Source organism: uncultured Thiodictyon sp., from assembly GCF_903946935.1.
Classification (GTDB): Bacteria; Pseudomonadota; Gammaproteobacteria; order Chromatiales; family Chromatiaceae; genus Thiodictyon.
This window is the reverse complement of the sequence record NZ_CAJAXH010000137.1, coordinates 1-43,907: the sequence shown is the minus strand read 5'-3', so window position 1 is coordinate 43,907 and position 43,907 is coordinate 1. Positions and strand designations below refer to the sequence as shown.

General features: G+C 64.6%; 56 protein-coding genes and 1 pseudogene. 42 read left to right on the top strand and 15 right to left on the bottom strand.

The genetic code is table 11. The features are described from left to right. From tuf to QZX93_RS12050, 33 genes and pseudogenes are all read left to right on the top strand, one after another. Positions 1 to 163: pseudogene (tuf, locus tag QZX93_RS12210) on the top strand (elongation factor Tu); the annotation flags it as partial. Positions 164 to 167: 4 nt separating this feature from the next. Then, a complete protein-coding gene (rpsJ, locus tag QZX93_RS12205; protein WP_100921353.1) occupies positions 168 to 479 on the top strand; it encodes a 30S ribosomal protein S10 in 312 nt (103 codons plus the stop codon). 10 nt (positions 480 to 489) lie between these two features. Further along, on the top strand, positions 490 to 1,143 hold the full coding sequence (gene rplC / locus QZX93_RS12200; protein WP_295386836.1) for a 50S ribosomal protein L3: 654 nt from the start codon (positions 490 to 492) through the stop codon (positions 1,141 to 1,143). Between the two features lie 2 nt (positions 1,144 to 1,145). Then, positions 1,146 to 1,760 carry a 50S ribosomal protein L4 gene (rplD, locus tag QZX93_RS12195; protein ID WP_295386830.1) on the top strand — a complete coding sequence of 205 codons (615 nt, stop codon included), beginning with the start codon at positions 1,146 to 1,148 and terminating at the stop codon, positions 1,758 to 1,760. Then, positions 1,757 to 2,068 carry a 50S ribosomal protein L23 gene (gene rplW, locus QZX93_RS12190; RefSeq protein WP_295386827.1) on the top strand — a complete coding sequence of 104 codons (312 nt, stop codon included), beginning with the start codon at positions 1,757 to 1,759 and terminating at the stop codon, positions 2,066 to 2,068. The genes rplD and rplW overlap by 4 nt, the downstream gene beginning before the upstream one ends. Before the next feature lie 62 nt (positions 2,069 to 2,130). Then, positions 2,131 to 2,958: a 50S ribosomal protein L2 gene (gene rplB, locus QZX93_RS12185; protein WP_295386824.1), complete on the top strand. Its 828-nt coding sequence runs from the start codon at positions 2,131 to 2,133 to the stop codon at positions 2,956 to 2,958. A gap of 31 nt (positions 2,959 to 2,989) precedes the next feature. Continuing rightward, complete coding sequence (gene rpsS, locus QZX93_RS12180; protein ID WP_295386821.1) at positions 2,990 to 3,268, top strand: 30S ribosomal protein S19; 279 nt, start codon at positions 2,990 to 2,992, stop codon at positions 3,266 to 3,268. Between the two features lie 14 nt (positions 3,269 to 3,282). Continuing rightward, a complete protein-coding gene (gene rplV, locus QZX93_RS12175) occupies positions 3,283 to 3,615 on the top strand; it encodes a 50S ribosomal protein L22 (RefSeq protein WP_295386818.1) in 333 nt (110 codons plus the stop codon). A 17-nt stretch (positions 3,616 to 3,632) separates the two neighbouring features. Next, a complete protein-coding gene (gene rpsC, locus QZX93_RS12170) occupies positions 3,633 to 4,316 on the top strand; it encodes a 30S ribosomal protein S3 (RefSeq protein WP_295386815.1) in 684 nt (227 codons plus the stop codon). 3 nt (positions 4,317 to 4,319) lie between these two features. Further along, positions 4,320 to 4,733, top strand: a complete 414-nt coding sequence (gene rplP, locus QZX93_RS12165; RefSeq protein ID WP_295386812.1) for a 50S ribosomal protein L16 — start codon at positions 4,320 to 4,322, stop codon at positions 4,731 to 4,733. Beyond that, positions 4,733 to 4,933: a 50S ribosomal protein L29 gene (rpmC, locus tag QZX93_RS12160; protein ID WP_295386809.1), complete on the top strand. Its 201-nt coding sequence runs from the start codon at positions 4,733 to 4,735 to the stop codon at positions 4,931 to 4,933. The genes rplP and rpmC overlap by 1 nt, the downstream gene beginning before the upstream one ends. After that, on the top strand, positions 4,930 to 5,190 hold the full coding sequence (rpsQ, locus tag QZX93_RS12155) for a 30S ribosomal protein S17 (RefSeq protein ID WP_295386806.1): 261 nt from the start codon (positions 4,930 to 4,932) through the stop codon (positions 5,188 to 5,190). The genes rpmC and rpsQ overlap by 4 nt, the downstream gene beginning before the upstream one ends. A 78-nt stretch (positions 5,191 to 5,268) precedes the next feature. Beyond that, positions 5,269 to 5,637: a 50S ribosomal protein L14 gene (gene rplN / locus QZX93_RS12150; RefSeq protein ID WP_295386804.1), complete on the top strand. Its 369-nt coding sequence runs from the start codon at positions 5,269 to 5,271 to the stop codon at positions 5,635 to 5,637. 13 nt (positions 5,638 to 5,650) lie between these two features. After that, positions 5,651 to 5,968 (top strand): 50S ribosomal protein L24, encoded by a 318-nt coding sequence (gene rplX, locus QZX93_RS12145; RefSeq protein WP_295386802.1) that lies wholly within the window; start codon positions 5,651 to 5,653, stop codon positions 5,966 to 5,968. A 42-nt stretch (positions 5,969 to 6,010) separates the two neighbouring features. Next, positions 6,011 to 6,550: a 50S ribosomal protein L5 gene (rplE, locus tag QZX93_RS12140; protein WP_295386799.1), complete on the top strand. Its 540-nt coding sequence runs from the start codon at positions 6,011 to 6,013 to the stop codon at positions 6,548 to 6,550. 27 nt (positions 6,551 to 6,577) lie between these two features. Then, on the top strand, positions 6,578 to 6,883 hold the full coding sequence (gene rpsN / locus QZX93_RS12135) for a 30S ribosomal protein S14 (RefSeq protein WP_295386797.1): 306 nt from the start codon (positions 6,578 to 6,580) through the stop codon (positions 6,881 to 6,883). 105 nt (positions 6,884 to 6,988) lie between these two features. Further along, positions 6,989 to 7,384: a 30S ribosomal protein S8 gene (rpsH, locus tag QZX93_RS12130; protein WP_295386795.1), complete on the top strand. Its 396-nt coding sequence runs from the start codon at positions 6,989 to 6,991 to the stop codon at positions 7,382 to 7,384. A gap of 14 nt (positions 7,385 to 7,398) precedes the next feature. After that, entirely contained in the window at positions 7,399 to 7,932 is a 534-nt protein-coding gene (gene rplF, locus QZX93_RS12125) for a 50S ribosomal protein L6 (protein ID WP_295386793.1), read from the top strand. Between the two features lie 12 nt (positions 7,933 to 7,944). Then, positions 7,945 to 8,301: a 50S ribosomal protein L18 gene (rplR, locus tag QZX93_RS12120; protein WP_295386791.1), complete on the top strand. Its 357-nt coding sequence runs from the start codon at positions 7,945 to 7,947 to the stop codon at positions 8,299 to 8,301. A gap of 10 nt (positions 8,302 to 8,311) precedes the next feature. Then, positions 8,312 to 8,818, top strand: coding sequence for a 30S ribosomal protein S5 (gene rpsE, locus QZX93_RS12115; RefSeq protein ID WP_295386787.1), 507 nt, complete (start codon positions 8,312 to 8,314; stop codon positions 8,816 to 8,818). 3 nt (positions 8,819 to 8,821) lie between these two features. After that, entirely contained in the window at positions 8,822 to 9,025 is a 204-nt protein-coding gene (gene rpmD, locus QZX93_RS12110) for a 50S ribosomal protein L30 (protein ID WP_295386784.1), read from the top strand. A 1-nt stretch (position 9,026) separates the two neighbouring features. After that, complete coding sequence (gene rplO, locus QZX93_RS12105; protein ID WP_295386781.1) at positions 9,027 to 9,485, top strand: 50S ribosomal protein L15; 459 nt, start codon at positions 9,027 to 9,029, stop codon at positions 9,483 to 9,485. 17 nt (positions 9,486 to 9,502) lie between these two features. Further along, positions 9,503 to 10,855: a preprotein translocase subunit SecY gene (gene secY / locus QZX93_RS12100; RefSeq protein WP_295386778.1), complete on the top strand. Its 1,353-nt coding sequence runs from the start codon at positions 9,503 to 9,505 to the stop codon at positions 10,853 to 10,855. Positions 10,856 to 10,887: 32 nt separating this feature from the next. Continuing rightward, positions 10,888 to 11,001, top strand: a complete 114-nt coding sequence (rpmJ, locus tag QZX93_RS12095) for a 50S ribosomal protein L36 (RefSeq protein WP_295386775.1) — start codon at positions 10,888 to 10,890, stop codon at positions 10,999 to 11,001. An 83-nt stretch (positions 11,002 to 11,084) separates the two neighbouring features. Continuing rightward, positions 11,085 to 11,441: a 30S ribosomal protein S13 gene (gene rpsM, locus QZX93_RS12090; protein ID WP_295386772.1), complete on the top strand. Its 357-nt coding sequence runs from the start codon at positions 11,085 to 11,087 to the stop codon at positions 11,439 to 11,441. A gap of 37 nt (positions 11,442 to 11,478) precedes the next feature. Further along, on the top strand, positions 11,479 to 11,868 hold the full coding sequence (gene rpsK, locus QZX93_RS12085) for a 30S ribosomal protein S11 (RefSeq protein ID WP_295386769.1): 390 nt from the start codon (positions 11,479 to 11,481) through the stop codon (positions 11,866 to 11,868). A 14-nt stretch (positions 11,869 to 11,882) separates the two neighbouring features. Beyond that, positions 11,883 to 12,503, top strand: a complete 621-nt coding sequence (rpsD, locus tag QZX93_RS12080) for a 30S ribosomal protein S4 (protein WP_295386766.1) — start codon at positions 11,883 to 11,885, stop codon at positions 12,501 to 12,503. A gap of 25 nt (positions 12,504 to 12,528) precedes the next feature. Beyond that, positions 12,529 to 13,542, top strand: coding sequence for a DNA-directed RNA polymerase subunit alpha (rpoA, locus tag QZX93_RS12075; protein WP_295386763.1), 1,014 nt, complete (start codon positions 12,529 to 12,531; stop codon positions 13,540 to 13,542). A 21-nt stretch (positions 13,543 to 13,563) separates the two neighbouring features. Next, positions 13,564 to 13,953, top strand: a complete 390-nt coding sequence (gene rplQ, locus QZX93_RS12070; RefSeq protein ID WP_295386760.1) for a 50S ribosomal protein L17 — start codon at positions 13,564 to 13,566, stop codon at positions 13,951 to 13,953. Positions 13,954 to 14,098: 145 nt separating this feature from the next. Next, complete coding sequence (locus QZX93_RS12065; protein WP_366760258.1) at positions 14,099 to 14,824, top strand: SAM-dependent chlorinase/fluorinase; 726 nt, start codon at positions 14,099 to 14,101, stop codon at positions 14,822 to 14,824. A gap of 13 nt (positions 14,825 to 14,837) precedes the next feature. Further along, entirely contained in the window at positions 14,838 to 15,266 is a 429-nt protein-coding gene (locus QZX93_RS27355; protein ID WP_366760256.1) for a FeoA family protein, read from the top strand. A 20-nt stretch (positions 15,267 to 15,286) separates the two neighbouring features. Beyond that, positions 15,287 to 17,641, top strand: coding sequence for a Fe(2+) transporter permease subunit FeoB (gene feoB, locus QZX93_RS12055; RefSeq protein WP_295386754.1), 2,355 nt, complete (start codon positions 15,287 to 15,289; stop codon positions 17,639 to 17,641). Between the two features lie 2 nt (positions 17,642 to 17,643). Beyond that, the gene (locus QZX93_RS12050) at positions 17,644 to 17,886 is read left to right on the top strand and encodes a FeoC-like transcriptional regulator (protein ID WP_295386751.1); all 243 of its coding nucleotides are present in this window, start codon (positions 17,644 to 17,646) and stop codon (positions 17,884 to 17,886) included. A gap of 61 nt (positions 17,887 to 17,947) precedes the next feature. Here the strand turns inward: QZX93_RS12050 and QZX93_RS12045 are convergent, their stop codons facing one another. From QZX93_RS12045 to QZX93_RS12030, 4 genes are all read right to left on the bottom strand, one after another. Beyond that, the gene (locus QZX93_RS12045; RefSeq protein WP_295386748.1) at positions 17,948 to 18,787 is read right to left on the bottom strand and encodes a DnaJ domain-containing protein; all 840 of its coding nucleotides are present in this window, start codon (positions 18,785 to 18,787) and stop codon (positions 17,948 to 17,950) included. 51 nt (positions 18,788 to 18,838) lie between these two features. Further along, entirely contained in the window at positions 18,839 to 19,699 is an 861-nt protein-coding gene (locus tag QZX93_RS12040; RefSeq protein WP_295386746.1) for a hypothetical protein, read from the bottom strand. 54 nt (positions 19,700 to 19,753) lie between these two features. Beyond that, entirely contained in the window at positions 19,754 to 21,355 is a 1,602-nt protein-coding gene (gene hisF / locus QZX93_RS12035; protein ID WP_295386742.1) for an imidazole glycerol phosphate synthase subunit HisF, read from the bottom strand. Between the two features lie 214 nt (positions 21,356 to 21,569). Next, positions 21,570 to 21,914, bottom strand: coding sequence for a hypothetical protein (locus tag QZX93_RS12030; RefSeq protein ID WP_295386739.1), 345 nt, complete (start codon positions 21,912 to 21,914; stop codon positions 21,570 to 21,572). A gap of 402 nt (positions 21,915 to 22,316) precedes the next feature. Between QZX93_RS12030 and QZX93_RS12025 the strand changes: the two genes are divergently transcribed. From QZX93_RS12025 to QZX93_RS12010, 4 genes are all read left to right on the top strand, one after another. Beyond that, positions 22,317 to 22,676 (top strand): Hpt domain-containing protein, encoded by a 360-nt coding sequence (locus QZX93_RS12025; RefSeq protein WP_295386736.1) that lies wholly within the window; start codon positions 22,317 to 22,319, stop codon positions 22,674 to 22,676. Positions 22,677 to 22,746: 70 nt separating this feature from the next. Next, the gene (locus QZX93_RS12020) at positions 22,747 to 23,331 is read left to right on the top strand and encodes a CoA pyrophosphatase (protein ID WP_295386733.1); all 585 of its coding nucleotides are present in this window, start codon (positions 22,747 to 22,749) and stop codon (positions 23,329 to 23,331) included. An 83-nt stretch (positions 23,332 to 23,414) separates the two neighbouring features. Beyond that, entirely contained in the window at positions 23,415 to 23,732 is a 318-nt protein-coding gene (locus tag QZX93_RS12015; protein WP_295386730.1) for an ATPase, read from the top strand. Positions 23,733 to 23,740: 8 nt separating this feature from the next. After that, positions 23,741 to 24,823 carry a V-type ATPase subunit gene (locus QZX93_RS12010; RefSeq protein WP_295386728.1) on the top strand — a complete coding sequence of 361 codons (1,083 nt, stop codon included), beginning with the start codon at positions 23,741 to 23,743 and terminating at the stop codon, positions 24,821 to 24,823. Positions 24,824 to 25,153: 330 nt separating this feature from the next. Here the strand turns inward: QZX93_RS12010 and QZX93_RS12005 are convergent, their stop codons facing one another. Both QZX93_RS12005 and QZX93_RS12000 read right to left on the bottom strand, forming a co-directional pair. Continuing rightward, the gene (locus QZX93_RS12005) at positions 25,154 to 27,649 is read right to left on the bottom strand and encodes an FtsX-like permease family protein (RefSeq protein WP_295386725.1); all 2,496 of its coding nucleotides are present in this window, start codon (positions 27,647 to 27,649) and stop codon (positions 25,154 to 25,156) included. Between the two features lie 181 nt (positions 27,650 to 27,830). Further along, complete coding sequence (locus QZX93_RS12000) at positions 27,831 to 28,520, bottom strand: ABC transporter ATP-binding protein (RefSeq protein WP_295386722.1); 690 nt, start codon at positions 28,518 to 28,520, stop codon at positions 27,831 to 27,833. On the opposite strand from QZX93_RS12000, the gene QZX93_RS11995 reads away from it, so the two are divergent. Both QZX93_RS11995 and QZX93_RS11990 read left to right on the top strand, forming a co-directional pair. Further along, complete coding sequence (locus tag QZX93_RS11995) at positions 28,519 to 29,157, top strand: arylesterase (RefSeq protein WP_295386719.1); 639 nt, start codon at positions 28,519 to 28,521, stop codon at positions 29,155 to 29,157. The two genes, QZX93_RS12000 and QZX93_RS11995, sit on opposite strands and share 2 nt — an antisense overlap. Before the next feature lie 104 nt (positions 29,158 to 29,261). Beyond that, the gene (locus QZX93_RS11990) at positions 29,262 to 30,389 is read left to right on the top strand and encodes an FAD/NAD(P)-binding oxidoreductase (protein ID WP_295386716.1); all 1,128 of its coding nucleotides are present in this window, start codon (positions 29,262 to 29,264) and stop codon (positions 30,387 to 30,389) included. A gap of 257 nt (positions 30,390 to 30,646) precedes the next feature. Here the strand turns inward: QZX93_RS11990 and QZX93_RS11985 are convergent, their stop codons facing one another. After that, positions 30,647 to 30,853: a hypothetical protein gene (locus tag QZX93_RS11985; protein WP_295386713.1), complete on the bottom strand. Its 207-nt coding sequence runs from the start codon at positions 30,851 to 30,853 to the stop codon at positions 30,647 to 30,649. 255 nt (positions 30,854 to 31,108) lie between these two features. Here QZX93_RS11985 and QZX93_RS11980 point away from each other — a divergent pair, with 255 nt between their 5' ends. Continuing rightward, entirely contained in the window at positions 31,109 to 31,297 is a 189-nt protein-coding gene (locus QZX93_RS11980; protein WP_295386710.1) for a CPXCG motif-containing cysteine-rich protein, read from the top strand. Positions 31,298 to 31,403: 106 nt separating this feature from the next. Here QZX93_RS11980 and QZX93_RS11975 read toward each other — a convergent pair whose 3' ends face one another. The 3 genes from QZX93_RS11975 to QZX93_RS11965 all read right to left on the bottom strand — a co-directional run bounded on the left by QZX93_RS11975 (position 31,404) and on the right by QZX93_RS11965 (position 34,414). Further along, complete coding sequence (locus tag QZX93_RS11975) at positions 31,404 to 32,129, bottom strand: class I SAM-dependent methyltransferase (protein WP_295386707.1); 726 nt, start codon at positions 32,127 to 32,129, stop codon at positions 31,404 to 31,406. A 2-nt stretch (positions 32,130 to 32,131) separates the two neighbouring features. After that, positions 32,132 to 33,331 carry a BtaA family protein gene (locus QZX93_RS11970; RefSeq protein ID WP_295386704.1) on the bottom strand — a complete coding sequence of 400 codons (1,200 nt, stop codon included), beginning with the start codon at positions 33,329 to 33,331 and terminating at the stop codon, positions 32,132 to 32,134. A 270-nt stretch (positions 33,332 to 33,601) separates the two neighbouring features. Then, complete coding sequence (locus tag QZX93_RS11965; protein ID WP_295386702.1) at positions 33,602 to 34,414, bottom strand: UDP-2,3-diacylglucosamine diphosphatase; 813 nt, start codon at positions 34,412 to 34,414, stop codon at positions 33,602 to 33,604. Between the two features lie 265 nt (positions 34,415 to 34,679). Between QZX93_RS11965 and QZX93_RS11960 the strand changes: the two genes are divergently transcribed. Continuing rightward, a complete protein-coding gene (locus tag QZX93_RS11960; RefSeq protein WP_295386698.1) occupies positions 34,680 to 35,981 on the top strand; it encodes a magnesium and cobalt transport protein CorA in 1,302 nt (433 codons plus the stop codon). Positions 35,982 to 36,225: 244 nt separating this feature from the next. Here QZX93_RS11960 and QZX93_RS11955 read toward each other — a convergent pair whose 3' ends face one another. Continuing rightward, on the bottom strand, positions 36,226 to 37,899 hold the full coding sequence (locus QZX93_RS11955; protein WP_295386695.1) for an alkaline phosphatase family protein: 1,674 nt from the start codon (positions 37,897 to 37,899) through the stop codon (positions 36,226 to 36,228). Positions 37,900 to 38,352: 453 nt separating this feature from the next. Here QZX93_RS11955 and phoU point away from each other — a divergent pair, with 453 nt between their 5' ends. After that, positions 38,353 to 39,021, top strand: coding sequence for a phosphate signaling complex protein PhoU (phoU, locus tag QZX93_RS11950; RefSeq protein WP_295386691.1), 669 nt, complete (start codon positions 38,353 to 38,355; stop codon positions 39,019 to 39,021). A gap of 112 nt (positions 39,022 to 39,133) precedes the next feature. On the opposite strand, the gene QZX93_RS11945 is transcribed toward phoU, so the two are convergent. The 4 genes from QZX93_RS11945 to QZX93_RS11930 all read right to left on the bottom strand — a co-directional run bounded on the left by QZX93_RS11945 (position 39,134) and on the right by QZX93_RS11930 (position 43,653). Beyond that, a complete protein-coding gene (locus QZX93_RS11945) occupies positions 39,134 to 40,000 on the bottom strand; it encodes a thrombospondin type 3 repeat-containing protein (RefSeq protein WP_295386686.1) in 867 nt (288 codons plus the stop codon). Positions 40,001 to 40,056: 56 nt separating this feature from the next. Beyond that, positions 40,057 to 40,785, bottom strand: a complete 729-nt coding sequence (locus QZX93_RS11940) for a hypothetical protein (protein ID WP_295394626.1) — start codon at positions 40,783 to 40,785, stop codon at positions 40,057 to 40,059. A gap of 105 nt (positions 40,786 to 40,890) precedes the next feature. Next, the gene (locus QZX93_RS11935) at positions 40,891 to 41,430 is read right to left on the bottom strand and encodes a transposase (protein WP_295386676.1); all 540 of its coding nucleotides are present in this window, start codon (positions 41,428 to 41,430) and stop codon (positions 40,891 to 40,893) included. Between the two features lie 273 nt (positions 41,431 to 41,703). Further along, positions 41,704 to 43,653: an RHS repeat-associated core domain-containing protein gene (locus QZX93_RS11930; RefSeq protein ID WP_295386671.1), complete on the bottom strand. Its 1,950-nt coding sequence runs from the start codon at positions 43,651 to 43,653 to the stop codon at positions 41,704 to 41,706. Between the last annotated feature and the right edge of the window lie 254 nt (positions 43,654 to 43,907).

The following is a 43,907-nucleotide window of genomic DNA, read 5'->3' as shown; positions in this document are numbered from 1 at the left end:
CTGCACCCTGCCGGAAGGCATTGAGATGGTGATGCCGGGGGATAACGTGAAGATGGTGATCAAGCTGATCAACCCGATTGCCATGGAAGAGGGCCTGCGTTTCGCCATCCGCGAGGGTGGCCGTACCGTCGGCGCCGGCGTGGTCGCCAAGATCATCGAGTAGATCAATGAATAACCAAAGAATCCGCATACGCCTGAAGGCCTTCGATCACCGTTTGATCGATCAGTCGGCGCGCGAAATCGTCGATACCGCCAAGCGCACGGGCGCCCAGGTACGCGGCCCGGTCCCACTGCCCTCCAAGAAGGAGCGCTGGACCGTGTTGGTCTCCCCCCATGTCAATAAAGACGCGCGGGACCAATACGAACTGCGCACCCATAAGCGTCTGATGGATATTGTCGATCCTACCGACAAGACCGTCGATGCGCTGATGAAACTGGATCTGGCGGCGGGCGTCGACGTCCAGATCAAGCTGAGCTGAGGGCGGAATCATGACGATTGGAGTGATCGGGCGTAAAGCCGGCATGACCCGCATCTTCACCGAGGCCGGGGAAAATATCCCGGTGACGGTGGTTGAGGTCCCGCCGAACCGGGTAAGCCAGTTAAAGACAACAGACACCGACGGCTATCGTGCCGTGCAGGTCGCCTTCGGCACCCGCCGGGCGTCGCGGGTGACCAAGCCGATGGCGGGTCATTATGCGAAGGCCGGCGTTGAGGCCGGTGAGTGCCTGAGTGAGTTCCGCCTGGAAGGCGACGAGGGCGCCGACCTCGAGGTCGGGCACGAGATCTCGGTTGGGATCTTCGCCCCGGGCCAGATGGTGGATGTGCGCGGTGTGACCAAGGGCCGCGGCTTCTCCGGCGGCGTGCGGCGCCACCACTTCCGCACCCAGGATGCGACCCACGGCAACTCGGTCTCGCACCGGGCGCCGGGTTCCATCGGTCAGAACCAGTCTCCGGGCCGGGTCTGGAAAGGCAAGAAGATGGCCGGCCATTTGGGCGCCGTGACTCGCTGCCAGCAGAGCCTGGAGGTCGTGCGGGTCGACGCCGAGCGTAACCTGCTGCTGATCCGGGGCGGTGTGCCCGGCCCCACCGGCGGTCGCCTGGTTGTGGTGCCGTCCGTGAAGTACAAGAATAAGGGCAAATAGTCATGGATCTCGCGATTCGCACTGACGCTGGCGGCGCCAGCAGTGTCCAGGTTTCGGACGCCGTATTCGGCGCCGAACTGAAGACCGGGCTGATTCATCAGGTGGTCACGGCCTATATGGCCGGTGGGCGCTCCGGCACCAAGAAGCAGAAGACCCGTGCCGAGGTCTCTGGCGGCGGGCAAAAGCCTTGGCGCCAGAAGGGCACCGGCCGCGCTCGTGCCGGCACCACCCGCGGCCCGCTGTGGCGTCACGGCGGCGTGACCTTCGCGGCCCGTCCGCGCGATTACACCCAAAAGGTGAATCGCAAGATGTACCGCGGTGCCGTGTGCTCGATCCTGTCGGAGCTGGCCCGTGCCGAGCGTCTGATCGTGGTCAATGAGTTTGCGGTCGAGGCACCCAAGACCAAGGAACTCCTTGGGCATCTGAAGACCTTGGGGGTCAGCGATTGTCTGATCATCACCGACGAGCTCGAAGAGAACCTCTATCTGGCCGCCCGTAATATTCCGGGGGTGGACGTGATGTCCGCTCAGGAAGTGGACCCGGTGAGCCTGATGGCATTTGAGAGCGTGGTGGCGACCGCAGCGGCCATCCGCAAGCTAGAGGAGCGCCTGTCATGAATCTGAATGCCGGCCAAAACAAAGAACGGCTGATGAAGGTTCTGCTTGGACCCCTCCAGTCGGAGAAGACGACCCTGATCGGCGAGTCCGGCCAGTACGCCTTCCGCGTCGTCGGCGATGCCCATAAGCGCGAGATCGGTCGCGCTGTGGCCCTGATGTTCGAGGTTGAGGTGGCTGGCGTCCAGGTGCTGAACGTCAAGGGTAAAGAGAAGCGCGTGGGCAAGCGCATCGGTCGGCGTCAGGATTGGCGCAAGGCCTATGTGCGGTTAAAGCCCGGCCATACCATCGATTTCGGCGTCGGCGCCTGAGCCCGGCCGTATTCAACCCGGATCAAACCCGGATTAAACCCGGACTTAGCGGATAGACGAACATGCCAATCGTAACGTCCAAACCGACCTCTCCCGGACGCCGTTTTGTCGTCAGGGTGGTGTCACCGGACCTGCACAAGGGCGCTCCTTACCACCCGTTGGTCGAGAAGCAAACCCGCCACGGCGGTCGCAACAACCTAGGCCGCATCACGGTGCGTCATCAGGGCGGCGGCCATAAGCAGCATTACCGGATCGTCGACTTCAAGCGCAACAAGGACGGCGTTCCAGCCGTCGTTGAGCGGTTGGAGTATGACCCCAACCGTAGCGCACACTTGGCCCTGCTCAAGTATGCCGACGGTGAGCGTCGCTACATCATCGCCGCCAAGGGTCTGAAGACCGGCAGCAAGGTGCAGTCCGGCGAAGGCTCGCCGATCAGCGTCGGCAATTGCATGCCGCTGCGCTATGTCCCGATCGGTGCCCAGGTGCATTGCATCGAGATGCGGCCCGGCAAGGGTGCGCAGTTGGCCCGCTCGGCCGGTGCCTCCGCCCAGTTGGTGGCCCGCGAAGGCGAGTACGCCACGCTGCGTCTGCGCAGCGGCGAGATGCGCAAAGTTCATACCGATTGCCGCGCGGCGATCGGTGAGGTGGGCAACGCGGAGAATAATCTTCGCAAGCTCGGCAAGGCCGGTGCAACCCGTTGGCGCGGTGTCCGCCCGACGGTTCGTGGTGTCGTGATGAACCCGGTCGATCACCCCCATGGCGGTGGTGAAGGTCGTACCTCCGGTGGCCGTCATCCGGTAACCCCTTGGGGTGTCCCGACGAAGGGCTACAAGACGCGTAAGAACAAGCGGACGGACGGCATGATTGTGCGCCGTCGCGGCCGTAAGTAAACCCGCAGTTAAGCAAGACGAGGTTGCATAAGTGCCACGTTCAGTAAGAAAGGGACCCTTTATCGACCATCATTTGGCGAAAAAGGTCGCAGAGGCGGTCGCGCAAAACAGTAAGCGCCCCATCAAGACCTGGTCGCGCCGCTCGATGGTGTTGCCGGAAATGGTGGGCCTGACTATCGCGGTCCACAATGGACGTTTGCACATACCGGTGCTCGTCAACGAAAACATGATCGGCCACAAGCTCGGCGAATTCGCGCTCACCCGGACCTACCGGGGACACGCCGCCGATAAAAAGGCGAAGAAGAAGTAGCCGGAGTGTCTGAGATGCGAGCCGAAGCCAAACTAAAATATGCCCGAATCTCGGCGCAGAAAGCCCGACTGGTCGCCGACCAGATCCGTGGCCTCCACGTCGAACGGGCACTCAACACCCTCGCCTTCAGCACCAAGAAGGGTGCCGCCCTGATCAAGAAGGTGCTGGAGTCCGCGATTGCGAACGCCGAGCACAACGCGGGCGCCGACATCGATGCCCTGCGCGTCGAGTCGGTTCAGGTTAACGAGGGGCCGACCATGAAGCGGATCATGCCGCGTGCCAAGGGGCGCGCCAACCGTATCATGAAGCGGACCAGTCATATCACCTTGACGGTGGCGGAAGCCTAAGGGGCCAGGGGACCAGTATGGGACAGAAAGTTCATCCGATCGGCTTCCGCTTGGGCATCGTCAAAGATTGGACGTCCAAGTGGTACGCCAATACCCGCGACTACGCGGATATGCTCAACAAAGACCTTGCAGTGCGCGCCTTCCTGAAGAAGGAACTGGCGAGCGCCTCGGTGAGCCGCATCCAGATCAATCGGCCGGCCAAGAACGCCCACATCACCATCCACACGGCGCGACCCGGGGTGGTGATCGGCAAGAAGGGCGAGGACATCGATAAGCTGCGCGCCAAGGTGTCGGCGATCCTCGGGGTCCCGGTGCATATCAGCATTGAGGAGATCCGCAAGCCGGAACTGGATGCGCAGCTCGTGGCCGAAGGGATCGCCCAGCAGTTGGAGCGCCGCATCATGTTCCGCCGGGCCGTCAAGCGTGCCTTGCAGAACACCATGCGTCTGGGTGCCGAAGGCATCAAGGTGAGCGTCGGTGGCCGTTTGAACGGCGCCGAGATTGCTCGCCGCGAATGGGCGCGCGAGGGGCGGGTGCCGTTGCACACCCTGCGCGCCGATATCGATTACGGCTTTGCCGAGGCGCGCACCACCTATGGGGTGCTGGGCGTCAAGGTCTGGATCTTTAAGGGCGAGGTGTTCGGCGACCAACTCCCCGAGGAGCCGGCGGTCAAGCAGACCGGTCGGCGGGAGAGGGGATAAGTCATGCTGCAACCCAAGCGCACGAAATACCGTAAGCAACAGACCGGACGTAACCGTGGTCTGGCCCAGAGCGGTAACCGCGTTTCTTTTGGCGAGTTCGGACTCAAGGCGACGGGGCGTGGACGCCTGACCGCCCGCCAGATCGAGGCCGCCCGCCGCGCCATCAGCCGCAAGGTCAAGCGCGGCGGCAAATTGTGGATTCGCGTCTTCCCGGACAAGCCGGTTTCAAAAAAACCGCTCGAAGTTCGTATGGGTAAGGGCAAAGGTAACGTAGAATACTGGGTCGCGCTGATCCAACCCGGTCGTGTCCTCTACGAGATCGAAGGGATCAGCGAAGAGTTGGCCCGCGAGGCCTTTGTGCTGGCGGCGGCCAAGTTGCCGATTCAGACCACCTTTGAGCGACGGACGATTCTGTGATGAAGGCGAAAGAGCTTCGGACCAAGAGCACCGAGACGCTGCAGGAGCAGCTCGAGGGTCTGCTGCGCGAGCAGTTCAACCTGCGTATGCAGCGGGGGGTGGGGCAACTCACCCGACCTTCCCAGATGCGGGCGGTACGGCGGGAGATCGCCCGGATCAAGACGGTGATGACGGAATTGAAGGTGGGCGCGAAATCATGAGCGACGAAAATCAGGTCAACCGCACGCTGAGTGGGCGCGTGGTCAGCAGCGCGATGGACAAGACCGTCACCGTGTTGATCGAGCGGCGGGTCAAGCACCCGCTGTACGGCAAGTTTCTGACCCGTTCGACCAAGATCCACGCCCACGATGAAGACAACGCCTGCGGTGCAGGGGACCTGGTGCGCGTCGAGCAGTGCCGGCCCTTGTCGAAGACCAAGAGCTGGCGTCTGCTCGAGATCGTCGAGAAGGCCCGCTAGCCGACCCCGCTGATTGACTCAGGGGGCTCGCAACGTCGCATTGCGGTCGTCGCCATCAGCAACACTAGGTAGAGAACAATGATTCAGATGCAAACTCATCTGAGCGTCGCTGATAACAGCGGCGCCCGGAACGTCATGTGCATCAAGGTGCTTGGCGGATCGCATCGGCGTTACGCGGGCATCGGCGATGTGATTAAGGTCACCGTCAAGGATGCGATTCCGCGCGGTAAGGTCAAGAAGGGCGATGTTTACAGCGCGGTCGTCGTGCGTACCCGCAAGGGTGTGCGTCGCCCCGATGGGTCGGCGATCCGTTTCGACGGGAACGCCGCGGTGCTCCTGAACAATCAGCTCCAGCCCATCGGTACGCGCATCTTCGGACCCGTGACCCGCGAGCTGCGCGGCGAGCGGTTCATGAAGATCATTTCACTTGCACCCGAAGTGCTGTAAGGAGTCCCCTGTCATGCAAAAGATCAAGAAAGGGGATGACGTGATCGTCATCACCGGACGGGACAAGGGCAAGCGCGGTACCGTGCGCCGGATTCTCGCTGACAGCCAGGTGCTGGTCGAAAACGTGAACATGGTCAAGAAGCACCAGAAGGCCAACCCCCAGAAGGGGCAGGCCGGGGGCATCATCGACAAGGAGATGCCGCTGGCGATCTCCAATGTGGCACTGTTCAACCCGCAGAAGGGCGCTGGCGATCGGGTCGGATTCAAAACCCTTGATGACGGTCGTAAGGTTCGGGTGTTCAAGTCGAATGGCGAAGTGGTTGACGTATAGTCCGGCGTCACGGCCCGGCCTTGGAATGATTTAGGTAGCGAAATGTCCAGATTGCAGACCGTTTACCGCGAGCGCATCGTCGGGGAGCTGAAGGAGAAATTCGGCTACCGCAGTGTCATGCAGGTGCCGCGCTTCGAGAAGATCACCCTGAATATGGGGGTCGGCGAGGCCATCGCCGATAAGAAAGTCATGGATTTTGCCGTGGCGGATATGCGTGCCATTGCCGGGCAGCAGCCAATTGTCACCAAGGCGCGCCTGTCGGTGGCCGCCTTTAAGATCCGTGACGGTTGGCCGATCGGCTGCAAGGTCACGCTGCGCCGGGAGCGGATGTACGAGTTCCTGGATCGGCTGATCAGCGTCGCCATCCCGCGTATCCGTGACTTCCGGGGGTTGAGCGCCAAGTCGTTCGACGGCCGTGGGAACTACTCCATGGGCGTGAAGGAACAGATCATGTTTCCGGAGATCGATTACGACAAGATCGATACCCTGCGTGGTCTCGACATCACGTTCACCACCTCGGCCCGCACCGACGAAGAGGCCCGTGCGCTCTTCGAGGCGTTCAACTTCCCGTTCCGCACCTGACGCGCGGCCGGACTTTAAGGAAACACGATGGCTAAGACCAGCATGATCGTACGCGACCGTCGCCGCAGCGAGATCGCCGCCAAGTACGCCACCAAGCGCGCCGCGCTCAAGGCCGTGATCAACGACCGCAGCGCGACGCCGGAAGCGCTCGACGAGGCGCTCGCGAAGCTGCAGAAGCTGCCGCGGGACGCCGGTCCGACGCGCCAGATGCTGCGCTGCCGGATCACCGGTCGCCCGCATGCGGTCTATCGGAAATTTGGACTCTCGCGCAATAAGCTGCGCGAGGCGGTGATGCGCGGCGACGTGCCGGGTGTCGTCAAGGCGAGTTGGTAATATCTCCGGTATTTCGGCCTGGGCGTCCCGGGCCGACATCCACTTCTTCGGGTATCGCACCGTGACGGTGGCCTGACCCACCACGTGTGTCACTAGGAGCAACACATGAGTATGTCGGATCCGATTGCGGATATGCTGACACGCATCCGCAACGGCCAGCAGCGCGGCAAGATCACGATTGTGATGCCGTCCTCCAAGCAGAAGGTCGCCATCGCGGCCCTGCTGAAAGAGGAAGGGTATATTGCCGACGCGCAGGTCGAGACCAATGGCGTCAAGGCGCAACTGGTCGTTAAGCTCAAGTACTATCGCGGCAAGCCCGTGATCGAGTTCTTGAAGCGCGTCTCCCGTCCCGGGTTGCGGATCTACCGCGGCCAGGGCGAATTGCCCCGCGTTTGGGCCGGTCTGGGGGTGGCGATCGTCTCCACCTCCCACGGGCTGATGACTGATCGCGCGGCCCGCCAGGCCGGATACGGCGGCGAAATCATCGCCTTCGTGGCCTAACGGAGGAGCAGCTCATGTCACGCGTTGCAAAGGCCCCGATTAACGTCCCCACCGCAGTGAAGGTGCAGTTGGACGGTCAGTTGGTGAAGGTTCAGGGCAGCCAAGGCGCCCTGGAGTGGACAATACACCCCACGGTTGCGGTGGCGTACGAGGATGGCGTCATCACGGTCGCCCCGGCGGCCGGCCAAGAGAACAGTTGGGCCATGGCGGGTACCACCCGTGCTGTACTCAATAATATGGTGGTCGGCTGCGGCACCGGGTTTTCGCGCAAGTTGACGCTGGTCGGCGTTGGCTATCGCGCGGCGGCCAAGGGCGATGTGCTGACGCTCAGCCTGGGTTTCTCGCACCCGATCGACTATCCGGTCCCCGCCGGCATCACGATTGTGACGCCGACCCAGACCGAGGTCGTCGTCAGCGGCGCCGATCGCCAGCGCGTTGGGCAGGTCGCGGCCGAGATCCGCGCCTATCGTCCGCCGGAGCCCTATAAAGGCAAGGGTGTTCGTTACGCGGACGAAGATGTCCTGCGTAAGGAAGCCAAGAAGAAATAAGGGGTATAGCCAATGGACAAGAAACACGCTCGGTTGCGTCGGGCGGCCAAGACCCGCGCGAAGATTAGTGAGTTGGGTGCGTATCGGCTCTGTGTCCATCGCACGCCACAGCACATCTATGCGCAGATCATCGCCCCCACTGGGGACCTGGTGGTCGCGTGTGCCTCCACGGTCGATAAGGACTTGCGTCAATCGATCACGGGGCACAAGGGTAACGTGGGCGCCGCGGCAACCATCGGCAAGGCCATCGCAGAACGCGCCTTGGCGAAGGGCATTGAACAAGTGGCGTTCGACCGCTCCGGGTTCCGCTATCACGGGCGCATGAAGGCGCTTGCTGATGCGGCCCGCGAGGGCGGACTGAAATTCTAGGGGCTGTACCATGTCGAACTTCAATCCCAAGCCGGAAGGCGATGGCCTTTTGGAAAAGCTGGTGGCGGTCAATCGCGTCGCCAAGGTGGTCAAGGGCGGGCGGCAGTTCGGCTTCGCCGCGCTGACGGTGGTCGGCGACGGCAAGGGCCGGGTCGGCTATGGTCGCGGCAAGGCCCGCGAGGTCCCGGTTGCCATCCAGAAGGCGATGGAAAGCGCCCGTAAGAACATGATCGACGTGAAGCTGCGGGGGACCACGCTCCAGTATCCGCTGCAGGGTAGCCACGGTGCGGCGAAGGTCTTCATGATGCCCGCCTCCGATGGCACCGGGATCATTGCCGGTGGCGCGATGCGCGCGGTCTTCGAGGTGCTGGGGGTGGCGAACGTATTGGCCAAGTGCATCGGGACCAACAATCCGATCAACGTGGTACGTGCGACCGTCTCTGGGCTCAAGGGCATGAACGATCCCGAGACCATTGCCGCCAAGCGCGGCAAGACGGTCGAACAGATCCTGGGGTAGGCAATGCCAAATAACACGCCAGACAAGAAGATGATGAAGGTGCAGTTGGTCCGTAGCCAGTACGGACGGCTGGCCAAGCACCAGGCCTGTGTCCGTGGACTGGGCCTGCGCCGGATGCATCAGGTGGTGGATGTCGAAGACAATGTCTGCACGCGCGGCATGGTCAACGCTGTCTCTTATATGGTCAAGGTAGTGGGGGAGGCCTGAGATGCGATTAAATACACTCACGCCCGATGCCGGTAGTAAGGCGCCGGCCAAGCGTCGCGGTCGCGGCATTGGCAGCGGGCTCGGCAAGACCGGCGGCCGTGGCCATAAGGGCCAGAAATCCCGCGCCGGCGGCTTCCACAAGGTGGGCTTCGAGGGTGGCCAGATGCCCTTGCAGCGTCGGCTGCCGAAGGTGGGTTTTCGCTCACTGACCGCCCGCAACCGTGAAGAGATTCGCCTGAGCGAACTCGGCCGGATCAGCGGCGACGTCGTGGACCTGAAGACGCTGCTGGAGGCCGGGCTCATCAAGCGTTCGACCACCGCCGCCAAGATCATGCTCTCCGGTGTGGTTGAGCGCGCCATGACGGTGCGTGGCATTGCTGTCACCAAGGGTGCGCGTGCCGCCATCGAGGCGGCGGGCGGTAAGGTCGAGGAAGCGACCAGCGACCAGGTCGAGGAATAACAGAAGGACCCTTGCCGATGGCTAAAAATCCCTCATTGATGGGACAGTCGCTCGCCGGGATGGGGCGGCTGACCGAATTGAAGCAACGCCTGCTGTTCCTGGTTGGGGCGTTGTTGGTGTACCGCATCGGCACCTTTATTCCGGTCCCCGGGGTCAATCCCGAGGCCCTGGCGATTCTCTTCGAGTCGAATAAGGGCTCCGTCCTGGACATGTTCAACATGTTCTCCGGTGGCGCCCTGCAACGCGCTAGTCTGTTTGCGCTGGGCGTCATGCCCTATATCTCGGCGTCGATCATCGTGCAGTTGATGACGTCGGTGATACCGGTTCTGGAGCAGTTGAAGAAGGAGGGCGAGCAGGGGCGTCGCAAGATCACCCAGTACACGCGTTACGGCACGGTGGCACTGGCGGGCTTCCAAGCGCTGGGCATCTCGCTGGCGCTCCAGGGGCAGACCGCGGGCGGTACCGCCTTGGTCAGCAATGCCGGCCCGGGCTTCGTCTTTACTGCGACGGTCTCGCTGGTCACCGGGACCATGTTCCTCATGTGGCTGGGCGAGCAGATTACTGAGCGGGGTGTCGGCAACGGGATCTCCATGATCATCTTCTCTGGTATCGTGGCGGGCTTGCCGGCCGCGCTCGGGGGTACGCTGGTCTTGGTTGAGAACGGCGAGATGAACCCGATGGCCGTACTGGTGATGTTGGCCATGGTGGTCGCGGTCACCGCCTTCGTGGTCTTCGTGGAGCGCGCGCAACGGCGGATCACCGTGAATTATGCGCGGCGCCAGCAGGGGCGCAAGCTGATGCAGGCGCAGAGTACGCATTTGCCGCTGAAGATCAACATGGCCGGTGTGATTCCGCCGATCTTCGCCTCCAGCATTCTGCTGTTCCCGGGGACCCTGGGGCAGTGGTTCGCGAACGACGAAAAGCTGCGGTGGGTGACGGACATCACCTCCAAGCTGTCGCCCGGGGAACCGATCTATGTCATCGTCTACTCGGCAGCGATCGTATTTTTCTGCTTTTTCTATACCGCGCTGGTGTTCAATGCGCGAGAGACGGCAGACAATCTGAAACGTTCAGGGGCCTTCATCCCGGGTATCCGGCCGGGTGAGAACACCGCCAAGTATATCGACCTCGTGATGACCCGCCTGACGGCCGTGGGTGCGATTTACATCACAACGGTCTGTTTGCTGCCGGAGTTCCTGATTGTCAGTTATCACGTACCCTTCTATTTTGGAGGCACCTCGCTCTTGATCGTGGTGGTCGTGATCATGGACTTTATGGCCCAGGTTCAGGCTCATCTGATGTCCCACCAGTACGAGGGGTTGATGAAGAAGGCCAACCTGAAGGCTCCCGGCGCAGGCATGCTGCGCTGACAGGGGGCCCCAAGCATCTTTAGGAGACGAGAATGAAAGTACGTGCATCGGTCAAGAAACTGTGTCGCAACTGCAAGGTGGTGCGTCGCAAGGGTGTCGTGCGGGTTATCTGCAAGGATCCCCGACACAAGCAGCGTCAAGGTTAACCATCGGCTGGTTGACTTAGGCCAGACTTCTGTTATGATACGCGGTTTACCGCTCCGCATTCAGGATTTGAGGGTTCCGAGCCATGGCCCGTATAGCCGGCGTTAACATCCCAGAAAAAAAGCACACGGTGATCGCGTTGACCGCGATCTTCGGTATTGGCCGGGTGCGGGCCGGTGAAATCTGCGACGCCGCGGGCGTGTCGCGGGTGACCAAGGTCCAAAGCCTCTCGGAAGAGGAAGTGGACAAGCTTCGCGTCGAGGTTGCGAAGTTCACCGTGGAAGGCGATCTCCGTCGCGAGATCTCAATGAACATTAAGCGCTTGATGGACCTCGGCTGCAACCGCGGCATCCGTCATCGTCGCGGGCTGCCGTTGCGTGGCCAGCGGACCCGTACCAACGCCCGGACCCGGAAGGGACCGCGGCGCCCCATCAAGCGTTAAGGCCGCGCACATGATGCGCCCCGGCTGGTAAAGGCGAATGGCTAAACCGACTCGTACCGTAAAGAAGAAGGTCCGTAAGCAGGTTGCGGATGGGGTTGCCCACATCCACGCATCCTTCAATAACACCATCATCACCATCACCGATCGTCAAGGGAACGCCTTGGCGTGGGCGACCTCTGGTGGCTCCGGGTTCCGCGGGTCGCGTAAGAGCACCCCGTTTGCCGCCCAGGTAGCGGCCGATAAGGCCGGGCAGGCCGTTAAGGAATACGGCGTGCGCAACCTGGATGTGAACGTGAAGGGCCCCGGCCCCGGCCGGGAGTCCGCGGTGCGCGCACTCAATAACGCCGGTTTCAAGATCACCAGTATCACTGACGTGACACCGATCCCCCACAACGGCTGTCGGCCGCCCAAGAAGCGGCGCGTCTGAGGGAGCAATAAATCATGGCACGTTATACAGGCCCAACCTGCAAACTGGCGCGGCGCGAAGGCACCGACCTGTCTCTCAAGAGCCGGGCGCGCGCACTCGATACCAAGTGCAATCTGGAGAAGCAGCCCGGCCAGACGGGCGACCGTCGGCGGCGCGTCTCCGATTACGGCGTGCAGTTGCGGGAAAAGCAAAAGGTCCGTCGGATCTATGGGTTGTTGGAGCGTCAGTTCCGCAACTATTACACCAAGGCGGCCCAGTCGAAGGGTGCAACCGGTGAGAACCTGTTGCAGATGCTGGAGCGCCGTCTCGATAACGTCGTGTTTCGGATGGGCTTCGGCTCCACCCGGGCCGAGGCGCGGCAGCTCGTCTCGCACAAGTGCATCCTCGTCAACGGGCGGGTGGTGAATGTCGCGTCCTATCCGGTGGGTCCCGACGACGCCGTTGAGGTGCGGGAAGCGGCCAAGAAGCAAGTGCGTGTACAAAACGCCCTGGCCTTGGCCGAACAGTACGGCTTTCCCGATTGGGTCGAGGTCGATGCCAAGGGTCTGAAGGGCGTTTTCAAACGCGTCCCGGATCGTTCGGATCTGCCTGCTGACATCAATGAGTCGCTGATCGTCGAGCTGTACTCCAAGTAAGGAGTGTTTTCAAAGGGGGTACCGAATGACTGAAGCTATCGGCGAGTTTCTTCGTCCGCGGATCGTTCAGGTCGAACCGGTCGACGGCAGCCTGAATCATGCGCGGGTGTCCCTGGAGCCCCTGGAGCGGGGTTTCGGGCACACCCTGGGGAATGCGTTGCGGCGCATCCTCCTGTCGTCCATGACCGGCTGTGCCGTCACTGAGGTGGAGATCAACGGTGTGCTTCACGAGTACACCACCTTGGCCGGGGTGCAGGAGGATGTGCTTGAGATTCTTCTGAATCTCAAGAACTTGGCGATTACGCTGAATGGTAAGGACGAGGCCACTTTTGCGTTGAGCAAGAAGGGGCCAGGGGTCGTGACCGCGGCGGATATCGACCTTGGGCATTCCGGCGCCATTGCCAACCCAGGGCTGATCATCGCGCATATCACCACGGACGCCGAGTTGAGCATGACGCTCACCGTGCGCCGCGGCATTGGTTACGAGCCCGCAACCCAGCGCGATGTGGAAGGGGCCGAAGACCGTCCTATCGGCAAATTGCCCTTGGACGCCTCGTTCAGCCCGATGCGCCGGGTCGCCATTGAGGTGCAGTCGGCGCGTGTGGAGCAGCGTACCGATCTGGATCGGTTGGTCATCGATTTGGAGACGAACGGGACCATTGATCCGAAGTCCGCCATCCAGCGGGCGGCCCAGATACTGCGCGATCAATTGGCCAGTTTCGTCGCCTTGGAGGGTTCGGCGCCGGATGACGATGCCGCTGCGGAGGCGCCGGCGGCGCCGGCAATCGACCCGATCCTGTTGCGTCCGGTGGACGATCTGGAGTTGACGGTTCGCTCTGCCAACTGTCTCAAGGCAGAGAATATCTATCTGATCGGCGATTTGATTCAACGCACTGAAGTGGAGTTGCTGAAGACGCCTAACCTTGGTAAGAAGTCCCTGACCGAAATTAAGGACGTACTTGCCACTCGTGGTTTGTCGCTGGGGATGCGGCTAGAGAACTGGCCCCCTGAAAATATCGACGAACTCAGCATTCGCTAACTGTTACCGGAATCACGGACCATGCGTCACCGCAAAGCCGGAAGGCACCTCAATCGTACCAGTTCGCATCGCCAGGCGATGTTCAGCAACATGGCGGCCTCCCTGTTCCGGCACGAACTGATCAAGACTACCCTGCCCAAGGCGAAAGAGTTGCGGCGGGTGGCCGAGCCACTGATCACCCTGGCCAAGATCGACTCGGTCCACAAGCGTCGCTTGGCCTTTGCCCGGCTCCGCGACAAGGAAGTGGTCGGGAAGCTCTTCTTGGAATTGGGCCCGCGTTACCAGGCGCGTCCTGGCGGGTATCTCCGCATTTTGAAATGCGGCTTTCGTGCCGGCGATGCGGCGCCGATGGCCTATGTCGAGTTGGTCGACCGGCCGGAACGCGACACGACGGCGGCTGACGAAGACTGACGCCGTTGAGTTTGGCGTCGGGAGTGCAAAAGCCGGGCTTATGCCCGGTTTTTGCATTGGGTCTTGGCGTGAGAAATTGCCGGACTTAGGATTCAGAATGGCCGCCCGTTCGTCTATTGCTCAAGCCCCTACCATCGAGCGAATCGTGCTGGTCACCGATTTTGGTGCAGGCATCTATGTCGGCCAGGTGATGGCCCGGCTATCGGCTCTGGCCCCGGGGCCGCCGATCATCGACCTGGTGCATGACCTGCCGCCCTTTCGTCCGGATTTGGCCGCCTATCTCCTGCCGGCCCTGGTGCGCGACCTGCCGCGCGCGACACTGTATCTGTGCGTGGTCGACCCCGGTGTGGGCGGCGAGCGGGCTGGGCTGGTCCTTGCTGCCGGGGGGGACCTGTTCGTTGGTCCGGATAACGGCTTGTTGAGCCAGGTCGCGCGGCGCGCCGTGCGACCGCGTTTGCGCCGGATCGACTGGCGGCCACCACGAGGGGCCTCGCCGAGTTTCCACGGCCGTGACTGGTTCGCCCCGGTCGCCGCCGCCCTGTGCCGGGGGGAGACCCCGGCGCTTACCGAACTGGATGTGGGTACACTCATTGGTGCGGACTGGGCGGACGACCGGCCCGAAGTCGTGTATGTCGATGGCTACGGCAACCTGATGTCCGGGCTGCGGGCGCAGGGCTACCCGCCCACGGCGCAACTGATCGCGGCCGGGCGGACCCTGGGGGCGGCCCGGACCTTTTGTGACGTCCCGCCCGGACAGGCGTTCTGGTATGAGAACGCCTTGGGGCTGGTCGAGATCGCGGTCAACCAGGCGCGCGCCGATGTGGTGTTGGGGCTTGGGCCTGGCGATCCGGTGACATTTGCATCGGGGTGATTCCGCGTTTAAGATGCGAATCATTCTCGTTACCCATCGGCATCCGCCTGCCATCATGCTCAACTTCAACACTGTCTGCCCTGATTGCCCCGGCCCCGGGGGGTGTTGCCACGAGGTGTCCAGTTCCGGGGTGCTGGGGACGCTGGCCCGCTCGCTCTGGTCCGCGCTCCAGCGCAGCGGCCCCGCTGAACCCATGGACGTGTCGCCTCAGACCACGCTCAAGGCCTTGCGGATCGGGCAGCGCGGCCGGGTGAAGGGTTTTGAAGAGGGGGGGCGGGCCTATCGGCGCAAACTACTCTCCATGGGGCTGACCCCGGGGGTGCAATTTGAGGTGTTGCGGGTAGCCCCCCTGGGCGACCCGGTGGAGGTGCGGGTGCGCGGTTCAAACCTCAGCCTGCGTCGCGACGAGGCGGCGGCCCTGCGGGTAGAGCGCCTGGCCTAGATAGCTGATGAGGGCGCCCGATGAACAACCCGCACAAAGAATTTACCATCGGCGTCGTTGGCAACCCCAACTGCGGTAAGACGACCCTCTTCAATGCCCTGACCGGTTCCCGCCAGCGCGTCGGTAACTGGCCTGGGGTGACGGTCGAGCGCAAGACCGGGCGCTACCATTTCGGCGGTGCAGACTTCAACCTGGTGGACCTGCCAGGGACCTACTCGCTGGACGTGATCGCGGCCGGGACCGACGAGGACGTGTCGCTCGACGAGCGCATCGCCCGCGACTTTGTGCATGCCCGTGAGGCGGACCTTATCCTCAACATCTTGGATGCCTCCAGCCTGGAGCGCAACCTCTATCTCACCACCCAACTGATCGAGATGGGTCGTCCGCTCGTGCTGGCGCTGAACATGATCGATGTCGCCCGCGATCATGGCCTGCGCATTGATGTGGCGGCCTTGGCGGGGCGGCTTGGCTGCCCGGTGGTGCCGGTCTCCGCGGCCGACGGCGAGGGCATCGAGCACCTCAAACTGGTGGTCCTGGAGGCCATGGATGCCCCGCCCGTGGCCAGTGCGCAGCTTACCTATGGTGACACCCTGGAGTCGGCCATCGCCGTCCTCCTGCCGCGGCTGACGCCGATTGCGGCGGCCGCCGGGGACCCGCCGCGCTGGCTCGCCTCCCGGTTGCTGGAGGGTGACGACCTGGTGCGCGACCTGGTGGGGGAGGCGGTGAGCCCCGCCGAGGTGCGTGCGCTGCTGGGCGCGGAGGTGGACGATGTCGATATCCTGCTCGCCGATGCCCGCTATGGCCTGGCCCATGGGTTGACTCAGGCGGTCGTGACTCAGACCGGGCGGGCGTCGCGCGACCTCTCCAACGCCATCGATTCGGTCATGCTCAATCGGGTGCTGGGCATTCCCATCTTTCTCGCCGTGATGTATGGACTCTTCATGTTCACCATCAACATCGGTGGGGCCTTCGTCGACTTTTTCGACCGCGCCGCGGCGACCCTGTTCGTCGGCGCAACCACCCAAGTCCTGACCGGCCTGGGTGCGCCCGGCTGGCTGATCCTGCTGCTGGCCGATGGCATCGGCGGCGGCTTGCGGGTGGTCGCGACCTTCATCCCCATCATCGGCTTCCTCTATATCTTCCTGTCGGTGCTGGAAGACTCCGGGTACATGGCCCGCGCTGCCTTCGTCATGGACCGCTTCATGCGCGCCATCGGTCTGCCCGGCAAGTCATTCGTGCCGCTCCTGGTCGGCTTCGGCTGCAACGTGCCGGCGATCATGGCCACCCGCACCCTGGAGAACCAGCGCGACCGCATTTTGACCATCCTCATGGCCCCCTTCATGTCCTGCGGGGCGCGCCTGCCGGTCTATGCCCTGTTCGCCGCCGCCTTCTTCCCGGTGGGCGGGCAGAATGTGGTGTTCGGGCTCTATTTGATCGGCATCGCCGTGGCCGTGCTGACCGGCTTTATCATGAAATTCACCTTGCTCAAGGGCGAGAGCACCCCCTTCGTGATGGAGTTGCCGCCCTACCATCTGCCGACGGTGAAGGGTGTGGTCCTGCGGACCTGGGAGCGTACCCAGGGGTTCGTGGTCGGGGCCGGGCGGGTGATCGTGCCCATGGTGCTGGTGCTCACCGTGCTCAACAGCCTGGGCACCGACGGCAGCACCGGCAACGAGGGCAGCGAGCGCTCGGTACTGGCCGGGCTCGGCCGCGCCACCGCCCCGGCCTTTGCGCCCATGGGACTGAACGCCGACAACTGGCCCGCCACCGTCGGTATCTTCACCGGGCTGTTGGCCAAGGAGGCCGTGGTCGGCACCCTCGATGCCACTTACTCCGCCCTGGCGGTCACCGACGCGGGTGGGCGGGCCCCGCAGCAACCCTATAGCCTCCTCGGCGGCCTGCACGCGGCCCTGCTCACCATCCCGGCCAACCTGGGTAAGGCCCTGGGCCACTGGGGCGATCCGTTGGGGCTGGAACTGGGGAACCTGAGCGATGCCGAGGCGGCCGCCGAGCGGCAGGCGGTCAAGGCCGGCACCTTCGGGGCGATGGCGGCGCGCTTCGACGGGGCGGCGGGTGCCTTCGCCTACCTGCTGTTTATCCTGCTCTATTCACCCTGCACGGCGGCCATTGCGGCCATCTGGCGGGAGACCGCACCGGGCTGGACCCTGTTTGCCGTGGCCTGGACCACCGGCCTCGGCTATGGCATCGCCACGGTCTTCTACCAGAGCGCCATCTTCGGGCGTGACCCGGCCAGTTCGGCGGCCTGGATCGCGGCGATGGTTGGCCTGTTCCTCGCCGTGGTCGTCGCGATGCGCTTGCTGGCCGACCGCGCTGGACCGCTGCGGCCCGCGCAACCTGTCGTCAAAGGGGCCTGACTATGATTCTGTCCGAACTGACTGGCTACCTGGCCCAGCACCGACGCGCGCCCCTGATCGATCTCGCCACCCACTTCGACGCCAGCCCCGACGCGCTGCGCGGGATGTTGGCGACCCTGGAGCGCCGCGGTCGGGTACGCCGGATCGCCAATGGTGCGGCCTGCGGGAGCGGCTGCGGCAAGTGCGACCAGTCACAGGTGGAGACCTATGAGTGGGTGAGCGCCGGGCCGGCACGGGCGGACTGAGCGCCGTAGCGCTTGAGTGCTCTGACGGTGTTGAGTGACGTTGACGAGAACGCGTCCGCCATCAATAGCTCGATGTGTCCTCCTGGTATTTGTCGTACTGGCGACGGGTCATGTTCATTTCTGCCGCCTGTTTATCCTTCACCACCTCGATTGTCCGATAAATTTCATCCACCCTGCGCTGGGTTGCCTCGGCTTGGTCAAGTTCGTCCGTATGCTTTCTCTCGGCCGCTATTTCACTTGCCCTGATGGCTTGATCTTTTTCTTGTATTGTCATACCGCGATCTGTCTCAGTCACTTCTGCCGCGGTCTGTTTATCTCTCCGTTCCTGTTCGCTCTTTAGTGCTTCGTTTTGCAGTCGCCGGTTTTCGACTTCCAGTCGTTGTGCCTCTAATTGGAGTGCGGCGATTTCGTCGGCGCTATCGCGCCCTTTGCCCCTTGTCTCTGGCCCTTTGCTTTCCAGGTCCTCATCTGACTCAGGTACCGCGCTCTGGTGGTCCCGGTGGCTGGTCTCGCTGGCTGTAGTGGCGCTTGATGGGCTCTTGTGGGCAGCTAGCAGGTAGCCGATAGCGAAGACTGGGGCAAGTGCGGCGAGCAGAAATAACAGGGGTTTCTTTGCAAACGAGAAGGACTCGGAAAACAGGCCGCCGGAGTCCTGGGTTCGCCGCCGGTCTCGCCGCGCTTCATCATTCCTGATCCGCTCGTCATAGGCTGTTCGCTCGTCGGGGTCGGATAACACCGCGTAGGCCCGTGCGATGGCATCGCGTCGCAAATGCTCTGTCTGATTGCCTGCTGCCTGATCGGCTTGCGGTTGCCATCCCGCGCGCAGCCTCTGGTAGGATGCGTCGATCGCTTCTTTGCTGGCCAGTGCGCTTACTTCCAAGATGTCATATAAGGTTTTCATTTGAATGCCCTCGTTGATTCTACAAGGAATGTTTTGGTTTAGCCTTCGTCCTTAGAGCCGCTCCACCACGCCGGTCAGCAGTCGGGTGGCCAGCGCATCGCGCAGCGGGATCAACAGGATCCGGTTATTGGGAATCGAGGCGGCGGCGATGGCCACGTCCGGGTCGACCCCCATCTCGCGCAGGTAGCGAAAGGACTCGGCCACATAGAGCTGGCCGCCCTCGTGGCTGCTGTAGCGGCCGGGGACATGGCTTTGATGGATGCCGAGCCGGGCGTTGTGGGTGGCATAGCGTTCGCTCCCGCCGGCCAGCACGTCGATACAGGCAGACACACAGGTCTGATCGACCGCCGCGCGCAACCCATTGGCCCGCAGATATCGCCCGAGCTTACGCGCCTCAAACACCGAGCCGCCGGGACTGTTGATGATGAGTCCGACCGCCCGCCGGGTCCGTAGTTCCCGGATGACCCGGTCGGCGAATCCCTTGGTGATCTGCGCACTCACCCGCAGCCAGACGCTACGCGACTGGCCGCTCTCCTCGAAGCGCACCAGGGCTGGGGCTATCTGTGTGAGTGCTGCCAGGCGATTGCAGGCCGCTACGGCGCGTCGCCCCAAGGCGGCGCCGTTTGAGTGGTAGCGCTGGACCAATTGGTTGGCCCGCGTAACCACGGCCTCCAGTGAGAAGTCGAAGCGCCGCGCGGCGTTCAACACCGTGGCGTCGGTCACTGATTTGTCGGCGGTCTGCGCGACGCGCAACAGGTGGCAGGCGGCCATCTCGGACAGCATCTGATCCCGGTCCAGTTCGCTTGGCGCCGCCCCGGGGTCGAGCCCCGCGCCGCCGCCCACGGCGCAGCCGGCGAGCAGCAGGCCGAGCGCCAGCAAGGTCAATAGGATTCGGACACTCAGATACCGCAAGCTTCCGCTCTCCACGCCGACTGCACCAGGGCGGCCCGCCCGGTTCGGCGGGTCCTAGGCCCGGGTCTCGATCCCCTGGGCCCGCAGATGGGTCTTGACCGCCTCAATGGGTACCTCGCGCCGATGGAAGATGCCCGCCGCCAGGGCCGCCTCCACGCCGGTGGCGGCAAAGACCTCGGAAAAATGCTCCACCCGTCCCGCCCCGCTGGAGGCGATCACCGGTATATTGACCGCCCGCCGCACCGCTTGGATCAACTCCAGGTCGAAGCCCGCCCCGGACCCGTCACGGTCGATGCTGTTGACCAGGATCTCACCGGCGCCCAGGTCCTCACAGACCCGTGCCAGTGCGACCACGTCCAGATCGCGCCCCTCGCGCCCACCCTTAACCGTACACTGGAACCAGCAGAAACGCTCGCCCGCAGGCCCCGGGGTGGCGGTCTCGACGGTGAAATGCCGGGTCGCCGCCGGGGAGTCGACATAAACACGGCGGGGATCGATGGAAATCACCACCGCCTGGTTGCCGTAGACCCGGGCGATCTGCTCGATCGAGCTGGTGCCGTCCTTGCCGCCCCGCGCCAGGACCTCGAGCACCGTCTCCACCGCGTCCGAGCCGATCGAGACCTTGTCTGCGCCGGAGCGGAAATAGGCGTGCGCCACGTCCAAGGCCGACTGGTGCCGGCCTTGGGCGTCGGTGAATGCGCGGATGCCACCGCCGATGGTGAGCGGCACGAAGACCCGTTCGGAGGTGCGGCGCAGCACCTCCATCATGGGTTGGTCGTCGAGCGGGAAGTCCCGGAAGGCGGTGATATTGAGGAAGGCGACCTCATCGGCCCCCTCCGCATAATAGCGTGCGGCAAGGTCCACCGGCTTGCCCAGGTTACGCACCTCGCCGCCCTCGTCCCGATCGCGGACATCGTACTGGTCGCCCTTGGTTACCACCAGGTCGCCCTGGTCGTTGGCGCGTACGTCCAGGCACGCAATGATGCGCTTGGCCAGGCGGGTCGGTGTCGCGGCGCCCTCTCGGGCGGCCGCAGACCGCTCGACCGGCTCCTCCCCGGCCAGGAAGTGCTTGAGCACCTTGAGCCCCGCCGCCCCGCTCTTCTCCGGGTGGAACTGGACGGCCGATACCCGCCCGCGGCTCACCGCACTGAGGAAGGGTCGGCCATAGTCGGTGGTCGCGAGCCGCCAGTCCGCGTTCTGCGGGCCGGGCTCGGCGCGGTAGGAGTGGACGAAATAGAATTTCTCGCCCTGATAGTCGGCAAACAGTGGCGAGGGGCGCTCCACTCGCACCCCGTTCCAGCCCATGTGCGGAACCGAGAGCGTCGGGTCATCGAAGCGCCGGATGAGCCCCGGGATCAGCCCGAGCCCCGCCACGCCCGGCGACTCTTCGCTCCCCTCAAACAGCGTCTGGAGTCCGATGCAGATCCCTAAGAAGGGCCGCCCGGCTGCCAGATAGTCCTTGAGCGGCTCCACATAATCCAGCCGGTGCAACCGTTCCATGGCCGCCCCGAAGGCGCCGACGCCGGGGAAGATCAGGCGCTCCGCCTTGAGAATATCCCCCGGGCGTTCGATCTGCGTGAGTTCGAACCCCAGGGCGTGGATGGCGTTGCGCAGGCTGCGGACATTGCCGGCGCCATAGTCCAGAAGGGAGATCATGCGAAGGTTCCGGGCAGTGATGAGGTACCGATGCCGAGGCACCTGGTGCGGGCCCGGCCGTTCGGGCCTAGTGTACCCGTTCGGCTGGCCATTCGGTCCGCTCCTTCGCGTCGCTGCAACCCGTTTGCAACGATGTCCGCGGACCTCGTCACGAACGGTCGCCTGCGTAACGGGTAGCCGCGCCCACCGCGCATCCCTCGCTTGCTGAACTGGGTCAGCTCCCAGTCGACGAGGACGATGAGTCCTTCTGGCGTTTGCCCTCGCAGTAAAAGCCGCCGCGCGGAAACCGCGTCCCATTCGTGTTTCGGGCGTCAGGATGGAAGCCGGTGGCACGGGTGAAATCGGCCTGTTGGCATACCGCATTACCTTCGGCCTGACGCCCAGGCGGCACTTTTCCGAAGGTGGTCGAATTATCCCAGAGGCGACCGTCTTTTCCCGCGACGAGCCGCGGTGGGATCGCGCCCGGGCTTTCGCCAGGTCCGCCAGGCATGCCAACGCAGCCGACCAGTAGTGCGGCGACGCAGCCAAGAATGGGTAAGGTGTTTTTGGATTTCATCACGGCGTTGATTCCTCAAGGTCTTGAGCGACTCCGTGAATCCGACAGAACCAGGGAGTCAGACACGAAACGTGAAAGATAAGGAATGCTACCCCCTCCCACCCCGCCTTCGCGCAATCGCAATAGTCAGATCCTAAAGAGGATTATTTCCTCTGTAGGGGGTGTGGAAATCAGCCTGGAAGCGTCACGCCTCAGTCGTGCGAACGACCGCGACGGATGCAACCCCATTGTAGCGAGGGCACGCTGGCACGGCAACCATGGTCGTGCGCGTGCCGCGCCGCGCCGATCCGGTCCTAACCGGTGGATGGCCTGCCACTCTATAATAGGGTTGCTGCATGTACATCTGGACTGTCCCGTGCTCTCCCCTTAGAGTGTTTGCAGACTCATACCGCCAGGAGCCTAACCTTGGAACACCATTGCGTCACCGCCAGTCTCTCCCCGCTCCCCGCGCGGGACCCCGTGGCGGCCTTGGCCGTCGCCGGGGGCGACGCGGACTTGGCCGCCGAACTCTTTGCCGCCCTGTTGGCGGGTTTGCCGGATGAACTCGCGGCGTTGCGTGCGGCGGTGACCGCGGCCGACTGGGATGGGCTCGCCGAACACGCGCACAAGGTCCGTGGGGCCACGCGCTATTGCGGCGTGCCGGCGCTGGACGAGGCCACCGAGTCGCTGGAGCGTGCGGCCCGTGGCGGCGACCCGGTGCGGATCGCGACCAGCTTCGCCAGCCTGGAGGCCGAGGCCGAGCGCGTGCGGCAGTCCGGGGGCTGAGTTTCGCGGACCCATTGTGGATAGATGGTTGATACCCGCTCGGCTGACCTGTGAGCGGATTCGCGAACGGTTGAGCCCAGGCGCTTGCCACGACGGCCCGCTGGCAGAGTGCCCGGGGATCATCGCCGCGCCGACCGCCAAGGCCCAACGCGCCGCCGTGTTGTTGCCGCTCTATTGCCGGGATGGGGCCTGGCACCTGGTCTTCATCCGTCGCGCTGTGCATGCCCATGATCGGCACAGCGGCGAGGTCGGGTTCCCGGGTGGGCGCTGGGAGGACCGTGACCCGGACAGTACCGCGACCGCATTGCGCGAGGCGCAGGAGGAGATCGGCCTGCCGCCCGAGCGGGTCCGGGTGCTGGGGCGGCTGCGGCCCCTCTACACCGTCAGCCAGTTCCTGGTCACCCCGGTGGTGGGCGAGATCCCCTGGCCCCAACCATTGCGGCCCGAACCCCGAGAGGTCTCGCGCATCTTCAGCATCCCGCTCGCCTGGCTCGCTGCCCCGCGCCATCATCGGGTGCGCCCCTACCCGGCCCCGGGGCACCCCCAGGCGCGCGACCTGATCTTTTTCGACGAGTACGACGGCGAGCTCCTGTGGGGCGTCACCGCGCGCATCACGCTCGATTTTCTGGGGTGCCTGACGGGGCCCGGACCCTGATTCAAGCGCGCTGCCCGCGCAATCTTCCGAACCTTGTCGTAAGGTAGGCCGATCCTGAGCAACCGGTCGACGAGGTATCCGCGATGGAAGACACCCTGCAACGCCTGTTGGCCGCCGAACTGCGGGCGGAGCAGCTCGCCAGTGAGGCGGAGCAAGCGCAGGAGCGCCTCATCCAGACCGCCCTGGCGGACGCCAAGGCGGAGAACGAGCGCTTCAGTGGGCGGCTGCCCGAACTGCATCGCTCCTTTATCGCCCGGGCCGAGGAGCGGGCGGACCTGACCATTGCCGAGTTGCGCCGCCGCTACGACGAGCGCCATGTGCAGTTGCGCGACCAGGCCGAACAACGTGAGGATCAGGCCCTGGAGGCCGCCTTCCAGGTCATGATCGACCCCAGCCGCTAGGTGATCGTATGCGCCCCGCCGCCCACGCTTATCTGAACACGCGCGTCTCGGTGATGGCGACGCGTCTGTTCGATCCGGACACCATCGGGCGGCTGTCGCAGATGCCGTTGCCGGAGCTGGCCGAGCGCTTCGGACTGGCCCCGCTGCTGGATGAGCACCAGAGTGCCAAGAGCCGTGGTCGCGCCATCGAACAGACCCTGATCCAGTTGCTGCTCGCCGAATTGCAGGTCCTGGTGCGGCCCATGAACGCCATGGAGCGCTCACTGGTGCTCGCCTGGGGTCGCAAATACGCCCTGTTCAATTTGAAGACCCTGATCCGCGGCAAGCTCTATGACCTGGACCAGCAGGTGATCCGCGACAGCCTGTTCGACCTCCAATCATTCATCCGCCTACCCGATGAGGAGATGCTGCGCGCCGAGAATGTACTGGAACTGCTGCGCCAACTGGAGGCTGGGCCCTTACGCCTGATCGCCCGTCAGGCGCGCGAGATCTACGAGCAGCGGCGCGAGCCCTTCGCCCTGGAGGCGGCGATCGACCAGCGCTATTACCTGGGTCTGGCGCGCCAGCTCACGCAGTTTCATGACGCGAGTCGGCACCCGCTGCAACAGCTGATCGGTGCTGAACTGGACCGGATGGCGCTGCTGTGGCTGCTGCGTTTTCGCTTTTCATACCAGCTCTCACCCTCGGAAACCTTCTACCAGCTGATTCCGTCGATGCGCCTGATGCACCGGGAGCGCCTGCTGGCACTCGTGAATATCGAGACCTTCGCCGCCGTGTTGGCGGCCCTGCCGCCGCCGCTCGACACACTGAGCGTCGACTGCCGCACGGTCATCGATGTTCAGCGGCACATGGGCCGCTATGTCGCCCGTGAGGCCACGGCGCTGCTGCGCCACAGCGCGTCCGGCGTGACGCGCGCCTTGGCCTACCTGATGCGGCGCGAGTCGGACCTTTTTCTGCTGTTTGCCCTGATCCAGGGGCGCCTCCTGAACCTCTCCACCGAGGTGGTGGATATTGCGCTTGAGATCACGGAGCCGACCTGCCCCTGGTCGGGCAGTCGTGCCGGGACGGTGGTGGCGCGCAAATTGAAGTGACGTTCGATGCGGCTGTGGTGGATGCCTGCCTGCGGATTTTCAATGAACAGGGGTACGCGATTGAAGATTAGCGCAGCGAAGCGCAGATCCCGATACCATTCGTAGCACTATAAAAACGCCGATGTCACGCCAAGGCGCCAAGCTCGCCAAGGTTTTTCAGTGCGTTATCAGCCTTGCGCCACTTAGCCGGAGGGTGATCTGGAGAGTGGCTCTACCCGATTGTATTTCTTGGCGAGCTTGGCGCCTTGGCGTGAGCAATTTCCGGGTTTTAGGATGATTAGGAGTCGGGGCGTCCCGCCCCGGCGCTATCGCTATCATCGCGCAGCCGACTCACCCCGCCTGGCGCAAGGTCTGCAATGGCGGGCGGATCAGCAGCGGATAGGTAGCGAGCGTCCCGGCCAGGCCGATGAGCAACCCAGAGCCCAGCACTCCGGTGAGCCAGAGCGCCGGGTTGAAGCCGAATTGCAGCCCGAACAGCCGCTCGGCCAGCAGCCAGCCGGTGAGCTCCGCAAAGATCGACGCGAGCAGGCCGGCGAGCAGTCCGGTGGCGGTGAACTCCACCGCCAGGCTGCCGAGCAGGGCGCGCCGCCCGGCGCCCAGGGTGCGCAATATGCCGTGCTCGGTGCGCCGCTCCGCCAGGCTCGCCTGGATACCGGCGAACATCACCAGCATCCCGGCGGCCAGGGTGAAGAGGAACACAGTTTCCACCGCGAGCACCCCGCGCTCCACCACCGCGCGCACCTGTTTGAGCAGCGCATCGACATTAAGCAGGGTGACGCTTGGGAAGTGCCGCACGAGCTCCGGGATCATGGCCTCGCGCGCGTGCGGCAGGTGGAAGCTGGTGATATAGGTGGCCGCCTCCGCGCCCAACAGCGCGGGTGGGGAGACGACGAAAAAGTTCACATTGAAGCTGTCCCAGCGGACCTTGCGTAGGCTGGTCACCGGGGCGGCGACCTCATGGCCGGAGATAAAGAAGGTCAGCCGATCGCCGAGTTTGATGCCCAAGGTCTCCGCCAGTCCCTGTTCCACCGAGAACGCCGGCGCGCGCGTGCCGCTGGGCCACCACTCACCCGCGGTGATGCCGTTGTCGGTCTGGAGCCGCTCGGCAAAGCTCAGGTTGAACTCGCGGGCGGCCAGGCGTTCGGCGCGCGGGTTCTCGTAATCCGCTGGGTTGATTGGTCGGTCATTGATGCGGGTGAGGCGCCCGCGGATCATCGGGAACAGCTCCGCCTGGGCGATCCCCTGCCCGTGCAGGAAGGCGCGCACCGGCTCCACCTCCTGGGGCTGGATGTTGACCAGGAAGTGATTGGGTGCGCCCGGGGGCAGGCCCTCCTGCCAGGTCTTGAGGAGATCCACCCGCACCACCGCGAGCAGCAGCAGGGCGAGGATGCCGAGCCCGAAGCCGGCGATCTGCAGCACTGCGAAGGTCGGCCGCCGGGTCAGGGCCGCGAGCCCCAGTCGCCAGACCCCGCGGGCGCGCCCGGCGAGCTCGCGGGCCAGCCGCACCAGCGCGAGCACGGACAGGACCAGGGTGCCGACGGTGAGCGCCACGCCCCCCAGGAGCTTCCCGGCGAGCTCCGCGTCGCGCGCCTGCCACAGGATCAGCAGCGCCAGCGCCAGCGCCGCCCCCAGCACCGCGAGCGCCGCGGAGGCGCGCGGTGTCCCCAGGTCGCGACGCAGGGCGCGCAGGGGCGAGACCCGGGTGAGTTGCAGCAAGGGCGGCACCGCAAAGCCCAGGAGTGCGATCATCCCGGTTGCCACCCCCACCGCCACCGGCCGCCAAGAGGCCGGCGGCAGGTCCGCCCCGAACCACTCGGCCACGGTCGCCACCAAGGCGAGCTGCCCGAGCCAGCCCACCAGACAGCCCACCAGACTCGCCATGAGTCCGAATAGCGCCAGGCGCAGCACGAAGACCCGCATCAGCAGGTGCCGCGGTGCGCCCAGGCAGCGCATGATGGCCACCGCGTCTATCTGGCGCTCCACCAGCCGCCGACTCGCCAGCGCGATGGCGCTGCCCGCCACCAGCAGCGTCACCAGGGTCGCCAGGTGCAGGAAGCGCGATGCACGGTCCAGTGCGGACTCGAACTCGGGGCGGGCGGTGCGCCCGTCCACCAGGGTCAGGTTGACCGGCAGGCGGGGCTTGAGCCAGGCGGAATAGGCGTCCACCGCGGCGAGGTCGCCGGCGAGCAGCAGGCGATGCTTGACCCGGCTCGCTGGGCTGACGAGGCCGGTGGCGGGCAGGTCAGCCGCGTTGATCAGCACCCGCGGGGCGAATTGGAAGAGCCCCCCGCCGCGATCCGGCTCATAGCTGAGGATGGCGCCGAGGCGCAGCCGCGTCTCGCCCAGGCCGACCGCGGCGCCGAGCGGCTCTCCCAGCAGCCGCAGCAGGCGCGCCTCCACCCACACCTCGCCGCGCGGCGGCCCCTGCTCGACGGTGCGCTCCGGGGCGGTGAATCCGTCCTGCACCCGCAGCCGGCCACGCAAGGGATAGGGTGCATCGGCCGCCTTCACCTGGACCAGTTGCGGGCCCTCGGTGCCCATGACGACACTGGGAAACTCCAGCGTGCGGGCCGCGACGAGCCCGCGGCGCGTGGCCTGTTCCAGATAGTCCTGGGGGGGCGGCGAGGAGCCGTCGATGGCCAGATCGGCGGCGATCAGCTCCCCGCCCTGACGGATCATGCCGGTCTCGATGCGGTCGGTGAAGAAGCCCACCGCGCTGATGGCCGCCACCGTCAGGATCAGGGCCGCGCCCAGCATATAGAGCTCGCCGCTGCGCCAGTCCTGGCGCAGCAGCCGGCGGGTGATTCGCCATGTCGATGTGGCCATCAGTGACCCCCGCAAAACCAGTTTTCACGCCAAGACGCCAAGACGCCAAGGTGATTGCGTGTGTGCCCAGCCTTGGGCGATTTACCCAGCGTCTGTTTAAGTGAATGCAGGGGCTGCGTTGTTTTTCTTGGCGTCTTGGCGTCTTGGCGTGAGCCATTGGCGGACTTAGGTTGAGCGCGGTTCATTGGATCGCCTCTAAGGCCCCATCGTGCATCCGCAGCCGTCGGTCGCAGCGTTCCGCCAGGCGCGGATCGTGGGTGACTAGCACCAGCGCGGCGCCGGACTCGGTGCGCAGGTCCAGCAGCAGGTCGATGATCTGCTCGCCGGTCGCCTGGTCCAGGTTGCCGGTCGGCTCGTCGGCAAACAGGACCGCCGGGCGCGGGGCATAGGCGCGGGCGATCGCCACGCGCTGCTGCTCGCCGCCGGAGAGTTGGCGCGGGTAGTGGCCGGCGCGCGGCGTCAGGCCCACCCGTCCCAGGGCCTCGTCCGCCCGGCTCGCTGCGTCCGCGTTCCCGGTCAGCTCCAACGGCAGCAGGACGTTTTCCAGAGCGGTGAGGGTGGGCAATAATTGGAAGCTCTGGAACACGAAGCCGACCCGCCCGGCGCGCAGCTCCGCCCGGCCGTCCTCGTTGAGGTCGGTCAGCGGTTGACCGCAGAGCCAGACCTCGCCGAAGCTTGCGCTGTCGAGCCCGGCCAGCAGCCCGAGCAGGGTCGACTTGCCGGAGCCGGAGGCACCGAGGATGGCCACCGCCTCGCCGGCCTGGACCTGGAGGTCGAGCCCCTCCAGGATGGTCAAAGTACCGCTGGGGCCGGTAACATGTTTGCCCAACCCCTGGGCCCTGGCTACGACTGCGACCGGATTGACTGTCATGATGCGCCTGATGTGGATTGCCTGTTTGACCTTGAGCGCGGCGTTGCCGCTGCCCGCCCGCGCCGCGGCGCCGGCGATTCTGGTTCTGGGGGACAGCCTGAGCGCTGCCTATGGGATCGCCTTGCAGGACGGCTGGGTGGCGCTGCTCCAGCGGCGTCTCACGGAGCGCGGTCTGGACTTTCGGGTGGTGAACGCCGGCATCTCCGGGGACACCACCGCCGGGGGCCTGGCCCGCCTGCCCGAGCTCCTGGAGCGCCACCGCCCGGCCATCCTGCTGATTGAGCTCGGCGCCAATGACGGACTGCGCGGCCTGCCGCCGCCGCTGATCCGCCAGAACCTCACCGAGCTGGTCCGGCTGGGGCAGGCGGCCGGCAGCCAGGTCTTGCTCATCGGCATCCAGTTGCCGCCCAATTATGGTGCGGCTTACAACAAGGTCTTTCAAGTCGTGTTCCAGGGCGTGGCGGGCGGGGCCGGGGTGCCGCTGGTGCCCTTGCTGCTCGCCGGGGTGGACGAGGACTTCGCGCTGATGCAGGCCGACGGGCTCCACCCGGGCGCTGCCGCCCAGCCGCGTATCCTCGACAACGTCTGGACGACGCTCGAACCGCTGCTCGCGACCGCCAAGCCGCCGGCCGACTGAGGCGCCCGGCCGGCTGCGCGATTCATCAAGGACCGGGCACTGTGCATGGCGCTACAATCCCCCGCGTCGGCCCTGCGGCCGCCCTGTAAGGCCCGGAGGCCCCCATGCATCGCATCACCATCGTCGGTACGGGCTTCGGTGCCCTAACCGCAGTCAAACAACTGCGCGCCTCTGGCGTGAGCGCCGACCTCACGGTCGTCAGCCCCCGGCCTGAATATGTCTATTACCCCGGTCTCATCTGGGTCCCGAGTGGACTGCGCACCGGTGAGGACCTGCGCATCGATCTGGCGCGTTTCTTCAAGCGCCAGCGGGTCAATCATGTCGCGGCGGAGGCCACCGGCCTTGCCAACGGCGGCCGGACCCTGGAGACCAGCGTCGGCCCCATCAACAACGACGGCCTGATCATCGCCAGCGGCGGGCGCTTCATCAAAAAACTCCCCGGGATTAAGCACGCCATCACCCCCTGCGAGGGCATCGCCGCCGCGTTGGCCATCCGCGACCGGGTGCGGGCGATGGACGGCGGCACCATCGCCATGGGCTTCGCCGGCAACCCCAATGAGCAGAGCTCCATGCGCGGCGGGCCCATGTTCGAGTTCCTGTTTGGCATGGATACCCAACTGCGCAAAGAGGGGCGGCGCGAGCGCTTCAAGCTCGTCTTCTTCACCCCGGCCGAGCGCCCCGGCAATCGCCTGGGACCCAAGGCCGTCGACGGCCTGCTCAAGGAGATGGCCAGGCGCGACATCGCGACCCATCTGGGCCACAAGCTCAAGGGCTTCAGCGAGCGGCAGGTGACGACCGAGGGCGGCGCCTTCGACGCGGACCTGATCCTCTTCATGCCCGGCATGACCGGCAACGCCTGGTTCGACGCGACCGACCTGCCGCGCTCCCCCGGCGGTCTGCTCCAGGCCGATGCCCAATGCCGGGTGCCGGGTTTCCCGCGGGTCTATGTGGCCGGCGATGCGGGCAGCTTCCCGGGGCCCGATTGGATGCCAAAGCAGGGTCACATGGCGGATCTGCAGGCGCGCGCCGCCGCCCGCAACCTGGCTGCCGAGTTGCAAGGCCAGGAGCCCACCGCGACCTTCCGGGTCGAGCTACTCTGTATCGTCGACACGAATGACAGCGGCATGCTGGTGGGGCGCACCGAGCGGTTCAATATCGTGTTGCCCTCCATGCGCCTCTTCCATTGGCTCAAGCGCGCCTTCGAGTGGTGGTATTTGCGGCAGTTTCGATGAGTCGGTCGAGGTCATTCGTTCGGCCCGCACAGCGGACCCGGGCGTTGATTGAGGTCGCGCAAGCCGTAGGGTCCGCTACGCGGAGCAACAACCTTGCCCTTCGCGCGGTGGCCGGAATTTTGATCAAGTCCCCCCTAGGGTCTTGATCGCCATTCCGGCCGGGACGCCGGAATTTGGATCTGGGACGGCAACCTCTCAGCCGCCGCGCACTTGCAGGTCTAGCAAAGGTCCCGCACTCGCTCAGTCCTCGCCATCGCTCAAATGTCACGATAGAGCTGCGACCCGTTGTCGTGGAAGGCGCTGACCAGCATCTCGGTGATCGCCATCGCGTCGAGATCGGCGCGGGCGGCGGCCGCGGGGCGTATCCCCTTGACGCACCTGGTACCCACTGCAAGCGCGATCGGCGCGGGACGGGTCTTCGTGGCAGTACGTGAGCTGGGGCAGTGAATGGGGTAGGTATACATCGGCTGATCCTCAGGGCTGTTTCTTTGTCAGTGGGCGGCGCTTGGTGCGACCTTGGGACACAGCATAACGGAGGCCGGTTAGAGGTTATCTGAACGCACCTGTCAGCAAATCGTCAGCGTGCTCTTTCACCCTGGGCCCGGGAATTGCTCAGGCCAAGGCGTCAAGCTCGCCAAGAAATACAATCGGCGCTCAGTCTCTTGAGCGGTGACGCGCGGGCGACACCAGACACTACTTTGGTGCTATGGGAGGTGACTATGCTTGAAGAACGGCGCGTGGAGTGTCCGTATTGCGGCGAGGCGTTCGCTAGCCTGGTGGATTGTTCCGGGGGTAGTCAGCGCTACATCGAGGATTGCCCGGTCTGCTGTCGGCCGATTGAGTTCCAGGCCGAGGTGGACGGGGCGGGCGAATTGATTGGCCTGATGACTCACCGCGATGATGATTGACCATCAGTCCAGCCGGCGGCGGTGATAGCGACCGGTCGCGGCCTGGCGGCCGTTCCTACGGGGTAGGAGCGGCCCCCAGGCCGCGACGCAATGAGCCGCGCGTTGCTCAGGCCGCCACCGGCACCCGCCCGACAAAGACGTAATAGGGCACCCGCAGGCCGGGCAGATAGGGGACGGGGGCGCGGTGCTCGAATACGCAATGGTCGGGCAGCAGGCGGCGCAGGGTGCGCAGGTGGGCAGGGGAGGGGCGCACGCCGTCGTGGGCAAACCAGCGCGGCCAGAACCAGCGGGTGAGCGGGCCGTGGCGGGCGAGTCCGGCGGCGGGGGCGGGGTCCGAGACATAGAAGTCGACCACACCCAGGGTGCCGCCGGGCTTGAGCATGGTGAGCGCGTTGCGCAGCGCCCCCTCCCAGTCCGGCATCATGGTGAGCGAGTAGGAGAAATAGACCAGGTCGACCGGCTCGGCGGGGCGGTAGCTGACCGCGTCGGCCTCCACCACCCGGCAATTGGGCAGGCGGCGCGTGCGGCGGCGTGCCTGATTCAGCAGCGCCGGGCACAGGTCGACGAGCTCGACCGAACCCAGCGTACACAGGCGGTCGCCCAGGAAGCCCAGGTTGCGCCCGGTGCCGGCGCCCAGCTCGATTACCGTGGCCCCCGCGGGCGGGGCCAACTGCCACATCAGGTCGGCGCGCCCGTGCAGCAGGCGTTCGCGAAAGCCGTCATAGTGCGTTGCCTGGGGCGCGTAAAAGGCATCGAGTCGCTCGGCCAGGGTGCCGTGGCGCGGTTGGCCGCGGACCAGACTGAGCAGGACTTGGGCGTCGGGGCGGGCCATGGTCAGGCCCCGACCAGGTCGGCGACATGAAAGCCGGCATAGGTGTGGACGCGGTCGCGCCGTTGCAGGTCGCGGGCCATGGAGTCGTGGAAGACCAAGCGGTCGCGCAGCCGTTGCGGTTGCGTCCCGACCTCGATCCGGTCGAGATAGGTGGGGGCGGCATGGGCGCTGCGGAAGATGACCCGCGCCTGCGGCGTGGCGCGCTCCAGGATGGCGGTCCATTCCTCGGCCAGGGCTTCGGGGTAATAGGAGCTCATCCAGTCCATGTGGTCGAGCAGGACGAATTTTGACAGGCGCTCTTGCGTCTGCTGCAGGAAGGCGGTGACGGTGCAGGTATGGGGCACTACGCGGTCGGCGAGCCCCGCCTTGAGGGCCGCGAAGTTGTCCCGCTTGAGGTATTCTGGGCAGCAACCTGGGGTATAGCGTCCGGTGATATAGACCATCCAGAAATAATTGGTCCAGACCGGCAGCTCGCGAAAGACATATTCGACCGCCTCGCGGATGAAGCCAGCCACGCCGCGGTGGTGCTGCGCCTGGACCTGGCGACGCTGGGCATAGGGCACACCCAGCAGACTCATGGTGAGTTGGCGCGACAGGGTCCAGTTCATCCCCGTCCCCCACATCAATGGGTGGACCTGGCTGTCATAGATGGCCCGCTGGTCCTTGAGACAGTCGGCCTGGATCAGCTCCTCGATACCCGCCGCCAGTTGCGGGCGGACGCGCAGATAGGCGCGGAAGGCGCGTGCGACGGTGCCGGCGAGCCCCTGGAAATAGAATCCGCCGGTCTGTGGGCTGAACCAATGCAGCCGTTCGTCCCAGAAGCGCTGGGCGAAGGGTGACAGCTGCGCGCGCAGCGACTCGTGATAGAGTGCCCTGAAGCGCTGATGGATGCCGCAGCCGAAGAGTGCAAAAAAGTCCTCGAAAGACAGGTTGCGGATGCCGGCCAGCTTGAGCTCCAGGAGTGCGGTCTGGCGTGGATTGGCGTCCACCGCGTGGATGCGCCGGGGTCCGGCCAGGGCATAATCGAGCACGTTGCACCCGGCGCTGGTGATGACGAGCAGGGCATCGTCCGGGCGCAAAGCGAGCGCGATACGATCGACCGCCGGGTCCTCCCAACAGGTGTTGTAGACGAGCGATCTGGAGTAGATGGCGTTGAAGAGTGCGTGGTCGATGTGGTCGCGAAGGGTGAGGGCAGCTTTCACGTCAGGGCTCTGGATGGGCTGAGTTCGGTGGATGCGCTAGAGCGATGAGTCTAGCGATCGACTGTGACTCTTTGGTGACTGCGCGGCTAGCGTGTCATTGCGGGCGGCGCTGAGGTATTGACCGGCTTTCGGTGCGGCCCGTCGCGGCCAGGGGGCGCTCGTACGACCTAGGAGCAACAAAAAGCCGAATACGGCCATGAGCCCATAAGCAACGCGAATCAGCGCGACTCAGTGCCCTAATACGCAATCGCGGGTCTGCCGCCGCGCGCTTCAATTGACCCGCGCCAGGGCGAGCCGGGGGCGTGGGCGGCTGATCGCGGCCGGGACGGCATCGGTCCAGCGCAGCAACTCCAGGCGGCCGTCGTGGTGTTCGACCAAGGCGGTACAATTCTCGACCCAGTCCCCGCAGTTGCAGTAGAGTGCGCCGTGCAGTTCGCGCACCTCGGCGTGATGGATGTGGCCGCAGATCATGCCGTCCACGCCGCGACGGCGCGCCTCGGTGGCGACCGCGCGCTCGAAGTCGCCGATGTAGGCCACCGCGTTCTTGACCTTGTGTTTGAGATAGCCGGCCAGCGACCAATAGCGCAGTCCCAGCAGGCGCCGCACCCGGCTCAAGAGTCCGTTCAGGGCCAGCAGGTGGTCGTAGGCGCGCGAGCCGAGCCGGGCCAGCCAGGGGCCGGCCTGGACCACGCTGTCGAAGAGGTCTCCGTGCAGCACCAGGAAGCGCTTGCCGTTGGCGGTCTCGTGGATCACCTCGTCGCGGATCAGCACGTTACCGAAGTCGGCACCCAGGTGGGTGCGCAGCAGCTCGTCGTGGTTGCCCGGACAATAGATCACCTGGGTGCCGCTGCGGGCCTTCTCCAACACCTCGCGCACCACCGCATTGTGAGTCTCCGGCCAGTAGACCCCGCGGCGCATCGCCCAGAGGTCGACGATGTCGCCGACCAGATAGAGGTGTTTGCACTGGGTGGCTTGCAGAAAATCCAACAGATAGGCGGCCTGGCAGCCGCGAAATCCCAGGTGGATATCGGAGATAAAGATACTGCGGTAACGCAGGGGTTGGATGCGCGTGACGTCTGACATCGCCGTGCCGCCCTCGACTGTGAGTTTGGACTATGGTCCGAAAACTCTGTTGCCGAGCCGTGCCGAGCGGGTGAACATCTCGTGACATTCATCATTGTTTCACGATGTCGGTTGGCGCCGCTCGTTACCATGGCGCCCGCACCACCCCGAAAGATAAACGTGGCGGGCGCCTTGTCCGTTCCCCACCCCGCCCTCCCCCAGTAGGGGAGGGAGAATTTGAGCGCGCTCCTGGCGCGACTTTCACGGTATAGCAGGATTCAGTGCGATGTCCCGGGAACGAATGATTGAGTTGCTCAAGAAGCAACGGCTGGTGGAAGAACTGGTCCATAGCCAAAACCAGCCGCGCCAGGCCCTGGTGGAGACCATCGTGCAGCGTCAACACCTGGGCGAGCTGCACAATTTGTTGGGCCAATTGCCGGCCGATGAGATCGCCGCGGTCTTGGAATCGCTGCCCGCGGAGGATGCCGAACGGCTCTGGACCCAGGTGGCACCGGAGCGTCAAGCCGACATTCTGTGGGAGGTCTCCGACCGCTTGGGGGAGCGGTTGGTGGGTGCTCAGGAACCCGGATTCTCCGATAGTCAGATGAATGCCTATGAACTGGTGGAGGGGCGTCTGCGGCAGGTCAGTATCCAGCGTCGTCAGGACCTGGTGGGCTTAGGTGCCATCTGGATCGATCTGCTCAATGCCACCAAGGCCGAGCGCGCCTGCCTCGGCAAGCACTATGGGCTGGCGCTGCCGGACCCGGGGGAGGCGACTGACTTGGAGGTGAGTTCGCGGTTCCAGGTCGATGAAGCGCAGGACATCCATCTGCACTCCAATTTCCTGCTCGACCGCGAGGGCGATGCGCGCAGCGTGCCGGTTATCTTCATTCTGCATCAGGGCATGCTGTTCTCGGTGCGCAATGAGGAGTTGCCGGTGTTCCGCCTACTGCGCCGGCGGGCCAGTACCCAGCCGGGATATGTTGCCGATGCCAAAGACCTGTTGCTCGATCTGTATGCCACCGACGTGGAATACTCGGCCGACTCACTGGAAGACATCTATGCCACACTCGGCAAGGTCGGACGCCAGGTCTTGAGCAAGAATCTGAGCGACAATGAGGCGGCGACCATTCTGGCCGACATTGCCGAGGAGGAGGACCTCAATGGGCGCATCCGGGGCAATATTCTGGATACCCAGCGGGCGCTGTCCTTCCTGATGCGCTGCAAGGTCCTGTTGCCGCCTCAGTTGGATGAGATCAGACAGATTCTACGCGACATCGACTCGCTGAACAGTCACACCGCCTTTCTATTCGATAAGATCAACTTTCTGATGGATGCCACGATCGGCGTGATCAATATCAATCAGAATAAGCGGCTGAGTAAGATGACCGTCTTCGGCGTGGTCTTCATGCCGCTCAATATCCTGGCCGGGATCGGCGGCATGTCCGAGTTCTCGATGATGACGCAGGGGATTCCCTGGCCGCTGGCCTATGGCGGCGTAGTCGTGGCGATGGGGCTGCTGGGTTGGCTCACCTATGTCGGTGTGCGTTATTTTGAGAATCGCAAAGGGGAGGCGGCGGCGGCCTGATCTCATACCTTCTGGCTCCCACGCTGCGGCGTCACTGCCATGAAGTTAAGCCGTTCGTGGTGAGCTTGTCGAACCACGGACGGCTTAACTTCCGCAGGTTAAGGATTTCCCGTTCACCCTTCGACAGGCTCAGGGCGAACGGGAAACCCTTAACTCAATGGCAGTGACGCCGGAGCCTGGGAACGAGAGGCGAGGAATGTGGCGGCGGGCCGCCTGATGGCCCCCGGGCCGCGACCGCTCCCGCTCAGTGGGCTGCAAAGACCGTGGCGAGGTCGGCGACCGCCGCGTCGCGGGGTCCGAGCGGCGCCAATCCGAAGCGGTGCTCGATGGTTGCGAGGATCGAGGTGGTGTCGTGCGGGGTCCGATCCACCACCTGGTCGGCGGCGAGGAAGGGCGCGACGATCAGGGCGGGGATGCGGGTGCCGGGGCCCCACTGGTCGTGTGGCCCCGGGGTGTCGCCTTGCCCCGGTGGCGGGACGTGGTCCCACTGGCCGCCGAACTCGTCATAGGTCACGATGACCATGGTGTCCTTGGCACAGGGCCCGTCCGCGACCGCCCGCAGCAGTTTGACCAGGTGTTCCCCCCCGGCCGCCTCGCTCGCGTAGCCGGGGTGCTCATTGTCCGCCCCGCCCGGCTTCACGAAGCTGACCGGCTTGAGTTGGCACGCGTCCCCGGGGGTCTGTGCCAGGGCGATGAACGCCTGCTCGTCGCGCAGGTGGGCCGCCCGCGCGGGCGTGCCTTGAGCATAGGCGGCGAAATAATTGAACGGCTGGTGATGGTACTGAAAGAGCCGATCCGGGCAGTGCGGGAAGGTGGCAGCCGGGTCGGCGCCCGGGTCCGTGCATTGGGGACCGTTGCCGTTGGTCCAGCCTGCGGCCCCGAGGTCGCCGTTGGCGTTGGACCAGCCGCCCGCATACCAGGCCCAATCGATCCCGGCCGCGCTCAGACTGTCCCCGATGGTGCGGTGGCTCAGGGCCGGGAGTCGTTGGCCGGCTGGGGTGTTGGGCCGATAGGGCTGGGCGGCCGGCTGGATGGTGTTGACCGCGAAGTCCCCGCACGCGAGACCCGCGACCGGGGCCGGGCACTGCACCGTGAGCGGCGCGTCCTTCACCGGCCCGCTCGGGCGGTAGAGCGGTGCCTCACTGGGCATCCCGGCGGCGTCCACCAACGAGTGCGGGTCCGCCGCTGAACCGTCGCTGAGTGCTCCGGTAAACACCGGGGTCGCTGCGGCAATCAGCCATTGGTGGTTCAGAAAGGACCCGCCGAAGGCCGCCTGGAAAAAGTGGTCGGCGATGGCGTAGGGCGGGTGTGACGGCCCGTGTAGATAGCGGTAGATCGGGAGCTGCTTGGTGTCGTAGTGGCCCATGGTGAGGCCGGTCGCATCGCTGCCGGCGACATAGCGGTCCATCCGCCCACCGTCGAGCTGATACTGCTCCTGGTAGAACCGATGCATCAGGTCCGCGGTGCAGCCGCCGGGCCGGCCCTCGCCCTTAGGGACCCCGTGGTGGGTCCGGGTGTCGGGCCCCGGGCAGGTGCGGTCGGCGGCGCCGATCCAGGCCTCGATCCGAAAGGGCGCGTTCGTAAAGGCGCTGGCGATCCCGTTGGCGGCGTCGGTGCAGGTGACCGGTTGCGGTGGTGAGCTGAGGTTGACGTCCACCTGATGCAGACAGTCGAAGGCCGCGCCCGCCTGGTTGACCTGTAGCCGGTGGGTCGGGTCGGCGCTGGCCAGCCCGGCGACCCCCTCCCAGCCCCCGTACAGATTGTCGAAGCTGTGGTTTTCTTGATAGATGATGACGAAGTGATTGATCTTGCGGAGTGTCGCCGCGGTCTCGTCGGGTGCGGCGGCCAGGGACGCGGCGGACGGTGTCAGGATGAGCGCGGCGGCGAACAGCCTAGCTAAAGGCCATGACGCCCGCACCGGCCCGCACCACCCCGCAAGATAAAAGTGGCGGACGCCGTGGCCGTTCCCCCACCCCGCACTCCCACAACAGGGGAGGGAGAAGTGGACCGCGCTCCCGGCGCGACTTTCACGGTAACGATGGGACATGGAACCTCCGCTGATTCTTAAACCTAACCCGGGAATTGCTCACGCCAAGGCGCCAAGCTCGCCAAGAAATACAATCGGGTAGAGCCGCTATCCGGATCACCCTCCGGGTGACTGGCCCAACGCCGATAACGCACCAAAAAAATCTTGGCGAGCTTGGCGTCTTGGCGTGACAACTGCTATTTCTAGGTTAAAGGTGATCGGCATTCTGCCCGGGGCGCCGGTGAGCCGCCTACACTTTAGCCAGGTTTTGTTGCAGCAAGGCTATTGCATAGCGTGCTGGGAGGTGAAAACCTATATCGACATGAAACAGCAGGAGAAGCCAGGTTGCCCCAGTCACGGTTGTTGGTGGAAAAGAAGCGCGCGGCGTTGCACGAGGCCTTGTTGGCCCTCGGGGCTCAGGTCGAGTTGGCCCTGCGCCAGTCGCTGGAGGCACTGAGCGGGCAGGACCTGGAACTGGCGCGGGCGATCGTCGCCGGCGACGCGGCGATCAATCGGCAGCGCCGTCTGCTGGAACAGGAGGCCCTGCTGGTGTTGGCCGCCTACCAGCCGGCGGGCCTCGACCTGCGGATCGTTGGCGCCTCCATGGAGTTGGTGGCTGAGTTGGAGCGGATCGGGGACTACGCGGCCGATGTCGCCCGGCTGCTGTTGCGCCATGAGCAGCCGCGCTTCCCGGCGGCGCTGGTGGCGCCGATCGCCGAGATGGGCGCGGCGGCGGTGGCCATGTTCTGCGACGCCATGGCGGCCTACGGGTGTGCCGGGGGCGACGCTGCGATGGCGCGCGCGGTGGCGACCCGCGACGATGCGGTCGACGCACTTGAGGGTGAGTTGGTCGCGGCCATCGTCGCGGCGATCCGCGAGGACCCGGCGCAGGCGGCACCGGGTCTCGCGCTCTCCCGGGTCGCGCACCTCTACGAGCGGGTAGCCGACCGCGCGACCAATATCGCCGAGCGGGTGGTCTATATCGCGACCGGCGAGACGCCCGACCTGGACTGAGACGCGCCGCCCGGCCGACGGGCGGAGCGCTGCGGTCTTGCGACCGGGCCGGTTAGCGGCCATGCCCACGATTGTCGCCGTGGGCATCGGCCGGGGTCGCCCTCGCTCGCCGCTAATGCAGGATTGCCCGCCACCCCCCCCGGCCTGGCAGACACTCCCGGCACAAGCGCGGTGTCGGATCGCAGGCATTGCCGATGCCGTCCCGATCGTCGTCGGCCTGATCCGGATTCGCCACCAGCGGGCAATTGTCGCTCGCGTCCAGCACGCCGTCGTTGTCGTCGTCCGGGTCGATCGAGTCCGGAATGCCATCGCCGTCAGTGTCCAGCGGCGGGGTGTCGCAGGCATCGCCTACACCGTTGCCGTTGCTGTCGGTCTGATCGGGATTATTCACCGTGGGGCAGTTGTCCAGGCTATCCGGGATGCCGTCCCCGTCACCGTCTTGGGAGGCGGCCACCGTGAACTCGGCGGTGACCGCGAGAAAGCTGATCTCTCGTTGTAGAGAACGGGACCAGAACTTCCCGGACAGCGCGATGACCTGGGCGTCGGCCGGGTCATCATCGATTTTCGGTTTGGCCCCGGCAGCGACCTTAAAGGTCACACCACCGACTGCACCCGAGCCGGCGGACGGATGGAATCCATCCAGATAGACCCGGGTGCGGGCGATGCTGTCGATGTAGTCGTTCAGTTCGGCAGCGGGGGCCGGGCCGAAGGGTGACGCGGGGAAATAACCGCCACGGGTGAACCAACCCGTGGTCGGCAGGCTCAGGGTCTGACCGCTCGCGAAGCTCAACTCCAGGCTGAAGGCCTCCACGTCCGCGGGGTTTCGGATCTCGACCACGGCCGTGGTGACACCATTGGCCAAGGCGGGGCCGATCCGCAGCGATAAGGCCTCGCCCGCCGCCTGCACGGTGGTGACGCCGGCCGCACCCAGGAGTGCGAGCCCCCCGCTGAGAAGCTGTCTGATCCGTTTGCCGTTCATGGTTCTTGCCTCGTGGTCGCCGTGGGCTTGATCGTCGCCTGCCGTGTTCCCCGCCGCTAGTGCTGGGCCGCCTGATAGTCCCGCAGGGCCTGCTGTAGCGTCTGTTCACCGTTGGTGCAATTGGGACCCGGCGGGTCGCCGACGTGCAGGCTGGCCCCGGTCTGGTGGAAAAGATTGAGCGCGGCGCTGAGGTCGCTGAATTCGATGGCGGCCGGGTCACTGCCGCCGGCGCGGATTTCGGCCAGGGTCAGACAGCCATCGCCGTTGAGATCCGCGGCGTTGCTGGCGGTGATCGGCAGGGGCTTGGCGAGGATGAAGGTCCCGCTGATGACCAGGTCCTCCGGCGTGAGGCCGGTGACGGTCTCGGTATAGGTTCCGGAGAGGGAGGTCCCGCCGTTACCGACAGTGGCCTGGTTTAGCACGATCCGGCGGTTGACGGTCTTGCCGCTGACTACCGATTGGAACGACTGGGAACTCAGGCTGAAGCCGGTGGGACCCAGGCTCCCGCTGACCCGGGGCCCCACGTCCTTGCCGCCGATCGGGGGCGCGACGGCAGGAAAGAGCAGGGTCTGGCCCAAGTCGATGTAGCTCCGGGCGCTCTGGATGGCCGAGCCGGTGACATCGAGATAAAAGGCCAGGTCGATGGTGCCGATGCTGGCCGGAGTGTCGATGGTGGCGGTGCCGTAATAGGTGCCGGTGAGCGGGTTTGCGGTGTCCGCGGCGGCCGGGCATGAGGCGGCCAAGGCAAAGCAGGCCGCCAGCCAGTTCAGTGTGCTCGTCTTCATGGTCATCTTGCCTTACCGTTGTTGACCTGCCTTCCACCGTAGGTTGGGGTGAGGAACGAACCCCAACATTGCCGGCCACCGATGGTTGGTGTTGGGGTTCCTTCGTCACCCCAACCTACAGTCTTCGCCGGATTCACCATTGCCGGGTGCCGGATATCCCCAATCATTCGATAACAACCCCGCGCGTACATAGGTGTGAAAGGACGAATAGGGCCAATCGCGAACTGCTTGCACATAGCCATGCTTCACCGGGTTGAAGTGCGTGTAATCGATGTGTCGTTCCAGGTCTTGGCCATCTCTGATCACATGCTCCCAATAGCGCCGTTGCCAGATCCCCCGTTCCCCTTTCATCAAACGACTCTCACGGATATGCTCACCCTGGGCGACGCAGCGTGAAAATCCCGCCTTGATCAAACCCCAGCGCATCGCATAATCCGCGTCACCGGGCGGCAGCGCCCAGACCGCGTGCAGATGCTCCGGCAGTACGCACCAGGCCAGGATGTCAAACGGATGGTCCTGGCGCACGCGCCGCACCACCGTGCGCAGGTCCGCCACCTGTTCCACCAATAACCGGCGTGACCGATCAGCGAGATTGACCGTAAAGAAATAGGTCGCGCCCTCGATGATCGCTCGCCGGTATCGCATTCTTCTCCACGCCTCCGTCGATCTTTACATCACAGTAGGCTGGGGTGAGGGACGAACCCCAACATCGCCGGCCGCCGATGGTTGTTGTTGGGGTTCCTTCGTCACCCCAACCTACGGTCCTACGCCATTGCGTCATCGCCCGGTCGGCGTAGGTTGGGGTGAGGGACGAACCCCAACATTGCCGACCGCCGATGGTTGGCGTTGGGGTTCCTTCGTCACCCAAACCTACGGTCCTTCCGCGATCGGTTTCCCAAGCAGAACGTGGTAACCAGTTCAATGCCCGAAAAAGACCTCCTTAACGAGAAGCGATCCACCAGTATAGGCGGCCTCGGCTTGTGCACGTCCTAAATTGATGCTAACACCGATATTTTCCAGAGTGACTTTCGATAAAGGAATGCTTCCATTTTCCACGCTAATCGGGAAATATTTATCCATGAGATGCCCTGCAACCTTATCCACGAACATGTTCGTCGCTATGCCAGCCGCTTCCCTTGCGACGTATTCTTTACTGCAGCCATCTTGCAGACATGTGACAGCCGCCGGAACGATACTATCCGCCGCGTCGTATACGGTTACAATCTTCTGCCCCATGGGGCCTGCAAGCGCTCCACCAAAGTGAACAAAAATGTCAGCAACCCCCTTTACGCCTTGGACAAAATTTATCGTTCGATTAAGGCCTTTGAGGTATTCTTCGTTGTATGCCATTTGAGCTGCATTTTCTGGGCCGCCGTGCTGCTGCCAGATTTTGTATTCTTTCTTCATTGCTTCAAATTTAGGGCGATCATTGCTTCTTGAGTTAATTAGCTCGTGATTCCATTCTTTGCTTCCCACCGATGCAAATCCTTTCTGGTCCAGCAGTGCCAGCGGGTTTGAACTCGCATATCTGTAGTTAGGCAGAGCAGTGCGATCACTGGCCGCAGTAGGCTTGCCTTCAAAAGTCATAGGATCAACACTGATAAAACTCGCAGTGAGTGAATCATAATACCTCGCCCCGAAATAAGTCAGCCCTGTCTCCCCATCCAACTCCTTCCCCGTAAACCGATACTCACTCTCATACCCCCCGGTGCGTACCCGATCCTTCCCATATGGATAGAACACCGACTCCTCGACCAAGCCCCCGCCGGAGTCCATCACCGCACTGGCGCTCCCCAGATGATCCGGCAGATAGAACAAGGTTCGGCTCTCCGCGGGCGGCGGAAGAGCCCCCTGCTCGTGCAGTGCGGCGGCGAGCGTGGCGAAGGGCAGCAGCCCGGGATTGGCCTCGCGGTTCAATTGATAGATGCGCAGCGCGTCGATCGCCTCGCCCGGCTCGACCAGGGCGGGGTTGGCGCCCGAGGCGCGCAGTTCGCCGAGGCTGATGACGCCGTCCTTGGGATTCACATCCAGATCCAGCGGGGTTCGGGGCGGGTTCCAGCCGGCCAGCATACTGGGGCGGAAGGGTGCGACGCTGACTCGCGCGACCAGCCGGTCGCCGGCGTAGAGCTGCTTGATGAGCCGGTCGCCGCGCAGTTCGGTATAGCGGTCGACATAGAGTGTGGTCTGGGATTGGCCGCCCAGGGTGACGGTCTTGCGCTTGCGGTCGAATCCGGAGTCGTAGGCATAATTGATGACGGCGCCGTCGCCGGTGCGGTCGACCCGCGTGAGCCGGTCGCGGTAGTCGAAGCCATAGGCAAAGCCCTGCTTGGCGGCCAGGTTGCCGTTGGCGTCATAGCCGTAGCTGATGCCGGCCGCGGCGGTGAGTGCGTGGGGTCCGGCGCTGCCGGCGCCGTAGGTCATGGCACCCAGGTCGGACTTGAAGGTCATATTGCCGATGCTGTCGTAGCGGTAACCCTCGGACCAGGCGGGGGCGGTGGCCTGGGTCAGGCGGTAGAGGTCGTCATAGGCATAGTCGGCGCTACGGTCTTCGGGGGTCTTGACCGGGCGGCGGTCGGCGATGCGCACGATATTGCTCGCCCCGTCGTAGCTATAGGCCAGGTCTTGCAGGACTGCGGTGCCCCGGGTGCTGCGCAGTTGAGCGAGCCGCTGGCGGCTGTCGTAGCCATAGGTGCTCTGAACGCCGTTGGCGAAGGTGAATGCGGTCTTCTGGCCAGTGGGTGCATAGTCGATGGCGGTGACGAAGCCGGGGATAGCCGTGAGCTTGCCCATCGTGTTATAGACATAATCGACCGCCGTGCCGTCCGGGTAGGTGAGGCGGGTCAGGCGCTCCTGCGCATCGTGGTCCATGCGGGTGATGAAGTCGAGACCGTTGAGGCGTCGGACCTGGCCGGCGACAGTGCCGCGGGCGTCGTAGGAATAGGCCTCGCGGCCGGCCTGGTCTTCGATCCAGGCGAGGCGGCCTAGTACCGCAGGATGAAAATCCTAATACCGTTTCTGAAGAGCGCGTTGTAAGATGCAAACTTCGTGATCCACTCTGGTTTTTTCGATGCCCTTGCTTCGTCCTGCGCCTGTCCTCGTAACCGATCACGAGCGTCAACAAT

Excerpts from the sequence above, each read along its gene's own strand:
- rpsJ (WP_100921353.1), top strand. The coding sequence starts at position 168 with ATGAATAACCAAAGAATCCGCATACGCCTGAAGGCCTTCGATCACCGT.
- rplC (WP_295386836.1), top strand. The coding sequence starts at position 490 with ATGACGATTGGAGTGATCGGGCGTAAAGCCGGCATGACCCGCATCTTC.
- rplD (WP_295386830.1), top strand. The coding sequence starts at position 1,146 with ATGGATCTCGCGATTCGCACTGACGCTGGCGGCGCCAGCAGTGTCCAG.
- rplW (WP_295386827.1), top strand. The coding sequence starts at position 1,757 with ATGAATCTGAATGCCGGCCAAAACAAAGAACGGCTGATGAAGGTTCTG.
- rplB (WP_295386824.1), top strand. The coding sequence starts at position 2,131 with ATGCCAATCGTAACGTCCAAACCGACCTCTCCCGGACGCCGTTTTGTC.
- rplV (WP_295386818.1), top strand. The coding sequence starts at position 3,283 with ATGCGAGCCGAAGCCAAACTAAAATATGCCCGAATCTCGGCGCAGAAA.
- rpsC (WP_295386815.1), top strand. The coding sequence starts at position 3,633 with ATGGGACAGAAAGTTCATCCGATCGGCTTCCGCTTGGGCATCGTCAAA.
- rplP (WP_295386812.1), top strand. The coding sequence starts at position 4,320 with ATGCTGCAACCCAAGCGCACGAAATACCGTAAGCAACAGACCGGACGT.
- rpmC (WP_295386809.1), top strand. The coding sequence starts at position 4,733 with ATGAAGGCGAAAGAGCTTCGGACCAAGAGCACCGAGACGCTGCAGGAG.
- rpsQ (WP_295386806.1), top strand. The coding sequence starts at position 4,930 with ATGAGCGACGAAAATCAGGTCAACCGCACGCTGAGTGGGCGCGTGGTC.
- rplN (WP_295386804.1), top strand. The coding sequence starts at position 5,269 with ATGATTCAGATGCAAACTCATCTGAGCGTCGCTGATAACAGCGGCGCC.
- rplX (WP_295386802.1), top strand. The coding sequence starts at position 5,651 with ATGCAAAAGATCAAGAAAGGGGATGACGTGATCGTCATCACCGGACGG.
- rplE (WP_295386799.1), top strand. The coding sequence starts at position 6,011 with ATGTCCAGATTGCAGACCGTTTACCGCGAGCGCATCGTCGGGGAGCTG.
- rpsN (WP_295386797.1), top strand. The coding sequence starts at position 6,578 with ATGGCTAAGACCAGCATGATCGTACGCGACCGTCGCCGCAGCGAGATC.
- rpsH (WP_295386795.1), top strand. The coding sequence starts at position 6,989 with ATGAGTATGTCGGATCCGATTGCGGATATGCTGACACGCATCCGCAAC.
- rplF (WP_295386793.1), top strand. The coding sequence starts at position 7,399 with ATGTCACGCGTTGCAAAGGCCCCGATTAACGTCCCCACCGCAGTGAAG.
- rplR (WP_295386791.1), top strand. The coding sequence starts at position 7,945 with ATGGACAAGAAACACGCTCGGTTGCGTCGGGCGGCCAAGACCCGCGCG.
- rpsE (WP_295386787.1), top strand. The coding sequence starts at position 8,312 with ATGTCGAACTTCAATCCCAAGCCGGAAGGCGATGGCCTTTTGGAAAAG.
- rpmD (WP_295386784.1), top strand. The coding sequence starts at position 8,822 with ATGCCAAATAACACGCCAGACAAGAAGATGATGAAGGTGCAGTTGGTC.
- rplO (WP_295386781.1), top strand. The coding sequence starts at position 9,027 with ATGCGATTAAATACACTCACGCCCGATGCCGGTAGTAAGGCGCCGGCC.
- secY (WP_295386778.1), top strand. The coding sequence starts at position 9,503 with ATGGCTAAAAATCCCTCATTGATGGGACAGTCGCTCGCCGGGATGGGG.
- rpmJ (WP_295386775.1), top strand. The coding sequence starts at position 10,888 with ATGAAAGTACGTGCATCGGTCAAGAAACTGTGTCGCAACTGCAAGGTG.
- rpsM (WP_295386772.1), top strand. The coding sequence starts at position 11,085 with ATGGCCCGTATAGCCGGCGTTAACATCCCAGAAAAAAAGCACACGGTG.
- rpsK (WP_295386769.1), top strand. The coding sequence starts at position 11,479 with ATGGCTAAACCGACTCGTACCGTAAAGAAGAAGGTCCGTAAGCAGGTT.
- rpsD (WP_295386766.1), top strand. The coding sequence starts at position 11,883 with ATGGCACGTTATACAGGCCCAACCTGCAAACTGGCGCGGCGCGAAGGC.
- rpoA (WP_295386763.1), top strand. The coding sequence starts at position 12,529 with ATGACTGAAGCTATCGGCGAGTTTCTTCGTCCGCGGATCGTTCAGGTC.
- rplQ (WP_295386760.1), top strand. The coding sequence starts at position 13,564 with ATGCGTCACCGCAAAGCCGGAAGGCACCTCAATCGTACCAGTTCGCAT.
- QZX93_RS27355 (WP_366760256.1), top strand. The coding sequence starts at position 14,838 with ATGCGAATCATTCTCGTTACCCATCGGCATCCGCCTGCCATCATGCTC.
- feoB (WP_295386754.1), top strand. The coding sequence starts at position 15,287 with ATGAACAACCCGCACAAAGAATTTACCATCGGCGTCGTTGGCAACCCC.
- QZX93_RS12050 (WP_295386751.1), top strand. The coding sequence starts at position 17,644 with ATGATTCTGTCCGAACTGACTGGCTACCTGGCCCAGCACCGACGCGCG.
- QZX93_RS12045 (WP_295386748.1), bottom strand. The coding sequence starts at position 18,787 with ATGAAAACCTTATATGACATCTTGGAAGTAAGCGCACTGGCCAGCAAA.
- hisF (WP_295386742.1), bottom strand. The coding sequence starts at position 21,355 with ATGATCTCCCTTCTGGACTATGGCGCCGGCAATGTCCGCAGCCTGCGC.
- QZX93_RS12015 (WP_295386730.1), top strand. The coding sequence starts at position 23,415 with ATGGAAGACACCCTGCAACGCCTGTTGGCCGCCGAACTGCGGGCGGAG.
- QZX93_RS12010 (WP_295386728.1), top strand. The coding sequence starts at position 23,741 with ATGCGCCCCGCCGCCCACGCTTATCTGAACACGCGCGTCTCGGTGATG.
- QZX93_RS12005 (WP_295386725.1), bottom strand. The coding sequence starts at position 27,649 with ATGGCCACATCGACATGGCGAATCACCCGCCGGCTGCTGCGCCAGGAC.
- QZX93_RS11995 (WP_295386719.1), top strand. The coding sequence starts at position 28,519 with ATGATGCGCCTGATGTGGATTGCCTGTTTGACCTTGAGCGCGGCGTTG.
- QZX93_RS12000 (WP_295386722.1), bottom strand. The coding sequence starts at position 28,520 with ATGACAGTCAATCCGGTCGCAGTCGTAGCCAGGGCCCAGGGGTTGGGC.
- QZX93_RS11990 (WP_295386716.1), top strand. The coding sequence starts at position 29,262 with ATGCATCGCATCACCATCGTCGGTACGGGCTTCGGTGCCCTAACCGCA.
- QZX93_RS11985 (WP_295386713.1), bottom strand. The coding sequence starts at position 30,853 with ATGTATACCTACCCCATTCACTGCCCCAGCTCACGTACTGCCACGAAG.
- QZX93_RS11980 (WP_295386710.1), top strand. The coding sequence starts at position 31,109 with ATGCTTGAAGAACGGCGCGTGGAGTGTCCGTATTGCGGCGAGGCGTTC.
- QZX93_RS11975 (WP_295386707.1), bottom strand. The coding sequence starts at position 32,129 with ATGGCCCGCCCCGACGCCCAAGTCCTGCTCAGTCTGGTCCGCGGCCAA.
- QZX93_RS11965 (WP_295386702.1), bottom strand. The coding sequence starts at position 34,414 with ATGTCAGACGTCACGCGCATCCAACCCCTGCGTTACCGCAGTATCTTT.
- QZX93_RS11960 (WP_295386698.1), top strand. The coding sequence starts at position 34,680 with ATGTCCCGGGAACGAATGATTGAGTTGCTCAAGAAGCAACGGCTGGTG.
- QZX93_RS11945 (WP_295386686.1), bottom strand. The coding sequence starts at position 40,000 with ATGAACGGCAAACGGATCAGACAGCTTCTCAGCGGGGGGCTCGCACTC.
- QZX93_RS11940 (WP_295394626.1), bottom strand. The coding sequence starts at position 40,785 with ATGAAGACGAGCACACTGAACTGGCTGGCGGCCTGCTTTGCCTTGGCC.
- QZX93_RS11935 (WP_295386676.1), bottom strand. The coding sequence starts at position 41,430 with ATGCGATACCGGCGAGCGATCATCGAGGGCGCGACCTATTTCTTTACG.
- QZX93_RS11930 (WP_295386671.1), bottom strand. The coding sequence starts at position 43,653 with ATGGACCACGATGCGCAGGAGCGCCTGACCCGCCTCACCTACCCGGAC.